56 protein-coding genes and 2 tRNA genes (2 of these 58 only partly in view) are annotated in these 54847 nt (G+C 71.9%); 26 read left to right on the top strand and 32 right to left on the bottom strand.

What is annotated here, in order from left to right; all coding sequences use genetic code 11:
* Window positions 1-196: the start of an ATP-dependent Clp protease proteolytic subunit gene (locus tag ACZYRU_RS24275; RefSeq protein WP_488959703.1), read on the bottom strand. It extends 410 nt beyond the left edge of the window; only the first 196 of its 606 coding nucleotides appear in the window; its start codon is at window positions 194-196; its stop codon lies beyond the left edge, outside the window.
* Window positions 197-392: 196 nt separating this feature from the next.
* Between ACZYRU_RS24275 and ACZYRU_RS24270 the strand changes: the two genes are divergently transcribed.
* Window positions 393-1796, top strand: coding sequence for a PQQ-binding-like beta-propeller repeat protein (locus tag ACZYRU_RS24270; protein ID WP_488959674.1), 1404 nt, complete (start codon window positions 393-395; stop codon window positions 1794-1796).
* On the opposite strand, the gene ACZYRU_RS24265 is transcribed toward ACZYRU_RS24270, so the two are convergent.
* From ACZYRU_RS24265 to ACZYRU_RS24225, 9 genes are all read right to left on the bottom strand, one after another.
* The gene (locus tag ACZYRU_RS24265) at window positions 1793-2269 is read right to left on the bottom strand and encodes an SRPBCC family protein (protein WP_488959673.1); all 477 of its coding nucleotides are present in this window, start codon (window positions 2267-2269) and stop codon (window positions 1793-1795) included. The genes ACZYRU_RS24270 and ACZYRU_RS24265 overlap by 4 nt on opposite strands.
* Window positions 2270-2325: 56 nt before the next feature.
* On the bottom strand, window positions 2326-3495 hold the full coding sequence (locus tag ACZYRU_RS24260) for an esterase/lipase family protein (protein WP_488959672.1): 1170 nt from the start codon (window positions 3493-3495) through the stop codon (window positions 2326-2328).
* Between the two features lie 132 nt (window positions 3496-3627).
* On the bottom strand, window positions 3628-5016 hold the full coding sequence (tig, locus tag ACZYRU_RS24255) for a trigger factor (protein WP_488959671.1): 1389 nt from the start codon (window positions 5014-5016) through the stop codon (window positions 3628-3630).
* A 66-nt stretch (window positions 5017-5082) separates the two neighbouring features.
* A tRNA-Pro gene (locus ACZYRU_RS24250) sits at window positions 5083-5155 on the bottom strand.
* Between the two features lie 39 nt (window positions 5156-5194).
* Window positions 5195-5265: transfer RNA gene (locus ACZYRU_RS24245), tRNA-Gly, on the bottom strand.
* 86 nt (window positions 5266-5351) lie between these two features.
* Window positions 5352-6440, bottom strand: coding sequence for a PP2C family protein-serine/threonine phosphatase (locus ACZYRU_RS24240; RefSeq protein ID WP_488959670.1), 1089 nt, complete (start codon window positions 6438-6440; stop codon window positions 5352-5354).
* Entirely contained in the window at window positions 6395-7231 is an 837-nt protein-coding gene (locus tag ACZYRU_RS24235; protein WP_488959669.1) for an Fpg/Nei family DNA glycosylase, read from the bottom strand. Before ACZYRU_RS24235 ends, ACZYRU_RS24240 begins: the two co-directional genes overlap by 46 nt.
* A complete protein-coding gene (locus ACZYRU_RS24230; RefSeq protein ID WP_488959668.1) occupies window positions 7231-7734 on the bottom strand; it encodes a ribose-5-phosphate isomerase in 504 nt (167 codons plus the stop codon). Before ACZYRU_RS24230 ends, ACZYRU_RS24235 begins: the two co-directional genes overlap by 1 nt.
* 19 nt (window positions 7735-7753) lie before the next feature.
* Complete coding sequence (locus ACZYRU_RS24225; protein ID WP_488959667.1) at window positions 7754-9121, bottom strand: NAD(P)H-quinone dehydrogenase; 1368 nt, start codon at window positions 9119-9121, stop codon at window positions 7754-7756.
* A 44-nt stretch (window positions 9122-9165) separates the two neighbouring features.
* Here ACZYRU_RS24225 and ACZYRU_RS24220 point away from each other — a divergent pair, with 44 nt between their 5' ends.
* From ACZYRU_RS24220 to ACZYRU_RS24210, 3 genes are read left to right on the top strand one after another with little or no spacing between them, the layout of a single operon-like run.
* A complete protein-coding gene (locus ACZYRU_RS24220; protein WP_488959666.1) occupies window positions 9166-10047 on the top strand; it encodes an ABC transporter substrate-binding protein in 882 nt (293 codons plus the stop codon).
* The gene (locus ACZYRU_RS24215) at window positions 10044-10904 is read left to right on the top strand and encodes an amino acid ABC transporter permease (protein WP_488959665.1); all 861 of its coding nucleotides are present in this window, start codon (window positions 10044-10046) and stop codon (window positions 10902-10904) included. The genes ACZYRU_RS24220 and ACZYRU_RS24215 overlap by 4 nt, the downstream gene beginning before the upstream one ends.
* Window positions 10904-11662 carry an amino acid ABC transporter ATP-binding protein gene (locus ACZYRU_RS24210; protein ID WP_488959664.1) on the top strand — a complete coding sequence of 253 codons (759 nt, stop codon included), beginning with the start codon at window positions 10904-10906 and terminating at the stop codon, window positions 11660-11662. The genes ACZYRU_RS24215 and ACZYRU_RS24210 overlap by 1 nt, the downstream gene beginning before the upstream one ends.
* Here the strand turns inward: ACZYRU_RS24210 and ACZYRU_RS24205 are convergent.
* The 3 genes from ACZYRU_RS24205 to lpdA all read right to left on the bottom strand — a co-directional run bounded on the left by ACZYRU_RS24205 (window position 11653) and on the right by lpdA (window position 15000).
* A complete protein-coding gene (locus tag ACZYRU_RS24205) occupies window positions 11653-12393 on the bottom strand; it encodes a hypothetical protein (RefSeq protein ID WP_488959663.1) in 741 nt (246 codons plus the stop codon). The two genes, ACZYRU_RS24210 and ACZYRU_RS24205, sit on opposite strands and share 10 nt — an antisense overlap.
* A gap of 77 nt (window positions 12394-12470) precedes the next feature.
* Window positions 12471-13517: a TolB family protein gene (locus ACZYRU_RS24200; RefSeq protein ID WP_488959662.1), complete on the bottom strand. Its 1047-nt coding sequence runs from the start codon at window positions 13515-13517 to the stop codon at window positions 12471-12473.
* Between the two features lie 82 nt (window positions 13518-13599).
* Window positions 13600-15000 (bottom strand): dihydrolipoyl dehydrogenase, encoded by a 1401-nt coding sequence (gene lpdA, locus ACZYRU_RS24195; RefSeq protein ID WP_488959661.1) that lies wholly within the window; start codon window positions 14998-15000, stop codon window positions 13600-13602.
* Window positions 15001-15117: 117 nt separating this feature from the next.
* On the opposite strand from lpdA, the gene ACZYRU_RS24190 reads away from it, so the two are divergent.
* The 3 genes from ACZYRU_RS24190 to ACZYRU_RS24180 are packed head-to-tail and all read left to right on the top strand — an operon-like array spanning window position 15118 to window position 18295.
* A complete protein-coding gene (locus tag ACZYRU_RS24190) occupies window positions 15118-16293 on the top strand; it encodes a S8 family peptidase (protein ID WP_488959660.1) in 1176 nt (391 codons plus the stop codon).
* Between the two features lie 46 nt (window positions 16294-16339).
* Complete coding sequence (locus ACZYRU_RS24185) at window positions 16340-16792, top strand: gamma-glutamylcyclotransferase family protein (RefSeq protein ID WP_203046527.1); 453 nt, start codon at window positions 16340-16342, stop codon at window positions 16790-16792.
* A 60-nt stretch (window positions 16793-16852) separates the two neighbouring features.
* The gene (locus ACZYRU_RS24180; protein WP_488959659.1) at window positions 16853-18295 is read left to right on the top strand and encodes a YncE family protein; all 1443 of its coding nucleotides are present in this window, start codon (window positions 16853-16855) and stop codon (window positions 18293-18295) included.
* A 15-nt stretch (window positions 18296-18310) separates the two neighbouring features.
* Here the strand turns inward: ACZYRU_RS24180 and ACZYRU_RS24175 are convergent, their stop codons facing one another.
* Window positions 18311-18535: a hypothetical protein gene (locus tag ACZYRU_RS24175; RefSeq protein WP_488959658.1), complete on the bottom strand. Its 225-nt coding sequence runs from the start codon at window positions 18533-18535 to the stop codon at window positions 18311-18313.
* 120 nt (window positions 18536-18655) lie between these two features.
* Here ACZYRU_RS24175 and ACZYRU_RS24170 point away from each other — a divergent pair, with 120 nt between their 5' ends.
* From ACZYRU_RS24170 to ACZYRU_RS24150, 5 genes are all read left to right on the top strand, one after another.
* Window positions 18656-19690 carry a hypothetical protein gene (locus ACZYRU_RS24170; protein WP_488959657.1) on the top strand — a complete coding sequence of 345 codons (1035 nt, stop codon included), beginning with the start codon at window positions 18656-18658 and terminating at the stop codon, window positions 19688-19690.
* Window positions 19691-19699: 9 nt separating this feature from the next.
* A complete protein-coding gene (locus ACZYRU_RS24165) occupies window positions 19700-20533 on the top strand; it encodes a purine-nucleoside phosphorylase (protein ID WP_488959656.1) in 834 nt (277 codons plus the stop codon).
* A 22-nt stretch (window positions 20534-20555) separates the two neighbouring features.
* Entirely contained in the window at window positions 20556-21533 is a 978-nt protein-coding gene (locus ACZYRU_RS24160) for a DUF2332 domain-containing protein (RefSeq protein ID WP_488959655.1), read from the top strand.
* Window positions 21530-21862 carry a hypothetical protein gene (locus ACZYRU_RS24155; RefSeq protein WP_488959654.1) on the top strand — a complete coding sequence of 111 codons (333 nt, stop codon included), beginning with the start codon at window positions 21530-21532 and terminating at the stop codon, window positions 21860-21862. Before ACZYRU_RS24160 ends, ACZYRU_RS24155 begins: the two co-directional genes overlap by 4 nt.
* An 82-nt stretch (window positions 21863-21944) precedes the next feature.
* Window positions 21945-22517 (top strand): Uma2 family endonuclease, encoded by a 573-nt coding sequence (locus ACZYRU_RS24150; RefSeq protein ID WP_488959653.1) that lies wholly within the window; start codon window positions 21945-21947, stop codon window positions 22515-22517.
* A 21-nt stretch (window positions 22518-22538) separates the two neighbouring features.
* Here ACZYRU_RS24150 and ACZYRU_RS24145 read toward each other — a convergent pair whose 3' ends face one another.
* On the bottom strand, window positions 22539-23348 hold the full coding sequence (locus ACZYRU_RS24145; RefSeq protein ID WP_488959652.1) for an ABC transporter permease: 810 nt from the start codon (window positions 23346-23348) through the stop codon (window positions 22539-22541).
* Complete coding sequence (locus ACZYRU_RS24140; RefSeq protein ID WP_488959651.1) at window positions 23345-24364, bottom strand: ABC transporter ATP-binding protein; 1020 nt, start codon at window positions 24362-24364, stop codon at window positions 23345-23347. Before ACZYRU_RS24140 ends, ACZYRU_RS24145 begins: the two co-directional genes overlap by 4 nt.
* 62 nt (window positions 24365-24426) lie before the next feature.
* Between ACZYRU_RS24140 and ACZYRU_RS24135 the strand changes: the two genes are divergently transcribed.
* Together ACZYRU_RS24135 and ACZYRU_RS24130 are read left to right on the top strand one after the other, a co-directional pair.
* Window positions 24427-25368: a helix-turn-helix transcriptional regulator gene (locus ACZYRU_RS24135; protein WP_488959650.1), complete on the top strand. Its 942-nt coding sequence runs from the start codon at window positions 24427-24429 to the stop codon at window positions 25366-25368.
* Between the two features lie 10 nt (window positions 25369-25378).
* Window positions 25379-25945 carry a TetR/AcrR family transcriptional regulator gene (locus tag ACZYRU_RS24130; protein ID WP_488959649.1) on the top strand — a complete coding sequence of 189 codons (567 nt, stop codon included), beginning with the start codon at window positions 25379-25381 and terminating at the stop codon, window positions 25943-25945.
* Between the two features lie 10 nt (window positions 25946-25955).
* Here the strand turns inward: ACZYRU_RS24130 and ACZYRU_RS24125 are convergent, their stop codons facing one another.
* The 6 genes from ACZYRU_RS24125 to ACZYRU_RS24100 are packed head-to-tail and all read right to left on the bottom strand — an operon-like array spanning window position 25956 to window position 32297.
* Window positions 25956-26996 (bottom strand): HtaA domain-containing protein, encoded by a 1041-nt coding sequence (locus tag ACZYRU_RS24125; RefSeq protein ID WP_488959648.1) that lies wholly within the window; start codon window positions 26994-26996, stop codon window positions 25956-25958.
* Window positions 26997-27046: 50 nt separating this feature from the next.
* The gene (locus tag ACZYRU_RS24120; RefSeq protein ID WP_488959647.1) at window positions 27047-28306 is read right to left on the bottom strand and encodes a hypothetical protein; all 1260 of its coding nucleotides are present in this window, start codon (window positions 28304-28306) and stop codon (window positions 27047-27049) included.
* Window positions 28299-29384: a hypothetical protein gene (locus ACZYRU_RS24115; protein ID WP_488959646.1), complete on the bottom strand. Its 1086-nt coding sequence runs from the start codon at window positions 29382-29384 to the stop codon at window positions 28299-28301. Before ACZYRU_RS24115 ends, ACZYRU_RS24120 begins: the two co-directional genes overlap by 8 nt.
* On the bottom strand, window positions 29378-30163 hold the full coding sequence (locus ACZYRU_RS24110; protein WP_488959645.1) for a heme ABC transporter ATP-binding protein: 786 nt from the start codon (window positions 30161-30163) through the stop codon (window positions 29378-29380). Before ACZYRU_RS24110 ends, ACZYRU_RS24115 begins: the two co-directional genes overlap by 7 nt.
* Window positions 30160-31185: a FecCD family ABC transporter permease gene (locus ACZYRU_RS24105; RefSeq protein ID WP_488959644.1), complete on the bottom strand. Its 1026-nt coding sequence runs from the start codon at window positions 31183-31185 to the stop codon at window positions 30160-30162. The genes ACZYRU_RS24110 and ACZYRU_RS24105 overlap by 4 nt, the downstream gene beginning before the upstream one ends.
* Window positions 31182-32297 carry a heme/hemin ABC transporter substrate-binding protein gene (locus tag ACZYRU_RS24100; RefSeq protein WP_488959643.1) on the bottom strand — a complete coding sequence of 372 codons (1116 nt, stop codon included), beginning with the start codon at window positions 32295-32297 and terminating at the stop codon, window positions 31182-31184. The genes ACZYRU_RS24105 and ACZYRU_RS24100 overlap by 4 nt, the downstream gene beginning before the upstream one ends.
* Window positions 32298-32438: 141 nt before the next feature.
* Between ACZYRU_RS24100 and ACZYRU_RS24095 the strand changes: the two genes are divergently transcribed.
* Window positions 32439-33104, top strand: coding sequence for a biliverdin-producing heme oxygenase (locus tag ACZYRU_RS24095; protein WP_488959642.1), 666 nt, complete (start codon window positions 32439-32441; stop codon window positions 33102-33104).
* A gap of 202 nt (window positions 33105-33306) precedes the next feature.
* Here the strand turns inward: ACZYRU_RS24095 and ACZYRU_RS24090 are convergent, their stop codons facing one another.
* Genes ACZYRU_RS24090 through ACZYRU_RS24070 form a run of 5 tightly spaced genes read right to left on the bottom strand, consistent with a single transcriptional unit; the run spans window position 33307 to window position 39508 of the window.
* Window positions 33307-35061: an N-acyl-D-amino-acid deacylase family protein gene (locus tag ACZYRU_RS24090; protein ID WP_488959641.1), complete on the bottom strand. Its 1755-nt coding sequence runs from the start codon at window positions 35059-35061 to the stop codon at window positions 33307-33309.
* Window positions 35058-36647, bottom strand: coding sequence for a fatty-acid--CoA ligase FadD1 (gene fadD1, locus ACZYRU_RS24085; protein ID WP_488959640.1), 1590 nt, complete (start codon window positions 36645-36647; stop codon window positions 35058-35060). The genes ACZYRU_RS24090 and fadD1 overlap by 4 nt, the downstream gene beginning before the upstream one ends.
* Window positions 36640-37557, bottom strand: a complete 918-nt coding sequence (locus ACZYRU_RS24080; protein WP_488959639.1) for an alpha/beta hydrolase — start codon at window positions 37555-37557, stop codon at window positions 36640-36642. Before ACZYRU_RS24080 ends, fadD1 begins: the two co-directional genes overlap by 8 nt.
* Window positions 37554-38183: a TetR/AcrR family transcriptional regulator gene (locus tag ACZYRU_RS24075; RefSeq protein ID WP_488959638.1), complete on the bottom strand. Its 630-nt coding sequence runs from the start codon at window positions 38181-38183 to the stop codon at window positions 37554-37556. The genes ACZYRU_RS24080 and ACZYRU_RS24075 overlap by 4 nt, the downstream gene beginning before the upstream one ends.
* Window positions 38180-39508: a flavin-containing monooxygenase gene (locus ACZYRU_RS24070; RefSeq protein WP_488959637.1), complete on the bottom strand. Its 1329-nt coding sequence runs from the start codon at window positions 39506-39508 to the stop codon at window positions 38180-38182. Before ACZYRU_RS24070 ends, ACZYRU_RS24075 begins: the two co-directional genes overlap by 4 nt.
* Window positions 39509-39629: 121 nt before the next feature.
* Here ACZYRU_RS24070 and ACZYRU_RS24065 point away from each other — a divergent pair, with 121 nt between their 5' ends.
* Genes ACZYRU_RS24065 through ACZYRU_RS24055 form a run of 3 tightly spaced genes read left to right on the top strand, consistent with a single transcriptional unit; the run spans window position 39630 to window position 41774 of the window.
* Complete coding sequence (locus tag ACZYRU_RS24065) at window positions 39630-40358, top strand: SDR family NAD(P)-dependent oxidoreductase (protein WP_488959636.1); 729 nt, start codon at window positions 39630-39632, stop codon at window positions 40356-40358.
* Window positions 40355-41164 carry an SDR family NAD(P)-dependent oxidoreductase gene (locus ACZYRU_RS24060; protein ID WP_488959635.1) on the top strand — a complete coding sequence of 270 codons (810 nt, stop codon included), beginning with the start codon at window positions 40355-40357 and terminating at the stop codon, window positions 41162-41164. Before ACZYRU_RS24065 ends, ACZYRU_RS24060 begins: the two co-directional genes overlap by 4 nt.
* Window positions 41165-41204: 40 nt before the next feature.
* Window positions 41205-41774 (top strand): VanZ family protein, encoded by a 570-nt coding sequence (locus ACZYRU_RS24055; protein ID WP_488959634.1) that lies wholly within the window; start codon window positions 41205-41207, stop codon window positions 41772-41774.
* Here ACZYRU_RS24055 and ACZYRU_RS24050 read toward each other — a convergent pair.
* Window positions 41771-42298: an SRPBCC family protein gene (locus ACZYRU_RS24050; protein ID WP_488959633.1), complete on the bottom strand. Its 528-nt coding sequence runs from the start codon at window positions 42296-42298 to the stop codon at window positions 41771-41773. The genes ACZYRU_RS24055 and ACZYRU_RS24050 overlap by 4 nt on opposite strands.
* A 50-nt stretch (window positions 42299-42348) precedes the next feature.
* Between ACZYRU_RS24050 and ACZYRU_RS24045 the strand changes: the two genes are divergently transcribed.
* Together ACZYRU_RS24045 and ACZYRU_RS24040 are read left to right on the top strand one after the other, a co-directional pair.
* On the top strand, window positions 42349-42738 hold the full coding sequence (locus ACZYRU_RS24045) for a MerR family transcriptional regulator (protein WP_488959632.1): 390 nt from the start codon (window positions 42349-42351) through the stop codon (window positions 42736-42738).
* Window positions 42739-42772: 34 nt separating this feature from the next.
* Complete coding sequence (locus ACZYRU_RS24040) at window positions 42773-43762, top strand: aldo/keto reductase (RefSeq protein ID WP_488959631.1); 990 nt, start codon at window positions 42773-42775, stop codon at window positions 43760-43762.
* 4 nt (window positions 43763-43766) lie between these two features.
* Here ACZYRU_RS24040 and ACZYRU_RS24035 read toward each other — a convergent pair whose 3' ends face one another.
* On the bottom strand, window positions 43767-46031 hold the full coding sequence (locus ACZYRU_RS24035; RefSeq protein WP_488959630.1) for an FdhF/YdeP family oxidoreductase: 2265 nt from the start codon (window positions 46029-46031) through the stop codon (window positions 43767-43769).
* Window positions 46032-46143: 112 nt separating this feature from the next.
* Between ACZYRU_RS24035 and ACZYRU_RS24030 the strand changes: the two genes are divergently transcribed.
* The gene (locus ACZYRU_RS24030) at window positions 46144-47808 is read left to right on the top strand and encodes a phospho-sugar mutase (protein ID WP_488959702.1); all 1665 of its coding nucleotides are present in this window, start codon (window positions 46144-46146) and stop codon (window positions 47806-47808) included.
* 114 nt (window positions 47809-47922) lie between these two features.
* Here ACZYRU_RS24030 and ACZYRU_RS24025 read toward each other — a convergent pair whose 3' ends face one another.
* Together ACZYRU_RS24025 and ACZYRU_RS24020 are read right to left on the bottom strand one after the other, a co-directional pair.
* A complete protein-coding gene (locus ACZYRU_RS24025) occupies window positions 47923-48453 on the bottom strand; it encodes an FKBP-type peptidyl-prolyl cis-trans isomerase (RefSeq protein WP_488959629.1) in 531 nt (176 codons plus the stop codon).
* Between the two features lie 30 nt (window positions 48454-48483).
* A complete protein-coding gene (locus ACZYRU_RS24020) occupies window positions 48484-49056 on the bottom strand; it encodes a hypothetical protein (protein WP_488959628.1) in 573 nt (190 codons plus the stop codon).
* Between the two features lie 24 nt (window positions 49057-49080).
* Here ACZYRU_RS24020 and deoC point away from each other — a divergent pair, with 24 nt between their 5' ends.
* From deoC to ACZYRU_RS23995, 5 genes are all read left to right on the top strand, one after another.
* Window positions 49081-50043 (top strand): deoxyribose-phosphate aldolase, encoded by a 963-nt coding sequence (gene deoC, locus ACZYRU_RS24015; RefSeq protein ID WP_488959627.1) that lies wholly within the window; start codon window positions 49081-49083, stop codon window positions 50041-50043.
* A gap of 11 nt (window positions 50044-50054) precedes the next feature.
* A complete protein-coding gene (locus tag ACZYRU_RS24010; protein ID WP_488959626.1) occupies window positions 50055-51491 on the top strand; it encodes an aldehyde dehydrogenase family protein in 1437 nt (478 codons plus the stop codon).
* The gene (locus tag ACZYRU_RS24005; RefSeq protein ID WP_488959625.1) at window positions 51491-52360 is read left to right on the top strand and encodes an aldehyde dehydrogenase family protein; all 870 of its coding nucleotides are present in this window, start codon (window positions 51491-51493) and stop codon (window positions 52358-52360) included. Before ACZYRU_RS24010 ends, ACZYRU_RS24005 begins: the two co-directional genes overlap by 1 nt.
* Window positions 52339-52884, top strand: coding sequence for a putative immunity protein (locus tag ACZYRU_RS24000; protein ID WP_488959624.1), 546 nt, complete (start codon window positions 52339-52341; stop codon window positions 52882-52884). Before ACZYRU_RS24005 ends, ACZYRU_RS24000 begins: the two co-directional genes overlap by 22 nt.
* A 406-nt stretch (window positions 52885-53290) precedes the next feature.
* Complete coding sequence (locus tag ACZYRU_RS23995) at window positions 53291-54592, top strand: HNH endonuclease signature motif containing protein (RefSeq protein ID WP_488959623.1); 1302 nt, start codon at window positions 53291-53293, stop codon at window positions 54590-54592.
* 65 nt (window positions 54593-54657) lie between these two features.
* On the opposite strand, the gene ACZYRU_RS23990 is transcribed toward ACZYRU_RS23995, so the two are convergent.
* Window positions 54658-54847: the final stretch of a dipeptidase gene (locus tag ACZYRU_RS23990; protein WP_488959622.1), read on the bottom strand. 1004 nt of this gene lie beyond the right edge of the window; the window shows 190 of its 1194 coding nt (coding positions 1005-1194); its start codon lies off the right edge, out of view; the stop codon is at window positions 54658-54660.

Raw genomic sequence — 54847 nt, 5'->3', positions numbered from 1 at the left:
CCACGGAGCCACCGGGGCTGTTGATGTGCAGGAAGATGTCCGCCTCGGGGTCCTCGGCCGACAGCAGCAGCAGCTGGGCGCAGATCGCGTTCGCGTTCTGGTCGCGGACCTCGGAGCCGAGGAACACGATGCGCTCGCGGAGCAACCGGCTGTAGATGTTGTCGTCGAGGAAGCTGATCCCCGCTCCGCCGTTCATCTCATGACCGCGCACGGGGCCACCGGGAAGATTCTGAGTCACCCGAGTGACCCTAGCCGGAGCGGGAGGCAGATCCACGCGTTCGGTGCCGCTGTTCGCCGACAGCAGATTTGCGGCGCACGGCCACCGATCGGTCGTCGTACCCCACGGGTAGCCTGCCGGGAACCCGACTGCCCGACGCGCTCCAGGAGGTCCCATGCCCGCGGCTCCATCCACCGGCCGGTTCGTCGCCGCCGTCACGCTGGTGGCGGGCCTCGGCCTGGCCGCCTGCGACGCGGGCGAGGACACCCCGGAGCAGCCGGGCGACGGCGCCCGTACGACGGCCGCGGCCGCCGTGCTCCACGAGCCGGCGACGACCTGGGAGCTGCGCGCCGACACAGTGCTGCCGGGCGGCCGGTTCGCGCCGCTGGCGCCGGTCGGCGACGACGAGGTCCCGCAGCCGGGCGGCGTGGTGGTCGGCGACGTGCTCGTCGCCGCGATCACCGACCAGGGCAAGGACGACGCCACCGGCGCCGCGCCCTCGCTGCTGGTCGGCGTGTCGGGGGCCGGGAAGGTCCTGTGGAAGGGCACCGACTACACCGGCTGCTGGACGCCGGACCACACGGCGCTCTACTGCTCGCGCGGCAACGCCCTGGTCCGGGTCAACGCCGAGACGGGCGGGAGCGGGGCAGGCGCCGAGGTCAGCGTCGCCCCCGGCACCGCGCCCGTTCTCGACGACGGCGTCCTCTACGTCGTCGTGACGCCGCCGGGCGCCGACGACAACGCCTACCCACCCCCGTTCGCGGTGGCCGCGCTCGACGCGGCCACGCTGAAGAGCGTGTGGCCGGGCGGTCCGGCCGGCACCAGCGAGCTGACCGGGTTCGGCGCCGGCTCCCCCGCGCTCGACCTCAGCGGCGACGACGTGTCGGTGGCGGCCTGGCAGGAGACGCCGTCGGGGCAGCCCGACGCCACCGAGTTCGACCTCGACCGCGCCACCGGCAAGGTGCTCGGCAGCACGCCGCTCGGCAAGAGCTCGTTCCTCGAGCGGCCGTGGACGGTGCACCGCGGGTTCGGCAACGACAAGCTCGAGGTGCTCCTCGGCGACGAGGTGCTGCTGCAGCTCGAGGGGCAGCCGTGGGACACCCAGGACCAGCGGCTGACCACCACCGAGGGCCGGGTCGGCGTCGGCGCGACGCTCTACGACGTCACGACCGGCAAGCCCGTCTGGGAGCGCCCCGACCTCGGCGACGACCTGGCCGGGTGGCGCTGGACGGCCGACCGCGCCCAGGTCGCCGTGACCGGCTACGAAACGAAGGCCGGCACGATGCTCACGACGTACCTCGACGCCGAGACCGGCAAGACCCTCTGGTCCGGCCCCGGCACCGATGTCGCCCCGACCGAGACGCCCGACGCCTTCGTCCAGGTCGCGAGCGACCACGCGTCCTCGTGGGTCGTCCAGGCGCTGGACCGCACCTCCGGGAAGGTGGCGTGGGAGAAGGACGTCAGCGCCCTCGGCAAGGAGGGGTACGACGACGGGGTCTCGCCCGGCGGGCCGTACGTGTCCCCCGGCGCCGTGTGGCTGGTCGGGGCCTCGACGCTGGTGGGCTACACGGGCTTCTAGCGCTCGGCCGCGGCCTTGAGCCCGGCCAGCGTGGTGGCCATGCCGGCCTCGAGCTCGTCGGCGTGGGCGTCGTTGCCGCCGAGCAGCAGCGGCGCCACGATCCGGCTGCCGACGCTCAACGAGCGCGGCACGGGACGCCGGTGCACGACCCGGGTCCGGCCGGCGTCGGCCGGGTCCGCCTCGAGCTCCCAGATCCACTGGGCACCGCTCGACGGCGTGTCCCAGACCAGCCGGTTCCCTGGTGCCACGTCGGCCACGACCGAGCGGGTCGGCCACACGACGGCCTTGCGCCGGTTGATGCCGAGGTACCACTGGCCCACGCGCAGGCCGCCGCGCTTGAGCGGCACCATCCGGACGGTCTCGGGACTCCACTCGGCGAGCTGGCCGAAGTCGGTCAGCAGCGCCCACACGTGCGCCGCCGGCGCCTCGATCACGGCCTCGGCGCGCAGCTCGCGCGCGGCGTTCGTCGTCATGACGGTCATCATGGCGGCGCCGGCCGCCGTACCACCACCTCCCAGGGGAGGAGATGTCACGCGAGCCAGCGCGTCAGCGCGGTGTGCACGTCGGGGTGGTTGAGCAGCCCGAAGTGGTCGGTGCGGCCGAGGTGGAGCACCTCCGCGTCGGGGAACAGGTCGGTGCCGCGCCGGTCGCGGCCGACCGCGGAGCGCGGGGTGACGAGCAGGTCGCCGATCGTCTGCGCGACCGGGTGCCGCGCGGAGCGGGTCAGCGTGGCCGACACCAGGCGGTAGCGCGCGTGCGGCAGGGGCGGTACGTCGTGGGCGAGACCCTCGATCAGGTCGTGGATCCCGGGCGCCTGGCGGTCGATGATCCGGCCGAACGCGGCGACCTCGGGGGCGCGGGCGAGGGTGCGGCTGGCGTGGTCGGCGCCGACCGCGAACCACGAGCCGAGGTGCGGCGTACCGAGCGTGACGACGTCGCTGACGAGTCGGGTCCAGGCTGCCGGGCCCTCCCCCTCGGCGACCACGGCCGAGGAGGCGCGCAGGACCAGGCCGCCGAGCGAGTGCCCGACGAGCGCGATCCGGGTGACCTCGGTCGGCCAGGCGTCGACCAGCTGCTGCATCAGGGAGGCGAGCACGACGCCGTTCTCGCGCAGCGGCAGGCCGGTGTTGGCCCGCAGGTAGACGGGGGTCCAGTCGCGGGCGGCCAGCGTCTCGCCGTACGTCGAGCCGAGCCGGTCGCGGTGCCGGTTCCAGTACGCCTCGTTCTCGCACAGTCCGTGCAGGAAGACGACGATCCGGCCCGTGGCCTCGGGGAACGCGCGCGTCACCCCGGCCGGGGTCAGCGGCACGTCGCGGCCGTCGTGCCGCACACCCATCTCGATCGCCAGGCGCGGGCGCTCGCGGCGGATCTCCTCGCCGATCAGCCCGTTGACCGCGGCGTTGACGAACCGGCCGCGCGGCCCCTCCTCCAGCTCCGGGCCGACGCCCGCCTCGCCGAGTCGCGCCAGACCGAGGCTGGCACCGCGGAGGGAGAGCCCCACGGCGCCGTACACGGTCGCGGCGATGCCGCGGTGCAGCACCTCGGCGGGCAGGGCGGCGGGACCGACCCCGCGCCGGACCAGGCCGTGGGCGCGGCGGGCGATCGCCTGGTGGGTGTCGCGGGCGGTCGTCACGACCAGGTCGTCGATCACGGCGGTGCCCAGGGCCAGGGCGTCCACGACGGTCGGGGCAGCGGTCATGGCAGCAGGCTAGCCGAGTGAGTGCACAGTCGTACACTCACTGGCGCCCGCAATGCATCACACCCGGCATCCCGGTCGCACCTCCGCGGGGAGGGCGACCCGAATGCCGGGTGCGACGGTGGAGCGTGAGGATCAGGCCTCGGCCGGGGCCTCGGTCTCCTCGACGGCCTCGGCAGCCTCGTCGGCGGGCTCGCCGATGGTGCCGTCGGCCTGCAGGTTCTTCAGCTCGAGCACGTTGCCGGCGGCGTCCTTGACGGTCGCGCCCTCGACGAGGAGCTGCAGGGCCTTGCCGCGGCGGATCTCCTGGACCAGCTCGGGCACGTGGTTGTGCTCGAACATGTGGTTCACGAACTCCTGCGGGTCCTGACCGGACTGCTGCGCACGGCGGATCATGTGCTGGGTCAGCTCGCCCTGGTCGACGCCCATCTCCTCCTTGTCGGCGATCTCGTCGAGGAGGAACTGCGCGGCGACGGCGTCACGGACCCGGCGCTCGAGGTCGGCCTCGAACTCGTCCTGGGTCTGCTTCTCGTCCTCGAGGTACTTCTCGAGGGTCATGCCGGCGAACTGGAGCTGCTGCTCCAGGTTGGCGCGACGAGCGTTGAGCTCCTCGGTGACCATGCTGTCGGGCAGCGGGATCTCGACCTTCTCCAGCAGCGCCTCGAGGACGGCGTCGCGGGCAGCAGCGGCCTGCTCGAGGCGCTTGCCGCGGGTGAGGCGCTCGCGGACGTCCTCACGCAGCTCGTCGAGGGTGTCGAACTCCGAGGCCTCCTGGGCGAACTCGTCGTCGAGCTCCGGGAGCTCCTGCTCCTGGACCTGGGTGACCTTGACGGCCACCTCGACGTCCTGGCCCACCAGGTCGCCGGAGACGAGCTGGGTGGTGAACGTCTTCTCCTCGTCGACGCCCATGCCGACCAGCACCTCGTCGAGGCCGTCGATCATGCCGCCGTTGCCGACCTTGTAGGAGAAGCCGGAGATCTCGGCGCCGTCGACGACCTCACCGTCGTTGGTGGCGACCAGGTCGATGACGACGAAGTCGCCGTCCTGGGCCGCGCGCTCGACGTCGATCAGGGTGCCGAAGCGCTCACGGAGCGCGTCGACCTGCTCGGCGACGTCCTCGTCGGTGACGGCGAGGTCCTCGACCGAGGCCTCGATGCCGTCGTACGCCGGAAGCTCGAACTCGGGCTTGATGTCGACCTCGGCGGTGAACTCGAGGCTGTCGTTGTCCTCGAACTTGGTCACCTCGATGTCGGGCTGCGCGAGCGGGGTGAGGTTGTTCTCCTGGAGCGCCTCGACGTACGCCTTCGGCAGCACGTCGTTGACGGCCTCGTCGAGGACGACGCCGCGGCCGACCTGACGGTCGATGACCTGCGGCGGGACCTTGCCACGGCGGAAGCCGGGGACGTTGATCTGCTTCGCGATCTTCTGGTACGCCGCGTCGAGGCTCGGCTTGAGCTCCTCGAAGGGCACCTCGACGGTCAGCTTGGCCCGGGTCGGGCTCAAGGTCTCGACGGCGCTCTTCACAGGTGTTCTCCTACTGGTCTGGGGATGGTGCACGGGCCACGAAGGCCCGCCGATCGGGGCGATCTGTCGGGGCGACAGGACTCGAACCTGCGGTCTCCTGCTCCCAAAGCAGGCGCGCTAGCCACTACGCTACGCCCCGCGGAACGGCCCGGCGCTCGGGTGGCTGGACCGCACTTCGAGGGGATGACGGGAATCGAACCCGCGTAATCAGTTTGGAAGACTGAGGCTCTACCATTGAGCTACATCCCCGGAGGTCGGAGCCGCGCTCGCGCACGGCTGGAGACCACGCGCAATCGTGCCACACCCACACGCGCCGACCCCAACTCGGGCCACGCTCAGGGACGCCGGTGGACCACCAGCAGGGCGCGGTCGTCGTCGGGCGAGCCGACGGCGGCGACCAGACGACGGGCCAGCCCGTCCCACGACCCGCGCAGCAGGGACTCGGCCTCGCCCATCATGTGGTCGATGCCGAGGTCGATGTCGCGACGCGGCAGCTCGACCATGCCGTCGGTGTAGAGCAGCAGGCTGTCGCCGGGCGCGAGCCGACCACGATGGCAGCTGAACTCGGCGTCGTCGACGATGCCGAGGACCGGTCCGTCGGGACGCAACGGCTTCCAGCGGCCGGACCCGGCCTCGCGCTGCACGGCGGGCGGATGACCGGCGGAGCGCAGCTCGAAGTCGCCGGTGCGCAGGTCGACCGACACGTGGACGGCGGTCGCGAAGCCCTCCTCCCACGCCCGCTGGAGGAGGTAGTCGTTGGCGGCCGGGAAGAAGCGGTCGGGCGGCAGCGCGGCGACCAGTCCGCCCATCGCACCGGACAGCTGCAGCGCACGGGTGCCAGCGGCCTCGCCCTTGCCGGACACGTCGACGACGACCAGCTCCATCCGCTGGCCGCGGTCGCTGGCGGTCGCGACCACGAAGTCGCCCGCGAACGGCGAGCCGCCGGCCGACGACAGCGCGGACTGGACCAGCCACTCCTCCGGCAGCTCCGGTATCTCGCCCTGGGCCAGGATCCGGTCGCGCAGGTCGACCAGCATCGACTGCCCGCGGATCGGGCCCACGCCGACGTGGTCGCGGCGCAGGGACAGCGCGATCACGAGGAGGGACAGGCCGTACATCACGCACAGCGCGACGACGACGCGCACCTGGTAGGTGTCCTGGAGGTACGCCGCGGCGGTGAGCGCGAGCATGATGAACGCCGCGAACCAGCGCAGCACCCGGTTGCTGAGGAAGAGGATCCCGAGCACGAGCGGCAGGAAGACCAGGTTGACCGGTACGTCGGCCGGCATGGCCGCGATGGCGGCCACGACCGCCGAGGCGAGGCCGGCGAGGATGACCGCGAGCCCGATGTCGGAGCGCGCCCAGCGCCGGCCGCGGATCATCGAGCCGCCCGGGAGCGGAAGACCGGCTGGCAGCGCGGGCACCAGAACAGGTTGCGGCCGCCCAGCACCTCGGTGCGGACGTTGCCCTGGCACACGTGGCAGGCCTGGCCGGTCCGCCGGTAGACGTAGACCTCACCGCCGTGGTCGTCGACCCGTGGGGGGCGTCCCATCGCGTCCGGGGTGTGCTCGGGCCGGACGGTGTCGATCCGCCCGGTGAGCACGCCCTCCCCCATCAGCACCACCAGATCGTCCCAGATCGCACCCCACTGCGTACGGCGAAGCGAGCGACCGGGCCGCAGCGGGTGGATGCGGTGCCGGAACAGCACCTCGGCGCGGTAGACGTTGCCGACGCCGGCGAGGACGGTCTGGTCCATGAGCAGGGTGCCGATCGGCGCGGTGCTGCGCGAGATCCGGGCCCAGGCCCGCTCCGGATCGGCGTCGTCGCGCAGCGGGTCCGGGCCGGCCTTCGCGACCACCGCCGCACGCTCGGCGGCCGTGACGAGCGCGCACGTGGTCGCGCCCCGCAGGTCGCCGTACGCACCGGGTCGGGCCAGGCGCAGCCGCACCTGACCGACCGGCAGCGGGATCTCCTCGACGCCGGTGCGGACGTCGAAGGTGCCGTAGAGCCCGAGGTGGACGTGCACGAAGCGCTCACCCTCGAACCGGATGAACAGCTGCTTTCCCCAGGCGTCGGCGTCGACGAGCAGAGCGCCGTCGAGCTGCGCAGCGGAATCGGCGAACCGGCCCTGAGGGCTCCCGACCTGGACGCGGCTCCCCCCGAAGACCGCGGTCAGCTCGCCGGCGAGGCGATGGAGGGTATGACCCTCGGGCATCAGTCCTGGTGCCCGAGAGCCGACTCGGGCAGCGGCGGGAGCTCGCCCGTGGTCTCGTACGACGCCAGCTGGCCGATGCGGCGCACGTGGCGCTCGTCGCCGGGGAACGGGGCGGCCAGGAAGACCTCGACGAGACGGGTCATCTCGTCGAGGGTGTGCATCCGCCCGCCGACGGCGACCACCCAGGCGTCGTTGTGCTCGCGCGCGAGGGTGGCGGTCTCCTCCGACCACGCGAGCGCGGCGCGGATGCCCTTCACCTTGTTGGCGGCGATCTGCTCGCCGTTGCCGGAGCCGCCGATGACGACGCCGAGGCTGTCGAGGCCCTGCTCGCGGTCGGCGCGCACGCCCTCAGCGGCACGCAGGCAGAAGACCGGGTAGTCGTCGAGCGCGTCGTAGACGAACGGGCCGTGGTCGACCGGCTCGTAGCCGTGCTCGGTCAGCCAGCCGATGAGGTGGGACTTGAGCTCGAGGCCGGCGTGGTCGCAGCCGAGGTGAACGCGCATGGTCCCAGTCTCTCAGGGCCTACGCACGATGGAGGCGGCGGGCGGCTTCGGCGATCGAGCCGGTGATCGACGGGTAGACGGTGAACGTCTGGGCGAGCTGGTCGGCGGTGAGCCGCTCGGTCACGGCGAGCGCGACGGGGTGGATCAGCTCGGAGGCGCGGGGCCCGACGACGACGCCGCCGAGCAGGCTGCGCGAGCCGGGGGCGACGAAGAGCTTCACGAAGCCGTCGACGATGCCCTGCATCTTGGCGCGCGGGTTGGTGGCGAGCGGCTGCATCACCACCTCGGCGAGCACCTCGCCCGCGTCGACCTGCTTCTGGGTCACGCCGACGGTGGCGATCTCCGGGGAGGTGAAGACGTTGGACGCGACCACGCCGAGGTCGAGCGGCTGCACAGCGTCGCCGAGGACGTGGGCCATCGCGATCCGGCCCTGCATGGCGGCGACCGAGGCGAGCATGAAGACGCCGGTGCAGTCGCCGGCGGCGTACACCCCCGGTGCGGAGGTCCGCGAGACCCGGTCGACCTTGACGAAGCCGCCGTCGTCGAGGTCGACACCGGCCGTCTCGAGACCGAGGCCTGCGGTGTTGGGCACCGAGCCGAGGGCGAGGATGCAGTGGGAGCCGGTCACCTCACGGCCGTCCTGGAGGGTCACGGTGACCGTGTCGCCGGAGCGGGTGACCGACTGCATCCGGGAACGGCCGAGGACGGTCATGCCGCGGCGGGTGAGCACGTCCTCCAGCACCTGCGCTGCGTCCTGGTCCTCGCCGGGCAGCACCCGGTCGCGCGAGGACACGAGGGTCACCGGGATGCCGAGCGACTGGTAGGCGCTGGCGAACTCCGCGCCGGTCACACCGGAGCCGACCACGATCACGTGCTCGGGCATCTCGGCGAGGTCGTAGACCTGCTCCCAGGTGAGGATCCGCTCGCCGTCGGGCTGGGCGGTGTCGAGCACGCGGGGCGCGGCGCCGGTCGCGACGAGCACCGCGTCGGCGTCGTACGTCGTCTCGGTGCCGTCGGCCAGCGTCGCGACGACCCGCGACGGACCGTCGAGGCGGCCCCGGCCGTGGACGACCGTGACGCCCTCGCGGGCCAGTCGGCTCTCGATGTCGGCGGACTGCGCGAGCGCGAGCGCCTTGACCCGCTCGTTGACCCGCGCGAGGTCGACGCGGGGGGCCGCGACGTCGATGCCGAGCTCGCCGGCCTCGCTGAAGTCGGTCATCACCTCGGCGGTGGCGATCAGGGTCTTGCTGGGCACGCAGTCGGTCAGCACCGCCGACCCGCCCACGCCGTCGGAGTCGACCACGACGACCTCCGCCCCGAGCTGGGCGGCCACCAGGGCCGACTCGTAGCCACCGGGTCCCCCACCGACGATCACGACGCGCGTCATGGCCGCCATTCTTGCAGCGGAGGGCCCACCCTACGATTCCTGCCATGCGTCCTGCCCTGCGCCTGTCCCGCGCCGCCGCCCCTGCCGCCGCCGTCCTGCTCGCCACCGCGGTCGCCGCGTGCGCCCCGGCGGAGGACGAGCCCGAGCAGAGCGGCAAGAGCGCCTCCGCCGACGAGTGCGCTGTCGCCGACCTCCCGCTGGTGAAGAAGGGCGTGCTGACGATCGGCACCGACTCGCCGGCCTACGACCCCTGGTTCGTCGACGACGACCCGACCAACGGCAAGGGCTTCGAGTCCGCGGTGGCGTACGCCGTCGCCGACCAGCTCGGCTTCTCCAAGGACCAGGTCAGCTGGGTGACCGTGCCGTTCAACAACTCGTACAAGCCCGGCAAGAAGGACTTCGACTTCGACATCAACCAGATCTCGGTCAACCCCGAGCGCGAGAAGGCCGTCGACTTCTCCGACGGCTACTACTCCGCCGCCCAGGCCGTGATCGTGCTCAAGGACAGCCCCGCCGCCAAGGCGACCTCGCTGGGCGACCTCGCGAAGTTCAAGATCGGCGCCCAGACCGGCACCACCTCCCTGACCGCCGTGCGCGAGGTGATCAAGCCCGAGCAGGAGCCGCTGGTCTTCCAGAACACCAACAACGCCAAGCAGGCGATGCTCAACGGCCAGGTCGACGCGATCATCGCGGACCTCCCGACCGCGTTCTACATCAGCGCCGTGGAGATCGAGAACAGCACGCTGCTCGGGCAGTTCCAGTACGAGGGCGGCACGCCCGAGGAGTTCGGCCTGCTCTTCGAGCAGGGCAACAAGCTGCTCCCCTGCGTCAACGGCGCCCTCGCCTCGCTGAAGGACGACGGCACCCTGGCCGACATCCAGCAGAAGTGGCTGTCCGACGTGGTCAGCGTGCCCGAGCTCCAGTGAGCGGATCGACCACGGACTGGCAGCCCAGCGAGCGCGAGCTCGCCCGGCGTCGTACCCGTTCCCGTCAGCGGCGGCGTCGCGTCGTCGTCGCCAGCATCGCGACCGTCGTGGTGCTCGGCGCGCTCGGTGCCGCGCTGGTGCTGTCGCCGGGGTGGCCGCGGGTGCGCGCGACCTTCCTCGACTGGCACCATGCCAAGGAGTCGCTGCCCAGCATCACCGAGGGCTTCTGGATCAACGTCAAGATGTTCCTGATCGCAGAGCCGCTGATCCTGGTCTCCGGCCTGGCGCTGGCGCTGGTGCGGCAGGCGCACTCGGCGTGGCTGGTGCCGCTGCGTGGGCTCGCGATCGTCTACACCGACGTCGTGCGCGGCATTCCCACGCTGCTGCTGGTGTTCCTGTTCGCGTTCGGCATGCCGGCACTGGGGCTGGCCGGGCTGCCGACGAGCCTGTTCTTCTGGGCAACCACAGCACTCGTCGTGTCCTACTCGGCCTATGTCGCCGAGGTGTTCCGCTCGGGCATCGAGTCGGTGCACCCCTCGCAGCTCGCGAGCGCCGAGGCGCTGGCCCTGTCCCGGGCCCAGACGATGCGGCACGTGGTCGTCCCGCAAGCGGTGCGCCGCGTCGTACCCCCGCTGCTCAACGACTTCGTGTCGCTGCAGAAGGACACCGCGCTGGTCGCGTCGGTCGGGCTGTTCGACGCGCTGTACGCGGCCGCCGACTACGCGAACTACAACTTCAACTACACCCCCTACCTCGTCGCCGCGGTCTTCTTCATCGCGATGACCGTCCCCCTGGCCCGGCTGTGCGACGTGCTCGCGCGACGGCTGGCCCGGCGCGAGCGGGCAGGAGCACTCTGATGACCGCGCTGCTGGACGTCCGCAACGTCCGCAAGACCTACCCGCGCCACGACGAGCCGGGCCGCAGGGTGGTCCTCGACGACCTGTCGCTGACCGTCTCCCCCGGCGACGTGGTCTGCCTGATCGGCTCGTCCGGCTCCGGCAAGTCCACCCTCCTGCGCTGCCTCGACCTGCTCGAGCCGATCGACGACGGCGTGATCGAGTTCCAGGGCCGCGAGATCTCCGACCCGATGGTCGACCCGCGCGACGTACGCCGTGACATCGGGATGGTGTTCCAGGCCTACAACCTGTTCCCGCACCTGAGCGTCCTCGACAACTGCACCCTGGCGCCACGTCGCGTGCACGGCATCCCTGCGGCAGCCGCCCGCGACAAGGCGCGGGAGCTGCTGCACCGGTTCGGGCTCAGCGAGCACGTCGACAAGCACCCCGACCGCCTCTCCGGCGGTCAGCAGCAGCGGGTTGCCCTGGTCCGCGCCCTGTGCACGGACCCCGCCCTGCTGCTGCTCGACGAGATCACCGCCGCGCTCGACCCCGAGCTGGTCGGCGAGGTCCTCGACATCGTCCGCAACCTCGCCGAGGCCGGTACGACGATGGTGCTGGCCACCCACGAGATGAGCTTCGCCCGCGAGATCGCCTCCCACGTCTGCTTCCTCGACGGCGGCCGGATCGTCGAGGAGGGCTCGCCCGCACAGGTGCTGGGCGCGCCGGAGCAGGCGCGGACCCGGGAGTTCCTGCGGCGGGTACTCCCTCAGGCCTGACCGGACAGGTAGGCGTCGAGCGCCTGCTGCACGACGTCGTTGGGCGTCGTACGGTGCGCCCGCGCCCACTGCTCGATCCGCTGCTGCTGGGCTGCGCTGAGCCGGACCCCTTCAGTCCGCTCGGTCCGCTCGGATGTCTCGATCCGCTCGCGCACCCGGCCGAACGCACCGAGCGCGACGAGCACGACGCTGCCGAGCACGTCGAGGATCGCCATCACGCCGAGCAGCTGCCAGTACCCGTCACCGGGCTCCGACGCGCTGACGATGGGACCGATCGCGAGGATCGCGACCAGGGCGCCGGCCAGGCCCGTCATGCCGAGCAGGGCGGCGAGCCCGCCGGGCTCCCTCCCCGGCCGCAGGACCAGGGCGATGAGGAGCGCGAGCTGGGCCGCCGTACCGGCCAGGATCGCGCTGGTCCCGAACAGCCGCAGCAGGTCCTCCCACCGCCCGTCGTCCCACGCGTTGTCGCCCCAGGTCAGCGCCAGCGCCGCCCCCGTTGCGACCACCGAGGCGGCCGCACCGAACCACGACACCGGCACCCACCGGTGCCCGGCCAGCGCCAGCAGGCACAGCACCACCGTGGACTCGACGCCCACGATGACGGTGGTGAGCAGCACCCGGGCCTGGTCGTCACCGAACCCGCCGCTGAGGAGGGCGATGATGCCCAGCAGCGCGGCGAGGCTGAACGAGCCGATGACGACGGAGATGACGAGACGACGCAGATCCTTCATGGCTCCACGGTGCGCCCGGTGCGGGGCTGGTCGCCTGAGTCGTCGTACGCAGTCGGGTGGCTCGTTCGGGTCAGGTGTCACGGCTGCAGCCGGGCATGCACGCCCGGTACGGGCCTGCCGAGTCGATCCGCCATCGAGGTGATCGTCCGACCGTCCGTGCTGACCCAGCCGAGGTGCCCGAAGGCATGGCCACCCGTGGGCGGATCGACCAAGGTCACCAGGAACGCGTCGGGTTCCCAGCTGGGGGTGAAGATCCAGGCGTCGCCCGCTGTCTGATGCGTGAGCTGCCGCAGGTCATGGCCGTCGGGCTCGACCACGTACAGGTTCGCCGGGCGCCCGTGGTGGGACAGCGGGTCCTGGTTGCCGGCCACGAAGCTGATCTGCGTCCCATCCGGACTCCAGTCGGGGTACTGGGCCCAGACGTCCAGGGGCGTCACCGCCTCGAACGAAGGATGTGGATCGCGGAGGTCGGCGACCCCGATCCACCGGGACACCAGCTCGAACTCGCCGGGCTCCCCCTCGGTGAACTGTTGCACCTCGGCCGCGAGGTGATGACCGTCGGGGGACCATCGGACGTTGCTGGGACCGACCAGAGCAGGCGCAGTGATCCGAACGACTTCCCTGCCCGAGAAGGCGTCGACGACGACGATGGGTTGTCGGGGCAGCCTCGGGCCCGTCTCCTCGAAGGCGATCTGCTTTCCGTCGGGTGACCACGCCGGCAGCTCGACGACGTCGTACGTGGCGGTGGTGCCCACGATCTGACGGGGTTCCGATCCGTCGCTGCGGGCGACCCAGATCCCGTGGTCGCTCTCCTCCCCGCCGTCGCTGGTGCGTTGCTCGAAGGCCACCCACGTGCCGTCGGGTGAGAAGTCGGCGTGCCAGGCGTACCCGCCCGGAAGCTCAGGCACCCAGTCGCGATCCTCGAAGCCGTCCTCGCTGATCATGGTCAGCCCGCCGCCGTGGGACTGCGCGAGGATCCAGCCACCGTGATCGACCGCTGCTGCCGAGGACTGCGATGCGGACGTCGTGCTGCGCGGCGCCGCTTCGGGCTCACCGCTGCAGGCACTCGTGATCGCGCCGAGGGTCAGGACCGCTGCGAAGGCGCAGTCGCGCCGTCTGCTCACCTCACGAGGCTAGCCTCGACGATCGCCAAACAGCCAGGACCCCGCCTCGACCTGCGAGACGGGGTCCTGATGCGTGCCGAGGTCAGAGGTGGATCATGTGGCCGGCGATCCCGTGGATCGCCTCCTTGACCGCCTCGGACAGCGTCGGGTGGGCGAACACGTTGCGGCCCACCTCGTCGGCGGTGAGGTCCCACTTCTGCGCGAGGGTCAGCGCCGGGAGCAGCTCGGTGACGTCGGGGCCGATCATGTGGGCGCCGAGGATCTCGTTGAACTCCGCGTCGGCGACGATCTTGACGAACCCGACCGCCTCGCCGAGGCCCTGCGCCTTGCCGTTGGCCGAGAACGGGAACGAGGCCGTCTTGACGTCGTACCCCTTGTCCTTGGCCTGCTGCTCGCTGTAGCCGAAGGAGCCGATCTGCGGCTGGCAGTACGTCGCGCGCGGGATGTAGTCGTACTCGACCGGCATGGTCTCGGCGCCGGAGAGGTGCTCGGCGGCGACGGTGCCCATCGCGTCGGCGACGTGGGCCAGCATCATCTTCGCCGTGACGTCGCCGATCGCGTAGACGCCCTCGACGCTCGTGCGGCAGAACTCGTCGACCTGGATCGCGCCACGCTCGGTGAGCGCGACCCCGGTGCTCTCGAGGCCGTAGCCCTCGAGCCGCGGGGCGAAGCCGAACGCCGCGAGGAACCTGTCGGCCTCGAGGACCTGCTCGTCGCCGCCAGCAGCGGGGGCGATGCGGACCTTGACGCCGGAGCCGGTGTCCTCGACGCCCTTGACGGCGGTGGAGGTCAGCACCTTCACGCCGAGCTTCTTGTAGTGGCGCGCGAGCTCCTTGGAGACGTCGGCGTCCTCGGTCGGGACCATCCGGTCGAGGAACTCGACGATGGTGACGTCGACGCCGAAGTTCTTCAGCACGTAGGCGAACTCGACGCCGATCGCGCCGGAGCCGCCGATGATGATCGAGGAGGGCAGGTTCTCGTCGAGGATCTGCTCCTCGTAGGTGACGATGTTCTGCCCGTTGGGGGTGACGCCGGGGACGCTGCGGACCGTCGCGCCGGTGGCGATGATGAGGTTGTCGCAGGTGTGGTCGGCGGTCGAGCCGTCGTTGAGCGCGACGGAGACCGACTTCGGCCCGGTCAGGGTGCCCCAGCCGTCGATCTCGGTGATCTTGTTCTTCTTCATCAGGAAGTGGACGCCCTTGACGATGCCGGCGCTCACCTGGCGGGAGCGCGCGTGCGTCGGACCGAAGGCCATCGTCGCGTCACCCTCGATGCCGAACTTGGCCTTCTCGTGGGTCAGCGTGTGAGCCAGCTCGGCGTTCTTGAGCAGCGCCTTGGACGGGATGCAGCCGACGTTGAGACAGACGCCGCCCCAGTACTTCTTCTCGATCACGGCAACGGACTTGCCGAGCTGGGCGGCGCGGATCGCGGCGACGTACCCACCGGGGCCGGCACCGAGGACGAGGACATCGAAGTGGGTCACGGAACCAGCGTAGTGGGGCACCTCCTTGTGCCCGACATCACGCTCAGGGCAGAGTTCACCTACTCATGAGTACGGCGGCATCGGGTCGCCGTCCGCGAAGAGGAAGTTGCTCCCTCCATGTCTCGGATTCTCGGATTCACCGCGTCCTGCGCGCTCGCCCTCGCCGGCCTGGCGGCAGTGCCGCTCCCCCAGGCCCAGGCCGCTCCCACCGGCCTCGTCGACGTGATCGTCACGCTCGCACCGGGCGCGGACGCCGCCGCCACCGCCCGCTCCGTCGCGGGTGGCCGGGGCCGCGTCACCCACGTCTACGAGCACGCACTCAACGGCTTCGCCGCCAGCCTCCCGGACGCTGCGCTCAACCTCCTGCGCGGCAACGGCCGGGTCCGGTCGATCGAGCTCGACGCCCGGGTCCACGCCAGCGGCACCCAGTCCCCCGCGCCCAGCTGGGGCCAGGACCGCGTCGACCAGCGCAACCTGCCGCTCGACAATGCCTACTCGTGGACGAGCACCGGCTCCGGCGTCGACGCGTACGTCGTCGACACCGGCATCCAGCTCAACCACCCCGACTTCGGCGGCCGGGCCGTGTCCGGCACCGACACCGTCGACGGTGACGCCGATGCGACCGACTGCAACGGCCACGGCACCCACGTCGCCGGCACCATCGGCGGCACCAGCAAGGGGCTGGCGAAGGCGGCCCGGCTGGTCGCCGTACGCGTCCTCGACTGCAACGGCTCCGGCGCGACCTCCGGCGTGATCGCCGGCCTCGACTGGGTCGTCGCCAACCACCAGGCCGGCCGGCCGGCCGTCGCCAACATGAGCCTCGGCGGCAGCGCGTCCGCCACGCTCGACGCCGCGGTCAAGCGGGTGATCGCCGACGGTGTGACGATGGCCGTCGCGGCGGGCAACGAGAACGCCGACGCCTGCACGAAGTCGCCCGCCCGGGTCCCGGAGGCGCTGACCGTCGCGGCCAGCGACCGCACCGACGCCCGCGCCAGCTTCTCCAACCGCGGCACCTGCGTCGACCTGTTCGCCCCCGGCGTCGACATCACCTCCGACTGGCTCAACGCAGGCACCAACACGATCAGCGGTACGTCGATGGCGACCCCGCACGTGACCGGCGCCGCGGCGCTCTACCTGTCCGCCCACCCGACCGCCACGCCGGCCCAGGTCGGCACCGCGGTCCTCGGCGCGACCACGAAGAACAAGGTCACCGGCACCGAGAAGAGCTGCGTGCTGCTGATCATCTGCTCCCCCGCCACCCCCAACAACCACCTGCTGTACACCGGCGCCTGAGCCCTGCTTGACCAACGGGCGGCGTACGACGGTCTAGCCTGAGCCCGTGACGTCGTACGCCGCCTACGGCACCAACCTCGACCCCCAGCGGATGGGCGAGCGGTGCCCCCACTCGCCGCTGCAGACCACCGGCTGGCTGACCGGGTGGCGGCTGACCTTCGGCGGCGAGGAGCACGGCTGGGACGGCGCGCTGGCGACCATCGCCCCCGACCCGATGAGCGCCGTCTTCGTCGCCGTCTACGACGTCAGCCCGCTCGACGAGCCGAGCCTGGACCAGTGGGAGTCGGCCGACTCGGGGCTCTACCGCAAGACCAAGGTGCGGATCTCGACCATGGCCGGCGAGGTCGTCGCCTGGACCTACGTCCTCGACGCGTACGAGGGCGGGCTGCCCTCGGCGTCGTACCTCGGAGTGCTGGCCGACGCGGCCGAGGCCGCCGACGCGCCGGCCGACTACGTCACCGGGCTGCGGTCCCGCGCCTGCCGCTCGACAGGCCTCTAGCGGCGTCATCTGGTTCTCGCGCGGGCGTGACCCCGCAGAAACCTGAATCGTTGTCAGGTCATGCGGACGTCCTCTCGCGCTCTCCGTCGCCTGTCCCTCGCCGTCACCGCCGTCGGTGTCGCCGCCCTGTCGCTGGCGTTCCCTGACGCCGCGCCCGCTCAGCCCGGGGAGGACGTGGCCGGTCGTTCGGCCCGCGCCGCCCTGCCCGCCGCGCCGACCTCGCTGCCGCAGCGGGCGCCCGGCCTGCGCGACGTGATGTGGGTCGGCAACAACTGGGCCGGTACGGCGAGCGTCGTCGACGCGCACGACTTCACCGTGCTCAAGCGCGGCGTGGACCTGGTGCCCGACAAGGCGCAGGAGCTCGCCGACATCCGCAGGAGCCCGGTCGACCTGGCGTACTTCCTGCTCATCCGGTACGGCCCCGGCGAGGGCCACGACCAGTTCGTCGACGACATGTTCACCACCCTCGACGGGCGCTACCTCGCGGTGTCGCGACCGAGCTTCGCCGACGTCGTGTGGATCGACATCGCCAAGGCGACCGCCGGTGCCCCGGACTCGATCGTGCGCGAGCAGTCGATGGACGGCAACCGCAGCGACCACATGGCGCTCTCGCGTGACGGCCGCCGGCTGCTGGTCTCGGACTCGACCAAGCGCCAGGTGATCGAGTACTCCATGGTCGACGAGACGCTCACCGACGGCACCGTCGTGAAGATGGGCGACCGGTTGCGGACCTTCCCGTCCGGGGAGACCCCGCACGAGAGCAACTACACGCAGGACGGCCAGCGGATCTTCCACGCCTCGATCGGCCTGGTCTACACGCCCGGGGACATCCCGCTCCTCGATCCGCTCAAGGGCGACCGGTGGTTCCAGGTCGTGCGCAACTCCGACTTCTCGATCCTGGAGCGGTGGGGCATCGGCCGCGAGCTGGCCGAGGCCGGGTACCCGAACATGAGCAGCGCCGTACGCCCGATGGCGGTCTCCCCCGACGAGCGCTACGTCTACTTCCAGGTCTCGTTCTTCCACGGCTTCGTCGAGTTCGACACCCAGGCCCCCGACCTCAACGGCAAGGTCGACTACACCCTCGGCGGCGTGCCCGAGCCGTCCGTCGGCGCGGTCACGCGGCTGATCCCGCTGCCCAACCGGGTCCCGAACATGCTGCGCGAGAAGTACGTCAACGACTCGGCCCACCACGGCCTGTCGATCAACGCCGACGGCGACACCCTCTGCGTCGCCGGCACCATGGACGACTACGCGGCGCTGGTGGACCGTACGTCGGGCCGCTCCACGATCTTCGACGAGAGGACGACCGGCCACACGTACCTCAAGCCGTACTGGACCACCGAGGGCCTCGACGACACCTGCTGGATCTCGCTGTCGGGCAGCGACGCCGTCGCGGTGATCGACACCGACACCGGCCAGGAGCTGGCCTACCGCGAGGTCGGCGACCACCCGCAGCGGGTGCGGCACGGGTACGTCCCGGATAGCCTCGTCGCGACCTGGTGATGCCGGGCGGAGCGGTCAGCCGTCTACGAGCTTCTGCGCCAGGACGGCGATCGACTGTCCCGATAGCAGGTCGGTCACGGTGTAGTCGTCGGCGGTGTCCTTGAGCGACGTGCCGATCCGGTCACTGGCGCCGGCCAGGTGCTCCAGGTCGCCCCGGTCCTCCTCGAGACGGGTGTCGAGTGCCGTGCTGAGCTCGTCGGCACCGGCCACTGGCGACCTCGCGGATCCGGGACGGCTCACCGGCGATCAGCTTGGCGAGCATCTCCTCGGGATCGGGCACCGGACCCTCATCCCCCGCGACCGCGACGAGGAGACGCGGGCAGCTTGTGTGGACCGGGGACGGACGGGTAGGACCGTGCCATGCCGCTGTCCGACCGCGCCCGTGACCGTGCCCGCGGCGCCTTGCTGACCCTGCTCGCCGCGGCGGTGTCGGTCACCCCGGCGGCCTGCTCCGGCGGCGACGATCCCGGCCGGCGCGGTGGCGCGGACCGGGGGCCCGTCGACCTGCCGGGCGTCCACGCGTCCGCCGTGGGCGAGGAGCTGATCGAGGAGGACACCCCCGGAAAGGTCGTCGCGGTGGACCTCGAGCGCGGCATCACCGTCGACCAGGCCACTGCGGTGTTCGAGAAGATCGACGAACTCGCCCCGGACGAGACGATCGTGACCCTCGACTGCGGTACGGCGTCCACCGAGCTCTCCGACCAGGACGACACCTGCGACGCGGCAACGAACTCCTTCGACGCCCCCCAGGGGCCGGCCCGCCACGGCGCGGAGGTGCTGCTCGCTGCATCCCGTGCCTTTCCCGAGGCCGTCGTGACCGTCGGGAGCCGCAAGGACGTCGGCATCGATCTCGGCGCTCCGGGGCCTGACGACGTCGCGGTGGCCCTCGACCGGGTGCGGGCGGACCCGGTCCTCAGCACGACGGGCGACCTGATGGTCGGGTCGGGTTCACGGTCCCCCGACCCGCGGTTCGGGGTGAGCACCGTGCCTCCATTGACCGACTCGACGATCGCCCTGTGGCGCCGGCTGACGCCGACCCTGGCGACCCTGCAGCTGAACCGCGGCGCCGCGCTGTCGCTCGAGATCGGCGCGGCCGGCACGAGGATCGCGGCGGGTGTCGAGGTGCCGGGCGTCGTTCCTCCGGAGCAGCTCACCCCCGCGAGCCACGGCGCCGCGCTGTGGCCGTTCCTGCACGCCCAGCTCGACGTCGTCGCGACCCTGCCCGCCGGGACCACCTACACCGTCGCCAACGCCTACCGCCCCGTTCCCGAGGCGGCTGAGGCGCACGGCCACGACGCGTTCCTCGACGTGCGGGTCGGGGCCAGCGGCCGGCCCGACGACCTCGGCCGCACCTGGAACGTCGACGCCACCCGGTATCTGGCCTCGATGTCCTAGGCTCGCGCCGTGACCGAGTCCCCCACGCCGTACGCCCTGGCCGAAGAGGCCGCCGCCCGTCTTGCCGAGCTCACCGGCGTGGCCCGCCACGACGTCGCGCTCGTGCTCGGCTCCGGCTGGCTGCCGGCCGCCGACGCGCTCGACGGCGCCGGGGGCGCGAACACGACCGAGATCGACGTGACCTCGCTGCCGGGCTTCGCGGCGTCGGCGGTGCAGGGGCACTCCGGCAAGATCCGCTCGATCCGGATCCCCGGCACCGACGGCAACCCGGACCGTCACCTGCTCGTGTTCCTCAGCCGCACGCACTACTACGAGGGCCGCGGTGTCGCGGCCGTGGTCCACGGCGTGCGTACGGCGGCCGCCGCCGGCTGCCGCGCGATCGTGCTCACCAACGGCTGCGGCGGGCTCAAGGAGACCTGGACGCCCGGCACGCCGGTGCTGATCAGCGACCACATCAACCTGACCGGCGAGTCGCCGATCGTCGGCGCGAACTTCGTCGACCTCACCGACCTCTACTCCTCGCGCCTGCGCGAGATGTGCCGCGAGGTGGAGCCGACCCTCGACGAGGGCGTCTACGTCCAGTTCACCGGCCCCCACTACGAGACGCCGGCCGAGGTGCGGATGGCCGGCATCATGGGCGGCCACCTGGTCGGCATGAGCACCACGCTCGAGGCGATCGCCGCCCGCGAGGCCGGGATGGAGATCCTCGGCATCAGCCTGGTCACCAACCTGGCTGCGGGACTGAGCGGCGAGCCGCTCAACCACGCCGAGGTCCTCGAGGCCGGCCGCAACGCCGCCACCCGGATGGGCGCGCTGCTCGGCAACATCGTCCCGCGCATCTGACCTCCTGACGCGCTGCCCCGCCGTGGAGCCGTACGCCGAGGTCGAGGAGTCCTACCGACGCTTCGCCGACGAGGCGGTGGACTCCCCGACCTTCGCGGCATGGGCGGCCGCCGTGGCCGACGACGCCGAGGTCGTCGCGTGGATCCGCACGCTGCCGGAGCTGAAGCAGCAGCCCAACCTGGTGTTCGCGGCCGCCCGTCACCACGGCGTATCCGCGCCGGGTCCGTACGACGGCCTGCGGGCCGCGCTGCTCGGTGACACCGGCGCCCTGCGCGCCACCATCCTGGCCCGGGCCACGCAGACCAACGAGGTCGGCCGGCTGGCGACGCTGGTGCCCGCGTTCGCGGGCTTCCCGGGGCCGCTGGCGCTGCTCGAGGTCGGCTCGTCCGCCGGGCTGTGCCTGTACCCCGACCGCTGGGGCTACGCCTGGTCGACGGACGACGGCGAGGTGGCCCTGGGCGAGGAACCGCGGCTGCCGTGCCGGGTGAAGGGCCCCGCTCCCCTGCCCGCCGCCCTGCCCGAGGTGGCCTGGCGCGGCGGCATCGACCTGCACCCGCTCGACGTCACCGACGTCGACGACATGGCCTGGCTGGAGACCCTGGTCTGGCCCGAGCAGGACGAGCGCCGGGCCCGCCTGGTCCGGGCGATCGAGGTGGCTCGCACGGACCCGCCGGTGGTCGTGGCCGGCGACCTGGTCGAGGAGCTACCGGCGATGGTCGAGCGCGCGTCGGCGTACGGGACCGTCGTGGTGTTCCACAGCGCCGTCATCGCCTACCTGCCGCCACCGCGCCGGCTCGAGTTCGACGCGCTGGTGCGTGACCTCGTCGCCGCCGGGAAGTGCCACTGGGTGAGCAACGAGGGCAAGCGGGTGCTGCCCTCCGTGACCGCCAGCGGCCCGCCGATCCCGGACGAGCACCCCACGTTCGTGCTCGGGATCGACGGGCGGATGGTCGCGCAGACGCACGGCCACGGGCGGGCGTTGCGCTGGACGGCGTCATGACGGAGGCCGTGACGGACGTCGTGACGAAGCAGCGGCGCGGGATGGCAGCACTGGTCACGGTCGTCGTCGCCAACGTGGGCGCGCTGGCCTGGCTGTGCGCGCCACCGTCGCTGGTGCCCTCCCTGGGCTTCGAGGTCGACGTCTACGGCCCGATCGTCGTCTTCGCGGCGTTGGTGCTGCTGGTCGGTGGCGGCTGGGCGACCGGCTTCCTGCCCCGGCGCTCGCCGTACGTCCTGATGGCCGGTGCGATCCTCCTCACCGACGTCGCGCTCGCCGTCCTGGCCACGCTCTGGTTCATCTCGATCATGAACGGCGTCGCGGCGCTGTGAGGCCCTGTGGAAGACCTGCCCCGGTTGTCGTAGGTCGCCAGCACGCTGGTCGGCATGGAGAACAGGAGGCACCATGGGAGTCATGACAGTGGTCCCACCGCGACTCGAGCACGGCGACGTCATCGTGCGCGAGGGGCCCTTCACCGTCGCGGAGCGCGACGCGGTCCCCGACAACGGCTACCGGCATGAGCTGCTCGACGGAATCCTGCTCATGACGCCGACACCACAGCCGCGGCACCAGTCGATCGTCGGTTCTCTGTACGTGCAGCTCCGCGGCGCGTCTCCCGCCGACCTCAAGGTGTTCCTCGCGCCCTTCGACGTCAGGATCGGCGAGCGGAGCGCGATCGAGCCGGATCTCGTCGTCGTGCGGCGTACCGACGTCACGGAGAAGGGTGTCGCGGTCGCGCCACTCCTCGCCGTCGAGGTGCACTCGCCCTCGACCAAGGCCTACGACCTCGGGCCCAAGATGGAGATCCTGGCGGCGGCTGGATGCCCGTCCTACTGGACCGTCGACCCGAAGGACCCCGAGCTGACTGTCTGGTCCCTCAACGACGATCGGTACGTCGTGACGGCCCGCGTGGCCGCCCAGGAGACCTGGACGGCCACGGAACCGTTCCCGGTGACGATCACGCCGGTCGACCTGCTCGACCTCTGACCGGCAGCCTGACCTCAGCGGTCAGCTGGCGCGGTTCATCCGCCGTACGCCGACCCACAGCCCGAACGCGGCGACGACCAGCGACGCGGCGAAGCCGGCGAGCACGGTGTCGGCCGGGAAGGACCCGGCGAACAGGGCGCGCTCGGCGTCGACGATGTAGCTGAGCGGGTTGAGGTCGGAGGCGGTGCGCAGCCAGCTTGGCGCGCCGTCGAGCGGGAGCAGGACGCCGGCGAGCAGCAGGAGCGGGAAGATCACCGTCTGCTGGACGGTCCAGAACACCCAGGACTGCTCCTTCGCGGCGACCGCGAGGGCGAGGCTGAGGGCGCCGAGGCCGACGCTGAACGGGACGAGGACCAGCACTCCGACGACGACACCGCCCAGGTGCAGGTCGAAGCTGAAGGGCGTCGCGACGGCGACGATGATCAGCGTCTGCAGCAACAGCGGCACCATCTCGCGCAACGCCTTGCCGATCAGCAGGGACGAGCGGCGCACGGGCGAGACGAGCAGCCGCTCGAAGGAGCCGCTGATGATCTCCTCCGAGAGGTTGGCGCCGGTGAAGGACGCGCTCATCAGCGCGGTCATCGACACGATGCCGGGCACGAACCACTGCAGCGCCGACCCGGTCGGGGTGTCGGGCAGGAGGGGCGCGAACAGGCCCAGGAAGACCAGCGGCTGCACCATCGCGAACAGCACCGATGCCGGTTGGCGCAGCACCGGCTGGAGCTCGCGGACGAGAACGTTGACGACGTCGGCGACGAGGCCGACCGGCCGCGAGTCGACACGGGTACGTCGGACGGCGGGTGCCGCCGCGGGGGCGAGGTCGATGCTCATGCTGCTGCTCCTTCGGTGGAGGCGGTCGGGGTGTGGGAGGTCTCGCGCAGGCTGCGCCCGGTGAGGTCGAGGAAGACGTCGTCGAGGGTCGGGCCGACGACCTCGATCCGGGTGACCGGCGTACCGGCCGCGGCGAGGTCGGCTACCAGGCCGGGCGCGGCGTCGCGACCGAAGGCCGCGCGGACCGCGACGTGGCTGCCGGTCACGGTGACCTGGGCGCCCTCGATCCGGTCGGCACGGGCGGCCGCGGCGCGGGCCGCGTCGACGGACACGAAGTCCATGGCGACCAGGTCGCCGAGGGCGGACTTGAGGGCGTCGGCGCGATCGTCGGCGATGACCTGGCCGTGGTCGATCACGATCACCCGACCGGCGAGGGCGTCGGCCTCCTCGAGGTAGTGGGTGGTCAGCACGATCGTGGTGCCCAGCTCGGCGTTGAGGCGGCGGACCTGCTCCTGCAGGTTGACCCGGTTCTGCGGGTCGAGGCCGGTCGAGGGCTCGTCGAGGAAGAGGATCGGCGGCTCCTGGACCAGCCCGATCGCGACGTCGAGGCGGCGGCGCTGGCCGCCGGAGAGCTGGGCGACCGGGCGGTCGGCGTGCTCGGTGAGGTCGAACGCCTCGAGCAGCTCCTCGGTCCGGGTCCGCGCGTCGCGCCGCGACAGGCCGTGCGCGCGGGCCTGGCACATGATCTCGTCGCGGCCGCGGTACTGGTGGCCCGCCGCGTTGCCCTGGCCGACGTACCCGATCGAACGGCGGACGGCGGCGCGGTCGCGGACCACGTCGTGCCCGGCGACCGTCGCCGTCCCCGAGGTCGGCGCGATCAGCGTCGTGAGCATGCGCAGGGTGGTGGACTTGCCGGCGCCATTGGGGCCGAGGAAGGCGACCAGCTCGCCGGCCGCCACCTCCAGGTCGAGCCCGCGGACGGCCTCGATCGTCTGCTTGTTGCGCGTGAAGTGGCGGGTGAGCCCGGCGGTGCGGATCACCGGCCCGCTGGCCTGGTGCGTCGTGTTCATCTCCATGACCACCACGCTAGGAGCCATTCCGGTCAGGTTCTGTCCTGATTGGCCACTATCTTGAATGCATGTCCACGTCAGCCCGGATGCTGCGGCTCCTCTCCCTCCTGCAGACCCACCGGTTCTGGTCCGGCGGCGACCTCGCCGAGCGGCTCGAGGTCAGCGACCGGACCCTGCGCCGCGACGTCGAGCGCCTGCGCGACCTGGGGTATGACGTCGACGCGGTCCGTGGGGCGGCCGGCGGCTACCAGCTGCGGGCAGGTGGGGCGATGGCGCCGCTGCTGCTCGACGACGACGAGGCGGTTGCCGTCGCGGTCGGCCTGCGCGCGGCGGCGAACGGCGGCGTCCCGGGCTTCGAGGACACCACGCTGCAGGCGCTGACCAAGGTGATCGCGCTGATGCCGCCGCGGTTGCGCCGCCGGATGGGCGCGCTGCAGACCCAGACCGAGGGCCTGCCGTGGTCGGGCGGACCGACGCTCGACCCCACGGTGCTCACCACCCTCGCCCAGGCCTGCCGCGACGACGAGGTGGTCACCTTCCCCTACACGGCGTACGACGGGACGAGCACCACGCGCCGCGTCGAGCCGCACCGGCTGGTCAACCTCGGGCGCCGCTGGTACCTCGTCGCGCACGACCGCGAGCGCCAGGACTGGCGCTCGTTCCGGGTGGACCGGGTGGCCGACGTGCCGAGCACGACGGGTCAGCGGTTCCGGCCGCGCGAGATCCCCGGTGGCGACGCGGCGCAGTACGTCAGCCGTGGCCTGCGGAACCGGCCGCAGCGCCACCACGTGCAGGTCGTGATCCAGGCGCCCGCCGCCGAGGTGCACGCGGTGATGGGGCGCTGGGGTGAGGTCGAGGCGCTGTCCGAGACGTCGTGCCGGATGACGATGAGCACCGACACGCTCGACTGGCCGGTGCTCGTGCTCGCCAACCTCGACCGTGACTTCGAGGTCGAGGAGCCGGCCGAGCTGACCGCGCTGATCGCGCGGCTGGCGGCCCGGGTCCACTAGTCTTCGGCGCGTGCCTCGCATCCTCGGAGAGTCGCTGAGCGACCACCGCGAGCTGGTCCAGCGCCGCGTGTTCGACGCGTTCGCGGTGCTGATGGGCGAGGCCAGCTTCGACGCGGTCACGATGGCCGCGATCGCCGAACGGGCCGGGATCGGGCGGACGTCGATCTACCACCACTTCCGCGACAAGGAGGCCGTGCTGGTCGCCTTCGCGACCCACGAGACCGACGCCTACACGACCGAGCTGCAGGCCGCACTGGACGCGGTGGAGGAACCGGCCGACCAGCTGCGGACCTACGTCCGCCACCACGTGGCAGCGGGCGAGAAGTTCCACATGGGCCTCGGGCCGTCGCTGTACGGATTCCTCTCCCCCGCCGCCCGGCTCGAGATCCGCGACCACGTCGTCGCCGTCGAGGACGTGCTGCGCGGCATCCTCGAGCGCGGCCGCGCCGACGGCACCTTCCGGTACGACGACGCCGATGCCACGCTCTCCCTGGTCCACGCGTGCCTCAGCCCCCGGCACCTGCCGTCCGCCGCGATCGAGTCGTTCGTGCTGCGGGCGGTCGGCGCCGAGGGCTGAGCGCGGACCGCTACTTCTTGACCTTGACCTTCGCGGTGGCGGTCGACGCCCGGTGCACCTGGTCACCGGAGTAGGTCACCGTGAGGGTGCCCTTGCCCTTGGCCGACCTCGGGAGCTTCACGCTCGCCGTACCGTCGGCCGCGAGGGCGACCGTCGTCGTGAGCCTGACCTTCTTGCCCTTGAGCTTGCCGCCCTTGTAGACGACGGTGACCGAGCCGGTCGGCGCGAAGCGGGCACTGGTCACGCTGATCGTGACCGCACCCTTCTTCATGGTCCGCGGCTTCTTCGTCACCGCCACGGCCGCGGTGGTGGCCTGCGGCAGGGCGACCTGCGCCGCGCTCACGCTCGCCCGGAACGGCGAGGCGACCTTCTTCGGCTGGTTGGCGGCGCTCGCGTAGAAGTGCGCGCGGAGGCCGGCGGTGAGCTGCGCGAGGAAGGACGGGGCGAACGAGCCACCGTCGACGGGCTTGCCGGCAGTGATCCCCAGGGCAGCCGACTCGGGCCCCTCGGGGAGCACGCCCGCCCAGCGGGGCGTGTCGGCGAGCGTGGCCGCGCCCTCGGCGACGGTCCAGTCGCTGGTCGCTGCCGCGAAGGTGGTGACCACGACCCGCGCCGGTTCGGTGCTCGCCTCCGGGTTGCCCATCGCTGCTGCGTTCCACGCGGACACCACGGCGGACAGTGAGCCCTTGCCGGTGCGGTCGACGGTGACGACCGGGTCGGCGACGGTCACGGTGTAGAACGTGGAGCCCATGTTCTCGAAGGAGCCGGAGACCGAGCCGTCGTAGGCGATCGTGGTCACGCCCGACGAGGCGTCGTACGAGCCGACGCCGTTCGGGAAGGTGACGACGCCGTCGGCGTTCTCGGTGGCGCCGTCGCCCAGGACATGGGTCGACAGATGGTCGTCGAACTGCTGGCTGATCTCCCACTGCAGCTCGGGTGCGGCGGCCACGGCCTGCGCGGGCGACGGGGCGCTCAGCGCGAGGGCGGTGGCGGCCACGCCGCTGGCCGTGATCGCCGCGAGGGCGCGGCGGGGGTTCGGTCGGATGGACATGGGTGTTCCCTTCTGTGGTGGTCCCGAGATGGACACGGAGGCGGAGCTGCTCAACGCAGGCCGCGGACGGGCGGGGGTACGACGAGCGCGGCCGCCGCGAGGAGCAGCAGGGCACCCCCGGCCCACCAGGGCCAGGCACGCTCGTCGATCGGGGCGGACGCGGTGGGCGTCGCGGGGGCCGAGCTCAGGCGCAGGTCAGTGCCCGGTCGCGTCAGCAGTGCGTCTGCTGCCGGAGGGGTCGCGACGACCGGCGGGACGGCGGCCGGCGGAGCGGCGGCGTCGGATGCCGGTGCGGCCGACGCGGACCGCGGGCCGGGGTCCGGCGGCGGGGGCGCGCTGTTCACGACGACCGGCGGCTTGGTGGCGCCGGCCGGCGGGGTGGGCACGACCACTGCGGCGCCGTCGAACGACACGGTCAGTGGTGCCGCCACCTTGTGCGCGTCGTCGGACCCGCCGCTGGAGTACCAGAACGGACCGGTCCCGAGCACCTCCATGAACCGCACCCAGGAGATCGGGAAGGAACCCCAGTCCGCCCCCGAGCGGACCTGGGACCCGGTCGCGGGGTCGAGGCTCACACCGCGGTACGCCGGGTCGACGGTGAACCCGTTGCTGGTGAGCGACACCGACGGCAGCGTGGCGATCGTGACCGTCGCCGGTGGCACCGCTGCCCAGCGGGTCGGGTCGTCCTGCGCCGACGCGAAGCCGCCGAGCGTGGCGGTGACGGTGCCGCGGCCGTCGGCCACCTCGAGCACCGGGTCGCTGAGGTGGAAGAACGAGTACCCCGAGTAGTAGACGACGCTCGCGCTCCCCTGCCAGGCGATCCGCGCGGTGCCGGCGGCCCGGTCGAGGACACCGGTCCCCCCGGAGAAGACGAGCTGGTGGTTGCTGGACGTCCCGACCTGCAGGCTCGCACCGGCGCTGTCGGTCCGCAGGCCGGCCCAGGTGGCGTCGGTCCACGCCCTCGTGAGTGCGTCCCACTTCTCGACCTCGACGGCGCCGGACCGCTGCTGCCACTGGCCCTCGGCGACGCTCTGGCCGCCCCTGCCGGGATCGGGCAGGGCGCCGGCCATGAGGAAGTTGTAGGTACCGGGGTTGTGGGCCGCGGTGTTGGACTCGGTGTTGATGCCCCAGCGCAGCACGGCGTCGGTCAGCGTCTCGCCGCCGTCGTCGGTCGGGTCCGTGGTGGGTTCCGTGGTGGGCGGGTCGGTCGGCTCGTCGGCACGGGCGGGCGTGACGGCGAGGGTGGCGAGGGCGACCAGCCAGGCGACGAGTCCGGCGGCGGCGAGGACGGCGGCGAGCGGCCTACGCACGGGAGGCTCCTCGACGTCGGGCGAGGACCAGGCGGGCGAGCGCGCCGGCGAGCACGACGCCCGCGGCAACGAAGAACCCGATCCCCCACCGATCGGCGGAGCGCTCCTGCTGGACCGGCGCAGCGGCCGCGACCACCGGCTCGTCGCCGGCCGCGATGGCGAACCGGACGACGGGCGCCTGGTCGCCGTCGAGCCCGTACAGCCGCAGCTCGTGCGTGCCGCCCGAGACGCCGAGTGGCAGCGTGACGACGCCGGTCACCTGGCCCTGCGCGCCGACGAGGAAGGGTCCGGCCGCGGCGACGCCGTCGTCGAGAACGGCCGAGACCTGGGCGCCGGGCGTGAGTCCACGGGCAGTGAAGGACAGGGCCCGGCCGGCCACGGCGGAGGGGCGATCGACACTGAGCACCGGCACGGTGCCGGCCTGTGGGGCAACCGGGGTATCCGGGGTGTCCGGTACGACGGCGCCGGGCACCGCTGGCTCCTCGCCAGCGGGAGTGCCCTCCACCGGCGACGCCTCGCCGCCGTACAGGTCCCGCACGGTGACCGGCGTGAAGCTCTCGTTGGCGGCGTTGGTGACGCCGTGGGCGCCGACGGTGATGATGCCGCAGCGGACCTTGCGGCAGTCGATGGTGCGGGTGCCGCCGTCCCGGTCGACGGCCTGGAAGGTCGCGCCGGGGACGGTGATGGTCGTGGACCAGCCACCGGCTGCGGAGACCACGCCGCCGTTGGCGGAGGCCGCGGTGTCCGAGCCCGGGAAGGCGACGTACTTCTGGTGCCCGGCGTTGGCCTGGCTCTCACTGTCGGGGACGTAGAAGTAGTCCTGGCCGGTGACGCCGCCCTTGCTGGGCCGCCAGCTGCCCGAGACGGTGCCGAAGAAGACGTAGATCCCGCCGTGGCCGCCGCGCACGGACTGGAAGCCGGCGCCGCCGACCTTCAGCGTGGTGGCGTACGTCGGGTCGATCACCGCGCCGCCCCGGTCGCTGCTGATCGACACGCGGGCCTGGGCGTGGGCCGCGGGGACGGGCGCCACCAGGCATGCGAGCACGCCGAGCAGCACGACGGTGGTCCTGGTCAGCACGGCGCCCCCTGGGTGGCTCGAACGGGTACGACGACGGGCGCGCCGTCGTGGTCGAGCACCCGCACCGGGTGCTGGTAGACCTCGCCCAGCAGGTCCTCGGTGAGCACCTCGCGGGGCGTGCCGACCGCCCGCACCCGGCCGTCGGCGACGACGCAGATCCGGTCGGCGTACGCGGCGGCCAGGGACAGGTCGTGCAGCACGACCACGACCGCGGCGCCCTCGGCAGCAACCGCCCGGGCGACCCCGAGGACGGCCTCCTGGTGGCGGATGTCGAGGGCGGCGGTCGGCTCGTCGAGCAGCAGCACCGGCGTCTCCTGGGCGAGCGCGCGGGCGAAGGAGGTGCGGGCCTGCTCGCCGCCGGACAGGGTCGGGAAGGTGCGCTCGGCGAGGCGGTCGACGTCGGTGCGCAGCATCGCGGCGGTCACGACCTCGTCGTCGGCGGCCGCACGCGCCGTGCGGTGCCACGGCGAGCGGCCCATCGCGACGACGTCGTGGACCCGGAAGCCGAACGCGAGGCCCTGCTGCTGGAGCTGGACCGCGCGCTGCTGCGCGGCCTCGCGGGCGGCGTACGACGCCAACGGCCGCCCCGCGAGGTGGACGGCTCCGGCGCCGGGCCGGATGTCGCCGGCCAGGACGCCGAGGAGGGTGGACTTGCCGGCGCCGTTGGGGCCGACGAGCGCGACCAGCTCGCCCGGCCGGACGGCGAGGTCGACGCCGGCGAGGACGACCTTGTCGCCGAGGGTGACGTGGATGCCGCGGGCTTCGAGTGCCGAGGTCATGCCCAGCCTCCTGCGGTGCGACGGGACCGGCGGATCAGCCAGAAGAAGAACGGGCCGCCGACGAGCGAGGTGAGCATCCCGATGGGCAGGTCCGCGTTGTCGATGGCGGTCCGCGCCCACAGGTCGGCGAAGGTCAGCAGCACCGCGCCGCCGAGGGCGCTGGCGGGGACGAGCAGCAGGTGTCCGGGACCGGCGACCATCCGCACCAGGTGGGGCACGACGAGGCCGACGAACGCGATGATGCCGCAGAAGGAGACCGCGGCCGCGGTGAGCAGCGCGACGACCACGATCGCCGCGAGCCGGAGTCGCTCGACGTCGACGCCGACGTGGAAGGCAGCCCGGTCGCCGAGGGCGAGCAGGTCGAGACGGCGGGCCAGGACGAGGGCGGCGGCGATGCCGACAGCGGTGAGCGGGGCGACGACGGCGACCGCGGCCCAGCGGGTGCCGTTGAGGCTGCCGAGGGTCCAGAACACGATCTCCTCGCGGGCCTGCTGGTCGCCGAGGAACATCAGGAACGCCAGCGCGGCGCTGGTCATCGCGTTGAGGGCGATGCCGGTGAGCACGAGGGTGACGACCTCGGTGCGGCCGCCGGCGCGGGAGAGCAGGTAGACGAGCAGGGTCGCGGCGAGGCCGCCGAGGAAGGCCGCCACGGCGATGGTCCAGGAGCCGAGCACGGCGGCGTCGAAGACGATCACGCAGCCCGCCGCGACGGCCGCGCCCGAGGAGACCCCGACGACGGCGGGCTCGGCGAGCGGGTTGCCGAAGATGCCCTGCATGACGGCGCCAGCCGTGGCCAGCGCCGCGCCGACCAGCGCGGCGAGCACGACCCGCGGGAAGCGCACGTCCCACAGGGTGTCCTCGGCGCGCGGGTGCGTCGGCAACGGTCCGAGGTCGAGCCCGATCCGGTGCAGCACCGAGCCGAGCACCTCCATCGGCGGCACGTGCATCTGCCCCTGCCCGGCGCCGACGACGAGCGCGACGAGGAGCAGGCCGGTCAGCAGCGCGAGCAGGCCGCCCTTCACTGGACGGACTCCGGCGCATAGACCGCGACCGCGAGCGCGTTGAGGACGTCGGCGGTCTGCGGGCCGAAGCCGAGGATCTGCGAGTCCTCCATGTCGACGAACCGCTCGTGCTCGCCGGCCGGCGTGTTCGCCAGTGCCGGCAGCCGCTCGAGCAGGCCCTTGACACCGTCGACCGAGTCGAGGCCGCCGCTCATCATCAGCACCAGGTCGGGCTGGGCGGCGACGATCGCCTCGTCGGTGACCGGCTTCATCCCGTTCCAGCCGATCTCCTCGGCGACGTCGTACAACCCGAGCGCGTCGATCAGCCCGTCGGCACCGGACTCCTCGCCGAAGAGGTAGTAGACGCCGGACTGCCCGCGGACGTAGAGGAACAGGGTGCGCAGCCGGTCGGTCTCGGCCTTCGGCGCGACGCCGGCGATCGCCGTACGCACCTGGTCGACCTCGGCCTCGGTCCGCTCGACGAGCGCCTTGCCCGCCGCCGGTACGCCGAGCGCCGAGGCGACCTGGTGGGTCAGCTCGGCGACGTTGTCGAGGCCGCGGTGGCTGTCGACCACGACGACCGGGATGCCGGCGTCGCGCATCTGCAGGACCACGTTCCACGGCCCGAGCGAGGTGTCGGTGAGGATGACCGTCGGGTCCAGCTCCAGGATCGCCTCGGCCGCGAGGTCGTGCCCGTTCTGGGTGACCAGGGGCAGGTCGGCGGCCTCGTCGAACTGCGTGGAGATGTCGCGCCCGACGACGCGGTCACCGAGTCCGAGCTCGAAGACGGTGCGGGCCAGGGTGCCGTAGACGTCGAGGGCCAGCACCCGGCTGGCGTCCTGCACGGTCACCTCGGTGCCCTGCGCGTCGGTCACCGTCACAGGGAGGGCGGGCTCCGGCTCCGCGACCGGGTCGAGGTTCCCGTCGGCGACGACGGCGCTGGTCGCGCCGGTCCAGTCCCGGGCGTCCGCGAGCGGCGTGACGTCCGCGAGCCGGGGGGCCGCCGTACCGCTGCCTGCTCCCCCGCTGCGCTGCGAGGCCGCCGGCGAGGAGAGACCGCAGCCGGTGAGCAGGACGGCGGCGGACGCGGCGGCCAGCAGGCGCCGCGGCGTGCGGACGGAGTGGGAGATCACGCGGGTGGCTCGCTCTCGGAATCAAGTGTTAGGTCAGCCTTATTTAGGCTAGGCTAATCTTGATTGAGACGTCTTGACAAGTTGTCAGAATCTTGTCGACAATCTGTCGAGAACTGCTTTCGATCCCCCAAGGAGCACCCCGTGACCCCGACCGAGACCGACTTCGTCCCGCTGTCGACGGCCATGCGCGAGGGCTCGCGCGCCGAGCACGAGGCCGCCGAGGGCTCCACGTTCATGGCCGAGCTGCTCGACGGCCGGCTCACCGCGGAGGCGTACGCCGACCTGCTGCTCCGCCTACGCCGCGTCTACGCCGCGCTCGAGGAGGTCGTCGACGAGCACCGCGACGACCCGATCGTCGCCGCGGTCCACGACCCCGCGCTCGAGCGGCTCGCCGCGATCGACGCCGACCTCGCCCACTGGGCGCCGGGCGTCGATCCCGAGAGGGTCGACTCCCCCGCCGCGACGGCGTACGTCGACCGGATCCGCGCCGGCGCCGCCTGGGGCGGCCTGCTCGTGGCGCACCACTACACGCGCTACCTCGGCGACCTCTCCGGCGGCCAGGTGATCGGTCGCGTGCTGCAGCGCACCTTCGACCTGCCCGAGGGCGCGGGCGTGGGCTTCTACGACTTCCCGGAGATCGCGAAGCCGAAGCCCTACAAGGACGGCTACCGCGCCCGCCTCGACGCGCTCGACCTCACCGCAGGCGAGGTCGAGCGCGTCGTCGACGAGGTGCGAGCCGTGTTCAGCCTGAACCAGGCGGTGTTCGAGGAGCTCGGCGGGCAGATCGAGCGCTACCGCGCGGCCTGACCGCCGAGCGCCGTCGTCGGCCCCCTCGCCGGGTCGCCGGGTCGCCGGGTCGCCGGGTCGCCGGGTCGCCGCCGCTGTAACACGCCGTCCACCTGTCTACCCGGCGCTTGTCAGCAGATCTGGGGCTCAGAACGGCCGATTTCTGCGGAGAACCGACAGGTAGTCAGGTGGACGGCGTGTTACAGCACGGCGGGCGACAGGCTCAGGAGGCCCGGAGGAACCGCCCCGTCCGTCGTACGCCGACCACCTCGGTCGGGACGCCGTCCTCGACGACGACCTCGCCACCGACCAGCACCGCAGCCACGGTCGCGTCGTTGCGGTTGACCATCCGCGACAGGTTGCCGAAGGCCGGGACCGGCGCCTCGGCGTACGCGTCCAGCGAGTCGTCGAGCCGTGACGGGTCGACGATCACGAGGTCGGCACGGTCGCCCTCACGCAGGTGGCCGGCGTCGATGCCGTACCAGTCGCCGAGCTCGCCGGTGATCCGGTGCACGGCGTGCTCGACGCTCATGAACGGACGGCCAGTCTGCTCCGCGTCGTGGACCCGACGCAGCAGCCGGAGCCCGAAGTTGTAGAAGGCCATGTTGCGCAGGTGGGCGCCGGCGTCGGAGAAGCCGAGCTGCACGCCCGGGTCGGACGTCAGCTTGTCGAGCACCTTCGGCCGGTGGTTGGAGATCGTCGTGCGCCAGCGCACCTTCTCGCCGTGCTCGACGACGAGGTCGAGGAAGGCGTCGACGGGGTGCACGCCGCCGCGGTCGACACCGACCTGGCCGAAGGTCTTGCCGATGACCGACGCGTCGGGGCACTCGGTGATCTCGGCGTCGAAGAAGTCGCGGTGCCACACGCGCGGGCCGTACTTCTTGTCGTAGTCCTTGCGGAACCAGCGGCGGTACTCCTCGTCGGCGAGCAGCGAGCGCTGCTCCTCGATCTGGTTCGACAGGTGCAGCGCTGCCGCGCCCGAGCCGAACTCCTCGAAGACCGGCAGCGCGATGCCGTCGGAGTAGACCTCGAAGGGCACCGGCAGGTGCTGGAAGCGCAGGTCGCCACCGAACCGGTTCACGGTGCGGGCGATCAGCGGGAACATGTGGGCGACCATCGGGATCGCCTTGATGTCCGCGGCCGAGAGCAGGCTGACCTTGAGCGCCGGCTTGCGACCCCAGCCGCAGCTGCTGAACGCCATCCGGGCCAGGCTCTGCGGCTTCGCGACGTCCGGGCCGCCCTGCAGGGCGCGGCCGCGTGCGCGGAGCAGCTTGTTGAGGCGCTTGCGCTCACGGCGCTTGGCGTACGTCGACGGCAGGGTGCGCGAACGGCAGGTCTCACCGTCCAGCTTGTCGAACATCAGCTCCTGCGAGGACATGCCGACGAAGCCCTCGTCGAGCGCCTCGACCAGGTCGGCCTCCATCCGGGCCAGCTCCGCCGCGCTGGGCGTGACCGACGGGTCGGTGGAGCGGGCCAGGCCCATCCGGGCGGAGCGGATGTCGGAGTGGCCGATGAAGGCAGCGATGTTGGGGCCGAGGGGCAGCTCCTCGAGCGCGGCGACGTACTCCCCCGCGCTGGTCCAGCTCTTCAGCTCCTCGAGCGCGCCGACGACGTACGGGCGCGGGATCGCCTCGACCCGGCCGAACAGGTCGCCGGCGTCCTCGGGCGCGGCGTGCACGGTCGACAGGGAGCACGAGCCGAGGAAGGTCGTGGTGATGCCGTGCCGCAGGGACTCGGCGAGCCCCGGCTGCACGAGCACCTCGACGTCGTAGTGGGTGTGGATGTCGACCATGCCCGGCAGCACCCACTGCCCGGTCGCGTCGATCACCCGCGGGCAGCCGGTGGCGTCGAGCTCGTCCGCGGAGACCGCGACCACGTGGCCCTCGCGGATCCCGAGGTTGCGGACGGCGGAGGGCGCGCCCGTGCCGTCGAACCAGCGACCGTTCCGGACGATGACGTCGTACGAGGTGGTGCTCATGAGTTGCTCCTGACCGCTTCCGCGTAGTCGTGGTCCCGCTCGCCCCGCGACCAGAGCAGGTCGTCGGTGGCCAGTCCCTGGGCACGCAGCTCGCGCTTGAGGACCTTGTTGGTCGCGGTGCTCGGCAGCGCCTCCGCGATCCGCACGTGGCGCGGCCAGCCCTTCGCCGACAGGTCGGTCTGGACCTCGAGGAAGGCCGCGAACTCGTCGGGGGCCAGGGAGGCGCCGTCGCGCAGCACCAGCGCACACATCAGCTGGTCGCCGACCCGCTCGTCCGCCACGGCGTACACCGCCGCCTGGGAGATCGCGTCGTGGCGCAGCAGCAGCTGCTCGACCGGCGCCGCGGCGAGGTTCTCGCCGTCGACGCGCAGCCAGTCGTCGGTGCGACCGGCGAGGAAGACGAAGCCGTCGGCGTCACGGTAGGCGAGGTCGCCGGACCAGTACATGCCGCCGTCGAGCCGCTCGGACGTGGCCTTCTCGTCGTTGTAGTAGCCACCGAAGAAGCCCGCACCCTGGGTGTTGACCAGCTCGCCGACCGCCTCGTCGAGGTTCGTGACGCGGCCCTCGGCGTCGTAGGTCGCACGCGGGCACTCGGTGCGGGTCACCCGGTCGTAGACGGCCACCCCGTCGAAGGGGACGCCGATCGAGCCGGGCGGCGTCTCCTCGTTGCGGGTGATGATGATGGCGTTCTCGGTCGAGCCGAAGCCGTCCCACACCGAGCAGCCGAAGCGCTGCGCGAACTCGCGGATGTCGCGCTCGGACGCCTCGTTGCCGAACGCGAACCGCAGCGGGTTGTCCGCGTCGTCGGGGCGCTCGGGGGTGGCCAGGACGTAGGCGAGCGGCTTGCCGACGTAGTTGAGGTACGTCGCGCCGTGGCGCCGGATGTCGTCGACGAAGCCGCGTGCGGAGAACTCGGCGACGGCCAGGGCGGCGCCGGAGGCCGCGCTGACGGCGTACCCGGCCGCGATCGCGTTGCTGTGGAACATCGGCATCGAGCAGTAGACGACGTCGTCGGCGTCGAGGCCGTACTTGTCGACCAGCACGGAGCCCGCCATCACGATCATGAAGTGTGCGACCTGCACGGCCTTCGGCTCACCGCTCGTGCCCGAGGTGAAGATGAGCATGAAGGTGTCCATGGCCGCGGGCGTCGGGAAGCCGTCGGTGGTCGTCGGTGCGTTCGCGACCAGGGCGGGCCACGCTGCGGCGTCGGTGTCGATCACCGTCGCGCCGCCGAGGTCGAGGCCGTCGAGCAGCGGCCGGTGCGTGCTGTCGGTGAGGAGCACCTGGCAGTCGGCGCGGCGTACGTCGGACGCGAGCGCCTCGCCGCGGCGGGTCGCGTTGATGCCGGCGGTGACGTGCCCGCCGATCGCGCCGGCCGAGATCGCGAGCGCCATCTCGGGGCCGTTGGGCAGCAGGACCCCGACGTGGAGCGGCTTGTCGGCCACGGCCATCGAGCGCAGCACGTGGGCGCGAGCCGCGGCGCCGGCCACGACCTCGCGCCAGGACCAGGTGCGGTCGTCGTACCGCAGGCCGATGGTGTCGCTCTCGGCGTGGGCGAGGAGAAGGGCCTGGACGGTGTCAGCCACGGGCCGGCTCCAGGTCGGGCGTCGGCATGGTGACGTGGCGCAGCAGGAAGTGCAGCGCGTGCTCGACGGCGGGCTCGTGGAACGGCTTGCCGGCGAACAGGTCGAAGTGGTCGCCCGGGTAGTGGCGGACCTCGGCACGGCCCGCGAAGGCGGCCTTCATCGCGGCGTGCAGCGGGGCGCTGCGGTCGAAGTCGGCGACCTGCACCAGCCAGGGGATGTCGGCGATCGCGGCGGCGGCCTTCGCCGGCGCGCGGGTGCCGAGCTCCATGACGACGTCGGCGGCGATCTCGTTGCGCCAGGTCGGGCCGGCGATCGCCAGGTAGTCCTCGTAGGCGCCCGACAAGGTCAGCGCGCCGGTCTCGCCGGGGTGCGCGACGACGGGGATCATCGCGGGGCCGAGGCCCGACTTGCGTCGTACGGCGCTCGCGATGCCGCGCCCCGTGGAGGCGAGCAGCTGGCCGGGGCGGTGGTGCTGGGTGGCCAGGCGGGCGGCGGCGAGGCCGTCGACCATCGGCACCACCGAGACGACCGCGGTGATGTCGGTGCGCTCGGCGGCGACCGAGACGACGTGCCCGCCGCCGAGCGAGACGCCCCAGAGCACGACCCGGGTCGGGTCGACGCCGGGCAGCCGCTTGGCGGCGTCGACGGCGGCACCGAGGTCGGCGACCTGGCCGGCGAGGGAGACGACCTGGCGCGGCTCGCCGTCGCTCGCGCCGAAGCCGCGGTAGTCGAAGGTGACCGCGTGCAGGCCGGCCGCGGCGAAGGCCTCGGCGAACGGGAACATGCCGGCGTCCTGCGTGCCGGCCAGGCCGTGTGCGAGGACGACGACCGGAGCGCCCTCCTCACCGGCGAAGTGGGTGGCGGCGCAACGGACGTTGCCGGAGGTGAAGTCGAAGGTGGTGCGGGTCATGCGGGGCTCCCGTAGATGCTCTGGATCCAGATGTGGGTGATCGCGTCGATGTGGGCCTCGCGCTCGGGGCCGACGCCCATCGCGTGCCGCTCGACGGCGTGGTCGTTGAGGTCGAGCAGGACCGCGGCGAGGACGTGGGCCTCGGCGCCGGTCTGCGCGTGGCCGACGGCCCGCTCGCGCTCGATCATCTCCGCGGTCATCTCCGCGAACTCGGCGCGCCCGGCCTCCCACAGCTCGCGCACGGCGGGGCTCGTGGCGCGCGCCTCGAGGAGCGCGCGATAGGTGTGCGGCGTCTTGTCGACGGAGTCGAAGAGGGTCGCGATGACCTTGCGGATCCGGGCCCGGGGCTCGCCCTCGGCCTTCACCAGCAGGTCGGTGGCGTCCGACGCGTCGTCGTACAGCTCGGCCATCAGGGCCAGGACGGCGGTCGCCTTGCTCTCGAAGTAGAAGTAGAACGCCGAGCGCGTGACGCCCGCGCGGCGGGAGATCTCGGCGACGTTGACCTCCTCGAGCGTCTGCTCGCGGAGCAGCTCGTCGAGCGCCTCGAGGAGCGCCGTACGACGCTGGTCACCGCGGTTGACGCTGCGGCGGTCGACCATCCGCGCCCAGAGGCGCTCGTCGCTCATCGGGCCACCGCCGAGGCCGCCCGTGCCTGGCCCGCGGGGATCTCCCGGGTGCGCAGGTCGTGCTCGTAGACGAAGTAGTCGAGCTGCTGGGTGTGCCGGGCGCTCTGGACCATGTGACCGGTGTACTTCTGCGTGTCCTCGTCGATCACCCGCTCCATGTCGGCGATCGACGGCGTCGCGTAGCGACCGACCAGCCAGGCCGCCACCATCCGGGTCTGGCACTCGACGAACGGGAACAGCGTCGGCGTCGACTGGGCGAAGCCGATGAAGGCGAGGTCGTCGAAGCCCGGCTTGAAGACCCGCTTGTAGAGCCGGATGTCGTTGTCGGGGGCGCTGATGAGCTCGGGGTCGAAGAACGGGAACGTGATGTTGTAGCCGGTCGCGTAGATGATCACGTCGAAGTCCGCGCTCGTGCCGTCCTCGAAGTGGACGGTCTCACCGTCGAGCCGGGCGACGTTGCCCTTGGGAGTGACGTCGCCGGACTTCAGCCGCAGCGGCAGCTCGCCGGACTGGGTGGGGTGGGCCTCGAAGAACTTGTGGTTCGGCGTGGGCAGGCCGTAGAGCGTGGGGTCGGATGCGGTGAATCGCTGGCCCCACTGCGCCACCTTGCGCTGCCAGCTCAACGGCAGGTGGGGATTGGTGCGGTAGTTCATGTCGGCGGCCTTGCCGTAGAGCAGCTTCGGCACGATCCACGCGCTGCTCCGCGTCGACAGGGTGACCTGGTTGCGCATCGCCTTCTGCGACAGCTCCACGGTGATGTCCGCCGCGCTGTTGCCGATCCCGACCACGAGGATCCGCTTGTCCATCAGGTGCAACGGCGTCCACGGGTCGATGTAGGCGTGCGAGTGGATCGTCTCGCCGGTGAACTCGCCGGGGAACTCGGCGAAGCGGGGGTCCCAGTGGTGGCCGTTCGCCACCAGCAGCACGTCGAAGGGGCGGGTCCGGCCCGCCTGGTCGGTGATGTCCCAGCCGCCTTCGGTCCGGCGCTGGGCGCTGACCACGCCGTTCTCGAACTCGATGCGCCGGCGGATGTCGAAGGCGTCGACGTACGCGTCGAGGTAGTCCTTGATCTGGGTGTGGTGCGGGAAGTCCGGGTAGTCCTCGGGCATCGGGAAGTCCTTGAAGGACAGCTGGTGCTTCGAGGTGTCGATGTGCAGCGAGCGGTAGGCGCTGCTGTTCCCGTTGGGGTTGCCGAACGCCCAGTTGCCCCCGACCCGGTCCGACGACTCGAAGGTCACGAACTCCACGCCGTAGTCGGCGAGCATCTTGCTCATCGTGAGGCCGCTGATGCCCGCGCCGATCACGGCGACGGTGGGACCACTCATCGGTACTTCCTTCCTGTCGGGTCCCGACCGGGACCCTTGACAAAACCTGGTGATGGGCGTCACGTTAAGCCTGTCATTTGACACGTGTCAACAGATTCAGACGAATGTCAGGAGAACGCTCATGCAGGTAACGGTCGTCATCGGCGGCGCGTCCGGGATCGGGGCGGCCACCGCCCAGGTGCTGCGCGACGCGGGCCACGAGGTCGTCGTCGCGGACCTCCCCGGTACGGCGGCCGACGCCTTCGTCGACGTCACCGACGAGGCCTCCGTCGAGGCCCTCCTCGACCTGGTCGTCGCCGAGCGCGGCGGCCTGCACGGCGTGGTCAACTGCGCCGGTGTGAGCACGCTGTCGCGGGTCGTCGACCACGACGCGGCCGAGTGGCGCCGGGTCGTCGACGTCTGCCTCAACGGCGCGTTCCTGGTGCTCAAGCACGCCGGACGCCGGATCGCGGACGGCGGCTCGATCGTGTCGCTGTCGTCGCTCAACGCACGCCAGCCCGGGACCGGCCTGGCGGCGTACTGCGCAGCGAAGGCGGGCCTCGTCGCCCTCACCGAGGTGGCCGCCCTCGAGCTCGGCACGCGCGGCGTCCGCGTCAACGCGGTCGCACCCGGCCTGGTCGTGACGCCGTTGACCGCACCCGCGATGGACATCCCCGGCGTGCGCGACGGCTACCTCGACAACACCGCCCTCGGTCGCTCCGGCGAGCCGGTCGAGATCGCCGCCGCCATCCGGTTCCTGCTCTCCGAGGAGTCGTCGTGGATCACCGGCGAGACCCTCGACATCAACGGCGGCGCGCACCTCAAGCGCTACCCCGACCTGGTCGGTCTCGTCGAGAAGGCGTTCGCATGAGCGCCCGCACCGCCATCGTCACGGGCGGTGGCTCCGGCATCGGCGCCTCGCTCGTGCGCGCGCTGGTGGCCGACGGGGCGTACGTCGTGTGCGCGGACCTGGATCTCGACGCGGCCTCGGCCGTGGCCGGGTCCGCCGTCGGCCCGGGCCGCGCGGTGGCGCGGCAGGTCGACGTCACCTCCGCCGACGCGGTCGAGGAGGCGGTGGCCGCCGTCGTCATCGAGCACGGGCGGCTCGACCTGATGTTCAACAACGCCGGCATCACCTTCCTCGGCAACACCGAGGACCTCACCCTCGCGCAGTGGAACGCGATCATCGACGTCAACATCCGCGGCGTCGTGCACGGCGTGCACGCGGCGTACCCGCAGATGATCGCCCAGCGCAGCGGCCACATCGTGAACACCGCCTCGATGGGCGGGCTGATGGCCGCGGGCCTGATGACGTCGTACGTCACGACGAAGCACGCGGTCGTCGGGATGTCCCTCGCGCTGCGCACCGAGGCGGCCGGGCACGGCGTCGGCGTGACCGTGGTCTGCCCCGCCGCCGTCGACACCCCGATCCTCGACAAGGGCGAGATCGGCCGGTTCAAGGGGCGCGACTACTACCTCGAGGGGCAGGGCGTGAAGCAGCCCGTCGACCCGGACGTGCTGGCCCGCCGGGTGCTCGCCGCGGTCGCCGAGGACGAGGCGATCGTGATCGAGCCGCGCCAGGCCCGGATCGCGTGGCGGATCGGCCGGCTCTCGCCGCTGTTCGTGAACCGGATGGCGACGAAGTTCATCGCGAAGCAGCGCGCACAGGCCTCGTGACCTTCGGGTTCTCGGGGGCGGGCGGCTAACGTCTGGGCCCATGGTCACGTTCGGGGGGACCGGTGTCATGCTGCTCGGCATCGGCGTCGCAGGAGTGCTCTGCGCCCTCCTCGGCCTCGCCCTCGCCCGCCCCCTCGGCTGGGTCTCCGGTCCGGCGATCGCGGGTCTCCTGTGGTCGGTCGTGGTGATCGCGCTGGTCACCCTGGTGCCCACCGCCCCCGACACCGGCTTCGTCCCGGTCGAGAGCCGGATGACGTCCTGCTCCTGGGACATCGGCGGCCCCGCCCCCGACGGCTTCTGGATCCTCCAGTCCGGGCAGCGCACCCTCAACACCGTGCTCTTCGTGCCCGCCGGCGCACTCCTCGTGCTCGCGGTCGCGCGTTGGCGGATCGGCTGGCTCCTCGCCCCCGCCGGCCTCCTCGGCCTCGCCGCCTACTCCGCACTGATCGAGATCACCCAGCTCGAGCTCGCCCGGATCGACCGCGCCTGCGACGTCACCGACGTCGTCGACAACACGACCGGCGCGGTGTTCGGGGCGGTGCTGGGGCTGGTCGCGGTCGTCGTCCTCCGCCCCTGGCGGCACCGGCAGGCGAAGCTGCGGCAGCGCTAGGCGGGCGGGTCGGGTGGCGGGGTTCCCCCGTCGTACCCGGCATTCGGGTCGTGATCGGGCGGCTCGGACGACCCGAATGCCGGGTACGACCGCGAGGACCCGACCCGCGCAGCCAGCCCGTCCCGGCAGCCCGCCATCATCCGCCGGTGGTTCCACTCCAGCACCCTCCGCCCGCCGTACGACGCCAGTGCGAGCACCCCGCCGACGCTGACCTCCTGCGCGAAGTCCAGCCGGGTGCCGGCGCCGTCGGCGCTCAGCGTGAACCGGGCGTACCCGTCCAGGTCGCCGCTGATCGCGACCTCCACCACCGGGGGCGTGCGGGAGGTGGCGTCGAGGACCAGGTCGAGGGTGTAGGGCAGCGCCGAGCGGCAGCGCACCCACGCCGTGTCGGGGCCGAGCTTGGCCACCGCGCGCACCTGTGGCCACCACTGCGGGTAGTGCTCGAGGTCGACCAGGGTCGCGGCCACGTCGTCCACCGGTGCGTCGACGACCCAGGAGTCGGAGAAGGCGAAGGAGCGGAGCACGGACCCATCATGGCGGGCGAGGGCACCCACGACTGAGCAACACTGGACCCATGCCGAGCACCGGACCCACCATCGCCGAGGCGGCCGAGCTCCTGGGCCTGACCGCGGACACCCTGCGCTACTACGAGAAGGACGGGCTGCTGCTGCGGCCGGTGCCCCGCGACGCCAGTGGCCACCGGCGCTACGACGAGGAAGACCTGCGCTGGATCGAGCTGGTGACCCGGTTGCGGTCGACGGGCATGCCGATCCGCGACGTACGGCGGTACGCCGACCTGGTGCGCTCGGGCGACGGCAACGAGCCGGAGCGGCTCGCGCTGCTGCAGGCCCACCGCGACGAGGTGCGCCGCCAGCTCGCCGAGGTGACCGCGCACCTGGGAGCGATCGAGTTCAAGATCGCGGTCTACGAGGAGCGTCTCGTGCAGCTCGAGCGCAGTGCTTGACCTGGAGCGCACTCCAAGGGGTTCGATGGTCGGCATGACGAACTCGACCCGCACCCTCGGTACGACGTCCCCGCTCACCGTCTCGTCCCTCGGCCTCGGCTGCATGGGCATGTCGGAGTTCTACGGAGCTCCCGACGAGTCCGCCGGCATCGCGACCATCCACCGCGCCCTCGACCTGGGGATCACCTTCCTCGACACCGCCGACATGTACGGCCCCTTCACCAACGAGCAGCTCGTCGGCAAGGCGATCGCCGGACGCCGGGACGAGGTCCAGCTCGCGACGAAGTTCGGCAACGATCGGCTCCCGGACGGGACCCGGCTCGGGGTCAACGGCAGCCCCGACTACGTACGACGTGCCTGCGACGCCAGCCTGCAGCGCCTGGGCGTCGACCACCTCGACCTCTACTACCAGCACCGCGTCGACAAGACCGTCCCGATCGAGGACACCGTCGGGGCGATGAAGGAGCTCGTCGAGGCAGGCAAGGTGCGCCACCTCGGACTCTCGGAGGCGGCACCGGAGACGATCCGGCGGGCGCACGCGGTGCACCCGATCACCGCGCTGCAGACGGAGTACTCGCTGTTCACCCGCGACCTCGAGGACGCCATCCTGCCGACCCTGCGCGAGCTCGGCATCGGCCTGGTTCCGTACTCGCCGCTGGGCCGCGGCCTGCTGACCGGCGCCATCACCGACACCCCCGCCGAGGGCGACAGCCGCGCCACGGCGTACTTCCCGCGCTTCCAGGGCGACAACCTCGCCACCAACCTCGCCCTTGTCGACAAGGTCCGCGAGCTCGCGACCCAGCACGGCTGCACGCCCGGCCAGCTCGCGCTCGCGTGGGTGCTCGCCCAGGGCGAGGACGTGGTGCCGATCCCCGGCACCAAGCGGGTCGCCTACCTCGAGGAGAACGCGGGCGCGCGCGACGTCGCCCTCACCGCCGACGACCTCGCGGCCCTCGACGCGGCGGTGCCGCGCGACGCCGTCGCCGGGGACCGGTACGGCGACATGAGCACCATCGACGCCTGAGGACTCACCGAGCAGGGGCGATCCGCACACGCAGGTTCTTCATCAACGGCTGGTCGCTCTGCTCGCTGTAGTCGCTGGCCCCGATGAGCACGTTCATCTCCGGCATGTAGCCGGCCGCGCTCCCCCGCGGCAGGTCGTACCTGAGCGCCGTGTAGCCCCGCAGCTCGCGGGTGGTGCCGTCCTTGCAGGTGGCGACGATGTCGACCAGCCCGCCCTGCGCGATCCCTCGTGCCTTCATGTCGTCGCGGTGCAGGAAGACCAGCGTGCGCAGGTTCTTCACGCCCCGGTAGCGGTCGTCGTCGGAGTAGATCGTGGTGTTCCACTGGTCGTGCGAGCGCATCGTCTGCAGCACCAGCACGTCGGCGTCGGCCGGGATCACGTCGGGCAGCGGCGCGGAGGAGAACTCCGCCCGCCCCGACGGGGTCGCGAACACCAGCTCGCGCGCGGGCTGCTTGAGCCGGAAGCCGAGCGGCAGCCGGACCCGCCGGTTGAAGTCCTCGAACCCGATCAGCGCCTTGGCCATCGTGTCGCGGATCCGGTCGTAGTCGTCGACGTACCAGCTCCACGGGGTCGCACTGTCCGGCAGCGTCGCGCGCGCCATCCCGGCGATGATCGCCGGCTCCGAGAGGAGGTACGGCGACGGCGGCTTCCGCTTGCCGCGGGACAGGTGGACCATGCTCATCGAGTCCTCGACCGAGGTCGCCATCAGTCCGTTCTTCTGCTGGTCCTTCTCGGTGCGGCCCAGGCACGGCAGGATCAGCGCCTTGCGGCCGTGGACCAGGTGGCTGCGGTTGAGCTTGGTGCTGACCTGGACGGTGAGCTCGCAGCGACGCAGCCCGTCGGCGGTGTACGGCGTGTCCGGGGCCGCCATCACGAAGTTGCCCCCCATCCCGACGAACACCTTCACGGTGCCGTCGTGCATGCCGGCGATGGTCGAGACCGTGTCACGCCCGTGCTCGCGCGGCGCGGTGATCCCGCACGCCGCGTCGAGGCGGTCGAGGAAGTCGGCGGACGGGCGGTGGTCGATGCCGCAGGTGCGGTTGCCCTGGACGTTGCTGTGCCCGCGCACCGGTGACGGGCCGGCGCCCTCGCGGCCGAGGTTGCCGCGCAGCAGCAGCACGTTGACGATCTCGCGGATCGCGTCGGGGCCGTGCTCGTGCTGGGTGACGCCGAGGCACCAGCTGATCAGGGTGCGGTCGGAGGCGGAGTAGATCCGCGCGGCCTTGCGGATCTCCTTCTCCGACAGCCCGGACTGCTCCACGAGCTCGGACCAGGGCGTGGCCTCGACGAGCGCCCGATAGTCCTCGAAGCCGTGGGTGTAGCGGTCGATGAACTCGACGTCGAGCGCCTTCGGGTCGGTGCGGAACTCCTCGAGCAGCGCCTTCGCCATCCCCCGCATCAGCGCCATGTCGCCGCCGGGGCGCACCTGCAGGTTGAGCGTGCCGGTGCGGGTGGCCTTCATCAGCGCCATGTCGACCATCTCGTGCGGGATGATCGCCTTGCGCGAGGCCGCCTCGATCAGCGGGTTGACGTGCACGATCTGCGCACCCCGGTCGAACGCCTCGGTCAGGGCGGTCAGCATCCGCGGCGCGTTCGACGCCGCGTTGACGCCCATGATGAACAGCGCGTCGGCCGCCTCCCAGTCCTTCAGGTCGGCCGTTCCCTTGCCGGTGCCGAGCGAGGCGGTCAGCGCGCGCCCGGACGCCTCGTGGCACATGTTCGAGCAGTCGGGCAGGTTGTTGGTGCCGTACTCCCGCGCCATGAGCTGGTAGAGGAAGGTGGCCTCGTTGCCGAGCCGGCCGGAGGTGTAGAAGGAGGCCTGGTTCGGGTCGTCGAGCGCCCGCAGCTCGGCCCCGACGAGCGCGAAGGCGTCGGACCAGCTGATCGGGACGTACGTGTCGGACGCGGCGTCGTACACCATCGGCTCGGTCAGCCGGCCCTGGTCCTCGAGCTCGAACTCCGACCAGCCCTCCAGCTCGGTCACCGTGTGCGCGGCGAAGAAGTCGCGGTCGACCCGCTTCGACGTCATCTCCCACACGACGTGCTTGATGCCGTTCTCGCAGATGTCGAGCTTGAGGCCCTTGAGGTCGTCGGGCCAGGCGCAGCCCGGGCAGTCGAAGCCGTCGTTCTCGTGGTTCATCCGGAACATCGCGGCGCTGCCGCGGCCGAACGCATGCTCCTTCGCGAGCACCTTGTTGACCGAGATCGCGGCCCCCCAGCCGGCTGCCGGATGGTGGTAGTCCTTCTGCGACCAGCTCTGATCCGCCATGGAGCGAACCTAACCCCGCGACGCGCCCCGGCGACAGCACGTCGCGGACAAAACCGGCGCACCGCCTTGTCCACCACGCACTGGCCCGCACGGCTACGGTGGGCCGGTGACCATGCCTGACACCGACGTCCTGCTCGCCCGGGCCCAGACCTGGCTCGCCGAGGACCCCGACGTCCAGACCCGCGACGAGCTGGTCCGGGTGATCGCGGCCGTCGAGGCCGGTGACGCCAACGCCCGGGCCGATCTCGCCGACCGCTTCCGCGGCACCCTCGAGTTCGGTACGGCGGGCCTGCGCGGCGCCCTCGGCGCCGGCCCCAACCGGATGAACCGGGTGGTCGTCATGCGCGCGGCAGCCGGGCTGGCGGCGTACCTCCTCGACACCGGCACCGCACCGGGCACGCCCGTCGTCATCGGGTACGACGCCCGCCACAACTCCGACGTCTTCGCCCGCGACACGGCCGAGGTGATGGCCGGCGCCGGCCTCAAGCCGCTGCTGCTCCCCCGGCCGCTGCCGACGCCGCTGCTGGCGTTCGCGATCCGCGAGCTCGGCTGCGCGGCCGGCGTGATGGTGACCGCGAGCCACAACCCGCCGCAGGACAACGGCTACAAGGTCTACCTCGGCGACGGCAGCCAGATCGTGCCGCCCGCCGACAGCGAGATCGCGGCGCGGATCGCGGCGGTCGGCAGCCTCGACTCGGTCACCCGCGTGCCGCTGGAGACGACCGGCGGCCGGGTCCTCGACGACGGGATCGTCGACTCCTACCTCGACACCGTCGCCGCGATCGCCGGCGACGGGCCCCGCGACCTGACGATCGTCTACACGCCGCTGCACGGCGTCGGCGGCGGCGCGCTGCCGAGCGTGCTGGAGACCGCCGGCTTCGCGGCTCCCCAGGTCGTCGCCGAGCAGGAGGCGCCCGACCCGGACTTCCCGACCGTCGCCTTCCCCAACCCCGAGGAGCCGGGCGCCATCGACCGGGCCGTCGCGCTGGCCGAGAAGACCGGCGCCGACCTGGTCATCGCCAACGACCCCGACGCCGACCGGTGCGCCGCCGCCGTACCGGGACCGGACGGCTGGCGGATGCTGCGCGGCGACGAGGTCGGCGCGCTGCTGGCCGACCACCTGCTGCGTGCGGGCCGCAGCGGCGTCTACGCCACCTCGATCGTGTCGTCGTCGCTGCTCGGGACGATGGCAGCGGCCCACGGGCAGCGGTACGCCGAGACGCTCACCGGCTTCAAGTGGATCGGCCGGCTGCCCGAGCTCGTTTTCGGCTACGAGGAGGCGCTCGGCTACTGCGTCGACCCGGCGCACGTGTCCGACAAGGACGGCGTCTCCGCCGCCCTGCTGCTGTGCGAGATCGCCGCCGAGGCCAAGCCCGCCGGTCGCAGCCTGCTCGACCTGCTCGACGACATCGCCGTGACCCATGGCCTGCACGCGACCGACCAGCTCTCGGTGCGGGTCACCGACCTGGGCGAGATCGCGACCGCCATGGAGCGGCTGCGCACGACGCCGCCGACCACGCTCGGCGGCTCGGCCGTGACGACTGCCGACGACCTCACCGCCGGATCGGCGCAGCTGCCGCCGACCGACGGGCTGCGCTACCGCACCGAGGACGGCAGCCGGGTCGTCGTACGTCCGAGCGGCACCGAGCCCAAGCTCAAGTGCTACCTCGAGGTCGTGGTGCCCGTCGTCGACGGCGACGTCACCTCGGCCCGGGCCGAGGCGGCGACGCGGCTCACCGCGTTGCGGGCCGACATCGCCGCCGCAGCGGGGATCTGACCGAGTTCGTCGAGTAGGCCGAGCCCCCGGGCGAGGCCGTATCGAGACGCAGCCGAGGCGTCTCGATACGTCGCTCGCTGGCGCTCGCTCCTACTCGACGACCTCAGGCGATGGTCAGCTGATCGAGACCGCGTCGACGACGAAGACGAGGGTCTCGTTCGGCGCGACGCCGTTGCCGCCCTGGCCGTAGCCCAGGTCCGGCGGGACGACGAGCAGCCGGCGGGTGCCCTTCTGGACGCCGATCAGGCCCTGGTTCCAGCCGTCGATGACCGGCGCGTTGCCGAGGTTCTCCAGCGGGAAGGTCTGGCCGCGCTCGAAGGAGCTGTCGAGCACCTGCTTGTCCGACCAGGTCACCAGGTGGTAGTTCGTCTCGACGGTGTCGCCGGTCTTCGCGGCCGGGCCGGTGCCGGTGACGAGGTCCTTCGAGAGCAGCGTGCTCGGGGGCAAGCAGTCGTCGGGGATGGTGATGGTCGGCGTCGTGCCGAAGTCGCCCTCGACCGTGATGTCGTCGACCGTGCACTCCTTCGTGGGAGCGGACGACGACGTGTCCGCGGCCTTGCCCTCCCCGTCGTCGCCACACGCACTGGTGGCGAGCACGGACAGCGACAGGAAGGCGGCGGCGGCGAGCCGGGCACGGGTCTGCATGGGGTGCAGCCTACGAACGGGGCGAAACGGTCAGCCGGCGAGGGCCAGGACGAGGGTCACCAGGGCGAGCACGCCGAGCACCGCGATCTCGGGCCACGCCCAGGCATGGCGCACCTCCGCGACCCCCTGGGACGTCGTACGACGCTCGCGGGCCGCCGCGATCCGGCGCTCGATCTTGTCCTGGATCAGCCAGGCGGCGGACCGCTTCTCGAGCGGGGTCTCGTGGGAGGCGCGCCGGTCCTGGCGGATGGTCCCGCGGGTGCGGCCGAACCCGCTGCCGACGTACCGCTGCTCGCCGACGTTCACCACGGTCACCTGGGTGATGTCGACGCGGGTGATGGCGGCGAAGGGCACCCACCGCGTGTGCAGGACGTTGCGCAGCTCGAGCTCGTCGCGGTGCAGCCGCACGGCGGGTCGGATCATCACCAGCCAGGTCAGCACGCCGAGCAGGAGGCAGAACGGGTAGGCCCAGGGCGCGAAGCCGGCCTCGTCGTCGACCAGTCCGTAGATCATCACGGCCGCCAGCAGCACCAGCCCGGTCACGCCCATGACCAGTCCACCGGAGCTGTACCGCTCGACCTTGTCGACACCTTCGTTCTGCACGGTTCCCAACCCTATGCTGAGGGAATGGCGACCACCGCCCTCGCGGCGTACTCCGAAGTGACGGCGAGCGATGCCTCGCTGCGCCGGTTCCTGCACGGCCTGCCGGGTGTCGACCAGGTCGGTGCCGAGGCGCGGGCCGCCGGGCTCGGGACCCGCTCGATCAAGACGACGTCGAAGGCGTGGGCCCTCGACCTGGCGATCCGGATGGTCGACCTGACCACGCTGGAGGGCCAGGACACCCCCGGCAAGGTGCGGGCGCTCGCCAACAAGGCGCTGCGGCCGGACCCGGCCGACCCGACCTGCCCGTCGGTGGCCGCGGTGTGCGTCTACGGCGACTTGGTCGGGGAGGTGAAGGCGATCGTCGGTTCCGAGGTCAACGTCGCGGCCGTGGCCACGGCGTTCCCCAGCGGACGGGCGTCGATGGACGTCAAGCTCGCCGACACCCGCGACGCGGTCGCCAACGGCGCCGACGAGATCGACATGGTCATCGACCGGGGCGCGTTCCTGGCCGGTCGCTACCTGCAGGTGTTCGAGGAGATCGTCGCGACCCGCGAGGCGTGCGTGCGCCCCGACGGCTCGCACGCCCACCTCAAGGTGATCTTCGAGACCGGCGAGCTGCAGACCTACGACAACGTACGACGCGCGTCGTGGCTCGCGATGCTCGCCGGCACCGACTTCATCAAGACCTCCACCGGCAAGGTGCAGCCGGCCGCGACCCTGCCGGTCACCCTGGTGATGCTCGAGGCGGTCCGCGACTTCCGCGAGGCGACCGGCGTCCAGATCGGCGTGAAGCCGGCCGGCGGCATCCGCACCGCCAAGGACGCGATCAAGTACCTCGTCATGGTCAACGAGATCGCCGGCGACGACTGGCTGGACCCCGACTGGTTCCGCTTCGGCGCCTCGACGCTGCTCAACGACCTGCTGATGCAGCGCACGAAGATGACCACCGGCCGCTACAGCGGTCCCGACTACTTCACCCTGGACTGAGGACTCTGACAATGGCGTTCGAGTACGCACCGGCTCCGGAGTCGCGGAGCATCGTCGACATCAAGCCCTCCTACGGCCTGTTCATCGACGGCGAGTTCGTCGACGGCCGCGGGTCGTCGTTCAAGACGATCAACCCGGCCACCGAGGAGACCCTCGCCGAGATCGCGGAGGCGTCCGACGCCGACGTCGACCTCGCGGTCCGCGCGGCGCGCAAGGCATTCCGCGGCTGGTCGCGGATGTCGGGCAAGGAGCGGGCCAAGTACCTGTTCCGGATCGCCCGGATCATCCAGGAGCGCGCCCGCGAGCTGGCCGTCCTCGAGTCGATCGACAACGGCAAGCCGATCAAGGAGAGCCGCGACGTCGACGTACCCGTCGTCGCCGCGCACTTCTTCTACTACGCCGGCTGGGCCGACAAGCTGGACTACGCCGGCCTCGGACCCGACCCCCAGCCGCTCGGCGTCGCCGGCCAGGTCATCCCGTGGAACTTCCCGCTGCTCATGCTGGCGTGGAAGGTCGCGCCGGCGCTGGCGTGCGGCAACACGGTCGTGCTCAAGCCGGCCGAGACCACGCCGCTGACGGCGCTGCTGTTCGCGGAGATCTGCCAGCAGGCCGACCTGCCGCCGGGTGTCGTCAACATCGTCACCGGCGCCGGCTCGACCGGACAGGCGGTGGTCTCCCACCCGGACGTCGACAAGGTCGCCTTCACCGGCTCGACCGCGGTCGGCAAGGCGATCGCCCGTGCCATCGCCGGCACCGACAAGAAGGCCACCCTGGAGCTCGGCGGCAAGGCCGCCAACGTCGTCTTCGACGACGCCCCCATCGACCAGGCGATCGAGGGCATCGTCGGCGGCATCTTCTTCAACCAGGGCCACGTCTGCTGCGCGGGCTCGCGGCTGCTGGTGCAGGAGTCGGTGGCCGACGAGGTGCTCGGCAAGCTGAAGCGCCGGATGGGCACGCTGCGCGTCGGCGACCCGCTCGACAAGAACACCGACATCGGCGCGATCAACTCCCGTGAACAGCTCGAACGGATCCGCGAGCTCTCCGACATCGGCGAGGCCGAGGGTGCCGAGCGCTGGGCGCCGGTGTGCGACCTGCCGTCCTCGGGCTTCTGGTTCCCGCCGACGATCTTCACCGGCGTCACCCAGGCCCACCGGATCGCCCGCGAGGAGGTCTTCGGACCGGTCCTGTCGGTGCTGACCTTCCGCACGCCCGCCGAGGCGGTCGAGAAGGCCAACAACACGCCGTACGGCCTCTCCGCCGGCGTGTGGACCGAGAAGGGCTCGCTGATCCTGCACATGGCCTCGCAACTGCGGGCCGGCGTCGTGTGGGCCAACACGTTCAACAAGTTCGACCCCGCCAGCCCGTTCGGCGGCTACAAGGAGTCCGGCTACGGCCGCGAGGGCGGGCGCCAGGGCCTCGCCGCCTACCTGAAGGGAGCGGACGCCTGATGGCTCGCATCGACGTGCGCAAGACCTACAAGCTCTACATCGGCGGCGCGTTCCCGCGCTCGGAGTCGGGCCACTCGTACGAGGTCACCGACAGCAAGGGGAAGTTCGTGGCCAACGCCTCCCTCGCATCGCGCAAGGACGTCCGCGACGCGGTCGTCGCGGCCCGCAAGGCCTTCGGCTCCTGGTCGTCGCGGACGGCCTACAACCGCGGCCAGATCCTGTACCGGATCGCCGAGGTCATGGAGGACCGTCGCCCGCAGTTCGAGGACGCCGTGCGCCAGTCCGAAGGCGTCTCGGCCGCGGTCGCGCGGGCCCAGGTCGACGCCGCCGTCGACCGCCTGGTCTGGTACGCCGGCTGGGCCGACAAGCTCGCCCAGGTGATCGGCAACGCCAACCCGGTCGCCGGCCCGTTCTTCAACCACACCGCCCCCGAGCCGACCGGCGTCGTCGGCGTGCTCGCCCCGCAGGAGTCCTCGTTGCTGGGACTGGTCTCGGTCGTCGCGCCGGTGATCGTGACCGGCAACGTCGCGGTGGTCGTGTCGTCGTACGAGCGACCGCTGCCCGCCGTCACCTTCTCCGAGGTGCTCGCGACCTCCGACGTCCCCGGTGGCGTGGTCAACATCCTCACCGGTGACGCAGCCGCGCTCGGCCCCTGGCTGGCGGCGCACATGGACGTCAACGCGATCGACCTGTGCGGCGTCGCGGGCGATGCCGAGCTGGCGACCTCGCTGGAGGTCGCGGCGGCCGACAACCTCAAGCGGGTACGCCGGGCGCCGGGCGCCGAGCCGGACTGGTCCGCCGAGCCGGGCCTGTCCCCCATGACCGCGTTCGTCGAGCAGAAGACGGTGTGGCACCCGATCGGGATCTGACGTTCGAGCTGACGCCGGACGAGCTGCGCGAGGTCGCGCGGTTCGCCTTGGCATCAGCCGAGTCGCTGCTGCCCGTCTTCGAGGACGCCTGCCCGGAGGACCCACGCCCGCGTGCCGCGCTCGACGCTGCCCGGGTGTTCGTCGACGGCGCGCCGCGCAGCCGGCTGCAGCGGACCACCTCCATGGACGCCCATCGGGCCGCGGCAGCGGCCCCGACGGAGATGTCCCACCTCGCGGCCCAGGCAGCCGGTGATGCCGCATCGGCGGCCTACCTCCACCCGATCGCCAAGGCCCATCAAGTGGGCCACATCCTCCGCGCCTCGGCCAACGTCGCCCGGATCGCCGAACTCACCGCCGGCGATGACCCGTCCGTCGGATTGGCCGAGGTGGCTGCCGTGTCGGCGCGTGCGACGCCCGTCCTGGTCGACGTGCTGCGTCGCTATCCCGTCGCACCTCTCGGACGGAGCCGCACGGGCGAGCTGATGGTCGTACTGGACACAGCCCTAAGAGAGCGCGCTCGCTGATTCCCGACGAGGGCTGCCCGGAGGTCGAGGAGGTCGCGCAGCTGTCTCGGAGGTCGAGGAGGTCGCGCAGCGACCGTCACGAGACCGCCCAGGATGCTGCCGGAACTGTGCGCACGCTTCGGTCGCGTAGTTTCGTCGGAGGTCGAGGAGGTCGCGCAGCGACCGTCACGAGACCGCCCGGGATGCTGCCGGAACTGTCCGCACGCTTCGGTCGCGTAGCCGGTTGCGTTCGGAAAGGCGCTGACGAGGAAGGTGGCCGGGTCCGGTGGTCGGGTTGCGGTCCGCGACGACACATGAGCTGCACCTGGTGACGTCGATTCTCCACACCCCACCTATCGAGTTTCCCCTGTCCACAGGCGGGTTTCCGGCATTCGTTTGTGTCGGAGGCAGGTGGGAGAATCCAGTCATGGATCTCGGAACCCAGCCCCGCACGACAGCAGCTCTGCTGTCGCGGGTCGGCAGCCGGATCCGTTCCCGCAACGCCCTCCTGATCGAGGAGTGGGAGGACATCACCGCCTGGGCCGGCGACCACATCGTGTCCTCGCCTGTCGGAGCAGCGACGATCACCGAGGGCTACCTCGACACCGGTGTCCCGATCGCCGGCGACGGCGCACCCCTGGTCTCGGAGTTCGCGTTGATGGAGCTCGTCGCGGTCCTCGGCCGCACACCCGACGGCGGCAAGGCCTACGTAGGGCGGGTCATCGAGTGCGCCTGGCGACTCCCCAACGTCTACGACGCCGTCACCACAGGCAAGCTCGCCCCGTGGCGGGCTGAACGGATCGCCGACCTCACCCACGGGCTGTGCGCCGATGCGGCGGCGTTCGTGGACCGGCAACTGTTCAACGCCTCCGGTGTCGGGTGGGCCCAATTGGAGCGCCTCGTGGCCGAAGCAGTGGTGCGGTTCGACCCCGAACGAGCCGAAGCCGAACGCCAGCAGGCCGCCGACCACCGGCACTTCGACATCAGCGACGTCGACGACCACGGTCTGGTCCACCTCGACGGACTGATGGATGCCGCCGACGGACACGACCTCGACCAGGCAGTGTCCCGGCGGGCCGAGGTCCTCGGCCGGCTGGGTGACGAGAGCTCGTTGGACGTGCGGCGTTCAAAGGCTGCTGCGGAGCTCGCCCGTCAGGACCTCGCGCTCGACCTGTTGATCCCCGACCCCGACACCGGTGAGGTCGTCGCGACCGTCCCGGGCCGCAAGGTGGTCCTGAACGTCCATGTCACCGACACCACTCTCACCGGCGACAACCCGGTCGGTCGGTGGGACGAAGGACGCTGCCCCGTCAGCACCGCTCAGATCAGGGAATGGCTCCGAGCCCGGCACACCACGGTCATCGTGCGGCCGGTCATCGACCTGGCCGGCCACGTCCCGGTCGGTTCCTACGAGATCCCCGAGCGGCACAGGACCCGGGTCCAGTTGCGGGACCACACCTGTCGGTTCCCGCACTGTTCTCGACCCGCGCAACGTTGCGACATCGACCACGCGAAGCCGCACGGCGAGGGCGGACCGACCTGCCCGTGCAACCTGGTCCCGCTCTGCCGGCGCCACCACCGCGCCAAGACCCACTCACGATGGCGCTACGAAACCCCGATGCCGGCCACCTACGTGTGGACCAGCCCCAACGGCCACCGGTTCAGGGTCGACCACCGCGGCACCCACCCCGTCCACGACACCAGCGACACCAGCCCACCCGACGAGTAGCCACCAAGCCCCGAACCCCGCAGAACCATGCTTCTGCGGGGGCATCAGCACGTCCCGGCCGGCTGCTAGGGCAACGTCGCCCGCATCACCCGCAGCGTGTTCCCACCCATGATCGCCGCGATCTCGGTCGGGGTGTAGCCACGGTTGACCAGCTCCTGGGTGATCGCGGCCAGGTGGGTGGTGTCCCAGCCGACGGTGGTGGCGCCGTCGTAGTCGCTGCCGAGGGCGGCGGTCCGGATGCCGGCGACCTCGACG

The organism is Nocardioides sp. F233 (assembly GCF_057813895.1).
The sequence above is the reverse complement of the archived record's forward strand: the minus strand, read 5'-3'. Positions and strand labels throughout refer to the sequence as shown.

Excerpts from the sequence above, each read along its gene's own strand:
- ACZYRU_RS24270 (WP_488959674.1), top strand. The coding sequence starts at position 393 with ATGCCCGCGGCTCCATCCACCGGCCGGTTCGTCGCCGCCGTCACGCTG.
- ACZYRU_RS24265 (WP_488959673.1), bottom strand. The coding sequence starts at position 2,269 with ATGACGACGAACGCCGCGCGCGAGCTGCGCGCCGAGGCCGTGATCGAG.
- ACZYRU_RS24260 (WP_488959672.1), bottom strand. The coding sequence starts at position 3,495 with ATGACCGCTGCCCCGACCGTCGTGGACGCCCTGGCCCTGGGCACCGCC.
- ACZYRU_RS24235 (WP_488959669.1), bottom strand. The coding sequence starts at position 7,231 with ATGCCCGAGGGTCATACCCTCCATCGCCTCGCCGGCGAGCTGACCGCG.
- ACZYRU_RS24230 (WP_488959668.1), bottom strand. The coding sequence starts at position 7,734 with ATGCGCGTTCACCTCGGCTGCGACCACGCCGGCCTCGAGCTCAAGTCC.
- ACZYRU_RS24225 (WP_488959667.1), bottom strand. The coding sequence starts at position 9,121 with ATGACGCGCGTCGTGATCGTCGGTGGGGGACCCGGTGGCTACGAGTCG.
- ACZYRU_RS24220 (WP_488959666.1), top strand. The coding sequence starts at position 9,166 with ATGCGTCCTGCCCTGCGCCTGTCCCGCGCCGCCGCCCCTGCCGCCGCC.
- ACZYRU_RS24210 (WP_488959664.1), top strand. The coding sequence starts at position 10,904 with ATGACCGCGCTGCTGGACGTCCGCAACGTCCGCAAGACCTACCCGCGC.
- ACZYRU_RS24205 (WP_488959663.1), bottom strand. The coding sequence starts at position 12,393 with ATGAAGGATCTGCGTCGTCTCGTCATCTCCGTCGTCATCGGCTCGTTC.
- ACZYRU_RS24190 (WP_488959660.1), top strand. The coding sequence starts at position 15,118 with ATGTCTCGGATTCTCGGATTCACCGCGTCCTGCGCGCTCGCCCTCGCC.
- ACZYRU_RS24180 (WP_488959659.1), top strand. The coding sequence starts at position 16,853 with ATGCGGACGTCCTCTCGCGCTCTCCGTCGCCTGTCCCTCGCCGTCACC.
- ACZYRU_RS24170 (WP_488959657.1), top strand. The coding sequence starts at position 18,656 with ATGCCGCTGTCCGACCGCGCCCGTGACCGTGCCCGCGGCGCCTTGCTG.
- ACZYRU_RS24155 (WP_488959654.1), top strand. The coding sequence starts at position 21,530 with ATGACGGAGGCCGTGACGGACGTCGTGACGAAGCAGCGGCGCGGGATG.
- ACZYRU_RS24150 (WP_488959653.1), top strand. The coding sequence starts at position 21,945 with ATGACAGTGGTCCCACCGCGACTCGAGCACGGCGACGTCATCGTGCGC.
- ACZYRU_RS24145 (WP_488959652.1), bottom strand. The coding sequence starts at position 23,348 with ATGAGCATCGACCTCGCCCCCGCGGCGGCACCCGCCGTCCGACGTACC.
- ACZYRU_RS24140 (WP_488959651.1), bottom strand. The coding sequence starts at position 24,364 with ATGGAGATGAACACGACGCACCAGGCCAGCGGGCCGGTGATCCGCACC.
- ACZYRU_RS24135 (WP_488959650.1), top strand. The coding sequence starts at position 24,427 with ATGTCCACGTCAGCCCGGATGCTGCGGCTCCTCTCCCTCCTGCAGACC.
- ACZYRU_RS24125 (WP_488959648.1), bottom strand. The coding sequence starts at position 26,996 with ATGTCCATCCGACCGAACCCCCGCCGCGCCCTCGCGGCGATCACGGCC.
- ACZYRU_RS24110 (WP_488959645.1), bottom strand. The coding sequence starts at position 30,163 with ATGACCTCGGCACTCGAAGCCCGCGGCATCCACGTCACCCTCGGCGAC.
- ACZYRU_RS24090 (WP_488959641.1), bottom strand. The coding sequence starts at position 35,061 with ATGAGCACCACCTCGTACGACGTCATCGTCCGGAACGGTCGCTGGTTC.
- ACZYRU_RS24080 (WP_488959639.1), bottom strand. The coding sequence starts at position 37,557 with ATGACCCGCACCACCTTCGACTTCACCTCCGGCAACGTCCGTTGCGCC.
- ACZYRU_RS24075 (WP_488959638.1), bottom strand. The coding sequence starts at position 38,183 with ATGAGCGACGAGCGCCTCTGGGCGCGGATGGTCGACCGCCGCAGCGTC.
- ACZYRU_RS24070 (WP_488959637.1), bottom strand. The coding sequence starts at position 39,508 with ATGAGTGGTCCCACCGTCGCCGTGATCGGCGCGGGCATCAGCGGCCTC.
- ACZYRU_RS24065 (WP_488959636.1), top strand. The coding sequence starts at position 39,630 with ATGCAGGTAACGGTCGTCATCGGCGGCGCGTCCGGGATCGGGGCGGCC.
- ACZYRU_RS24060 (WP_488959635.1), top strand. The coding sequence starts at position 40,355 with ATGAGCGCCCGCACCGCCATCGTCACGGGCGGTGGCTCCGGCATCGGC.
- ACZYRU_RS24055 (WP_488959634.1), top strand. The coding sequence starts at position 41,205 with ATGGTCACGTTCGGGGGGACCGGTGTCATGCTGCTCGGCATCGGCGTC.
- ACZYRU_RS24045 (WP_488959632.1), top strand. The coding sequence starts at position 42,349 with ATGCCGAGCACCGGACCCACCATCGCCGAGGCGGCCGAGCTCCTGGGC.
- ACZYRU_RS24040 (WP_488959631.1), top strand. The coding sequence starts at position 42,773 with ATGACGAACTCGACCCGCACCCTCGGTACGACGTCCCCGCTCACCGTC.
- ACZYRU_RS24035 (WP_488959630.1), bottom strand. The coding sequence starts at position 46,031 with ATGGCGGATCAGAGCTGGTCGCAGAAGGACTACCACCATCCGGCAGCC.
- ACZYRU_RS24030 (WP_488959702.1), top strand. The coding sequence starts at position 46,144 with ATGCCTGACACCGACGTCCTGCTCGCCCGGGCCCAGACCTGGCTCGCC.
- ACZYRU_RS24025 (WP_488959629.1), bottom strand. The coding sequence starts at position 48,453 with ATGCAGACCCGTGCCCGGCTCGCCGCCGCCGCCTTCCTGTCGCTGTCC.
- deoC (WP_488959627.1), top strand. The coding sequence starts at position 49,081 with ATGGCGACCACCGCCCTCGCGGCGTACTCCGAAGTGACGGCGAGCGAT.
- ACZYRU_RS24010 (WP_488959626.1), top strand. The coding sequence starts at position 50,055 with ATGGCGTTCGAGTACGCACCGGCTCCGGAGTCGCGGAGCATCGTCGAC.
- ACZYRU_RS24005 (WP_488959625.1), top strand. The coding sequence starts at position 51,491 with ATGGCTCGCATCGACGTGCGCAAGACCTACAAGCTCTACATCGGCGGC.
- ACZYRU_RS23995 (WP_488959623.1), top strand. The coding sequence starts at position 53,291 with ATGGATCTCGGAACCCAGCCCCGCACGACAGCAGCTCTGCTGTCGCGG.